Here is a 43,901-nt window from a genome sequence, read left to right as displayed (position 1 = left end):
GCGTAGTGGGGGCGGGCGTTGGGGGGCTCTCCGCGGCGGCGTACCTCGCGGCCGCCGGCGCGGAGGTGACGGTGTACGAGCGCGCCGAGCGCGTCGGCGGGGTCGCCGGTCGGATCGAACTCGACGGGTTCCGGTTCGACACCGGGCCGTCGTGGTACCTCCTTCCGGACCTGTTCGACCGGTTCTTCGACGACTTCGGTCGGTCGACCGAGGAGTTCTACGACTTGACGCGGCTCGACCCCCACTACCGCGTCTTCTGGGACGACGGCGACAGCGCCGACGTGCCCGCCGATCCCGACGCGGCCGCCGAGCTGTTCGAGTCGTACGAGGCGGGCGCTGGCGAGGCGTTCCGCGAGTACCTCGCCGACGCCGAGCGAGCGTACGACGCGGGGATGGACCGGTTCGTGCTCCCCGGACGATCGCGGTTCCGAGACTACCTCTCGCTGGACGTCCTCGCCGGGGGACGGGAGCTCGACCTCCTCTCCACGCTCGACGAGACGGTGCGGTCGTACGTCGATCACCCGAAGCTCAGGCAGCTGTTGGAGTACACGCTCGTCTTCCTCGGCGGGTCGCCGCACAACACGCCGGCGCTGTACCAGCTGATGAGCCACGTCGACTACGGGCTCGGCGTCTACTACCCCATGGGCGGGATGTACGAGGTGATCGAGGCGGTCGAAACGGTGGCGCGCGACGCCGGCGCGGACGTTCACACGGGCGTCGAGGTGACGGCGCTGGAGCCGATAGACGGCGGCGTCGAAGTCGAGCTCGGCGGCGACCGCTACGTCCACGACCGGGTCGTCTGTAATGCGCCGCCGGCGCACGTCGAGCGCGAGCTGCTCCCCGACGGCGCCGTCTCGCGGGTCGGCGACTACTGGGACCGGCGGACGTACGGGCCCGCGGCGCACCTGCTGTACCTCGGCGTCGAGGGGGAGCTGCCGGAGCTGGAACACCACACGCTCGCGCTGCCGACGGACTGGGACCCGCACTTCGCGGCGATATTCGACGACCCCGCGTGGCCGACTGGGGAGACGGACCCGGTCGTGTACGTGAACGTGCCCTCGCGCACCGACCCGTCGGTCGCGCCCGACGGCCACGAGGCGGTCGTGACGCTCGTGCCGCTCGCGCCCGGGCTCGACGACACCCCCGAGCGACGGACGGCGCTCAGGGAGCGCGTCCTCGACGCCGTGGCGTCGCGGGCCGGCGCCGACCTCCGCGGCCGGATCGTCGCCGAGGAGTCCGCGTGCGTCTCCGAGTTCGCCGAGCGGTTCGACCAGCCCGGCGGGAGCGCGCTCGGACTCGCGCACACGATGCGACAGACCGGCCCGCTCCGCCCCGGGCCGCGCGTCCGCGGGACCGACCGGCTCTACTACGTCGGCGGGAGCAGCAACCCGGGGATCGGGGTGCCGATGTGCCTGCTCGGCGGCGAACACTGCGCGGCCGCCGTCGAGGCGGACGTCGGCGCTGGCCCGCTGGACCGACTCCCGCTGGTCGGTCGATGACCGCGAGGGACGAAACGATCGTCTGGTATTTAACCGATAAATAAGAATATTTCGAATAATACGAGTCGGTTCCGGAATCTGTTAGAAAAACCTTACCAGTCAGGTTGGTACATTTAATAAATACGCCACGTGATACACACCGTCGCATGATCGAAACAGCAGCGGCCGACATACTCGCAAGCGGAATGGTCCCGCTCGAAATGACCCAAACGCAGATCTTCGAGGCCGTTCAGAGCGACACGCTCCTCGCTTCGTCGCTCTGGATCAACATCGCCCTCGCGGGCCTCTCGATCCTCCTCTTCGTGTACATGGGCCGGAACGTGGAGGACCCGCGCGCGCAACTGATCTTCGTGGCCACGCTGATGGTCCCGCTGGTCTCTATCTCCAGTTACACCGGCCTCGTCTCCGGGCTCACGGTGAGCTTCCTCGAAATGCCGGCCGGCCACGCATTGGCCGGGCAGGAGGTTCTCACCCCGTGGGGCCGGTACCTCACGTGGGCGCTGTCGACGCCGATGATCCTCATCGCGCTCGGCCTGCTGGCCGGGTCGAACACCACGAAGCTGTTCACGGCCGTCGTGGCCGACATCGGGATGTGCGTCACCGGCCTCGCGGCCGCGCTGACGACGTCTTCGTACCTGCTCCGCTGGGTGTGGTACGCGATCAGCTGCGCGTTCTTCGTCGTCGTCCTCTACATCCTGCTCGCCGAGTGGGCCGAGGACGCCGAGATCGCCGGGACGGCGGACATCTTCAACACGCTGAAGGTGCTCACCGTGGTCCTCTGGCTCGGCTACCCGATCTTCTGGGCGCTCGGCGCCGAGGGGCTGGCGGTGCTTGACGTCGCGATCACCTCGTGGGCGTACAGCGGGATGGACATCGTCGCGAAGTACCTCTTCGCGTTCCTCCTGCTCCGGTGGGTCGTCAACAACGAGCGGACGGTCGCCGACGTGGCGTCCGGCCTCGGCTCGGGCTCGCGCGGCGGTGCGGCGCCCGCCGACGACTGAAGCCGGTCGCGTTCTTGCGGACCTTTTTTCGGTCGCTCGCCCGCCAGCGGTCGGCGTGACGACCGAGAGCAAAGCGCTAAACCCGCGGCGGCGGTGAATCGGGACATGAAACAGGCGATCGTCGCGCGGACGGACATCGGGATGGGCGAGGGGAAGCTCGCCGCGCAGGTCGCGCACGCGTCGCTGTCGGCGTATCAGGACGCGAGCGAGCGGGCGCGGAAGAAGTGGCAGGGCGAGGGACAGAAGAAGGTCGTCCTCAAGGGCGACTCCGAGAGCCGGCTGTTCGAGCTGGCCGACAAGGCGGACAGGGAGGGGCTCCCGTACGCGATCGTCCGCGACGCCGGGCACACACAGTTAGAGCCCGGCACCGTCACCGCGCTCGCGGTCGGGCCGGCCCGCGACGACAGCGTCGACCGCGTGACCGGCGACCTCTCGCTGTACTGAATGGCCCCCGAACGCACCCTCCGCGAGGCGCACCCGACTGAGCGCGCCGTCGGGATCGCGTACTACGTCAGCGACGCCGACGGGATCGGCGGCCGGCTCCGCGAGTCGCCGGAGGACTTTCGGGTCCGGGAGCTGGAGGCGTTCGACGCGGAGCCGCTCGGCGTCGAAGCGGGGAGCTACCCCGAACTCGTCGTCCGGGCGACGCTCCGCGACTGGGACACGAACGACTTCGCGCGCCGGCTCTCGGACGCCCTCGGGATCAGCCGCGAGCGCGTCTCGTGGGCGGGGACGAAGGACAAGCGCGCCGTCACCACGCAGCTGTTCACGGTCCGCGGGGTCGACGCGGACGCGCTCCCCGAGATCCGCGGCGCCGATGTCGAGGCGCTCGGCCGGGCGGGGCGGAGCCTCTCGTTCGGCGACCTCGCCGGCAACGCCTTCGAGATCCGCGTCGCGGACGCGGTCGGGGAGGCACCCGAGCGTGTCGCGGACGCGGTACAAGACCTCCGGGCGTTCGCGGGCGGCGCGGACGGGCCGAACGACTCCTCGACCGGTGAGCGGGCGTTTCCGATCGAGGCGACCGTCGGCGTCCCGAACTACTTCGGCCAGCAGCGCTTCGGCAGCCGGCGACCGGTCACCCACGTCGTCGGGCTCGCGATCGCCCGCGAGGACCCCCGCGAGGCGGTCCGGCTGTACGCGGGTAACCCGGCCGAGACGGAGCCGGACGACACCCGCGCCGCGCGCGACCGTGTGAACGCGGCCTTCGGCGTGAGCGACGGTTCCGGAGCCGACGACGGCTTCGGGGCCGACGGCAGTCCCGGCGACGGCGGTCGCGCCGCCGACGGCACGGGCGACGGCGACTGGGCCGCGTGCCTCGACGCGATCCCCGGGAAGCTCCGGTTCGAGCGGTCGATGGTCCACCGGCTCGCCGACCGCGGCGTCGACCCCGACGCGCCGCCCTACGACGAGGACTGGTGGCACGCGCTGGAGGCCGTTCCCTCGAACCTCCAGCGGCTGTTCGTCAACGCCGCGCAGTCGTTCCTCTTCAACCGGATCATCAGCGAGCGGCTGCGCCGCGGCCTCCCCTTCGACCGCCCCGTCGCCGGCGACGTGGTCTGTTTCGCCGACGGCGACGCGCCCGGGGAGCTGTACGCGCCCGACGCGGACCGGCTCCAGCGGGTCGACGCCGACCGCGTCGACGTGGTCGCTAGGCACTGCGAGCGCGGGCGGGCGTTCGTCACCGCGCCGCTGGTGGGCACCGAGACGGAGCTCGGCGACGGCGAGCCCGGCGAGATCGAACGCGAGGTGCTCGCGGACGCCGGCATCGAGCCGGGGGACTTCGACCTCCCCGGCGAGTTCGACTCCGCGGGCACCCGGCGGGCGATCCTCCTTCGGACCGACCTCGACGCGTCGTTCGCGGACGGCGACCCCCGGTTCGCGTTCGCGCTGCCGAGCGGGTCGTACGCGACCGTGCTGCTCCGCGAGTTCACGAAGCGCGGCCCGCTAGCCCTCTGATCGATCCGCGTTTGTGTATTTTCGTTAACCTCGCGGCGGCGGAAACCACCACGATACTGCGACACGTTCCGAGCCGTTTTTGTGCGGCTGTCGTCAATCGAGGCCATGACCCGAATCGTCGTCATCGACCTCCACGGCCAGTTCACGCACCTCGAACGGCGGGCGCTCCGCGACCTCGGCGTCGACACCGAGATCGTCTCGGCCGACGCGCCGGCCGACGAGGTCGACGCTGACGGGGTCGTCCTCTCGGGCGGGCCCGACATGGACCGCGTCGGGAACGCGCCGGACTACCTCGACCGCGACCTCCCCGTCCTCGGGATCTGCCTCGGAATGCAGCTGATCGCCAGCGAACTCGACGGCGCGGTCGGCGAGGGCGACTACGGCGGCTACGCCGACGTGGACGTGGAGATCGTCGACGACGAGGACCCGCTCGTCGGCTCGCTCGCGCCGGAGACGCGCGTCTGGGCCTCCCACGCCGACGAGGTGACCGAGCTGCCCGACGGGTTCGGTCGCACCGCCACCTCCGACGTCTGCGGCATCGAGGCCATGGCCGACCCGGACGCGGGGCTGTACGGCGTCCAGTGGCACCCGGAGGTCGCGCACACGGAGCGCGGCGAGGAGGTCTTCGAGAACTTCGTCGCGATCTGCGAGTCGGCCTGACGGCGTCGCGCGGACCCGAGGCCCGCCGGTAGCGGCGGTGAAAGAACGGAAGAAGACGGCGAGCGCCTACTCGTCGAACAGCTCGTCGACGGCCTCGCCCGCGGTCTCGACCGCCTCCTGCGCGACCGCCTCTCTGTCTGGCTCGGCGTCCGCGGGCGCGTTGAGGTAGACGTCGACGTCGAGGACCCCGTCCTCGAAGGTGACGGTGACGTCGAGATCCGTGACGGCCGACTGGTCGTAGTGTTTGAAAACGATCCCCTCGGCCGCCTCGGCGGCGGTGCGAACGACCTCATCGTCGCTCGGGTCCGAGGCGGCGTCGGCGTCGTCGGTCACGGCCTTACGCGCCGCCGGCGCCCGGGCCGCCCGGTCCCATCGGGCCGCCGCCGCCGGCGCCGCCCTGGAGCATCTGCTGGAGCTCGCTCTGGAGGTCGTCGAACTGCTCCTCGACGCGCTCCTCCTGCTTCGTGAGCTGCTCGACGCGGACCTCGAGCGAGTCGACCTTGTCCTCGAGGTCGTCGTAGGCGGACTCGTAGTCCGTCTCGACGAGGACCTCGCCGATCTCGCGGTACATGCCCGCGTCCTCGTCGACGTCTTCGAGGGCGTCGAGGGCGGTCTTCGACTCGTTGAGCGCGGACTGCGCCTGCTCCTTCTGCTCGGCGACCTGCTGTGCGGTCTCCTGAAGCTCCTGCAGCTCCTCGATCTTCTCCTGTGCCTCGGGCGGCATGTTCCCTTGCATGGGCGGACCGAGGCGGCCCGGACAGAAAAACCCCTTACTTCTCCGACGAGGGACAATTCGCAGCGCAGCGGACTGAAAGGCCGCCGTATCGGCATCTCCGGTGATCCTCAATCGCGGCCGGTACCGACGCGTTCGGCGACGGCGATCAGTCGCGACCAGCTGTTGACGCCGGCGCGCAGCGCCACGAGGTCGTCGGCGAGCACGCGGATCCGGACAGCGTCGCCCTCGCGGTCGACCGTCGCGGTCGAGCGGGCGTCGTCGATCTCGCCGATCTCGGGGCCGAGCGCGTCGGCCACGACCCGTGCGCGCCGCTCGGAGGGGTAGGTGAACGAGAGGACCGTCTCGTGTGCGCGCGTCACGGTCCGAGAGGGAGACGAAAGCGTCGGATTACTCGACGTTCACTTCCTTCACGTCGCCGCCGCGCTCCTTCAGGAGGACGCGGTGGCCGCAGTACGGGCAGCGCACGCCGCCGTACTCGTCGAGGGTGACGTCGCGCTTACAGCGGGAGCACTTGTAGCTCATCGTCCTATTCCTCGTCGGCGAGCGCGGCGCGGATGGAGCGGCGGACGGTGCGACCGCCGGGCGTCTCGGGGCGGTACGCGCCGCCCGTGAACGTCTCGCCGGTCTCCTCGTTGACCCAGATGCCGGTACCCACGCGCTTGACGTCGTCGCCGTCGACGGTCGCGTTGCGCATCTCCTCTTCGATGTCCTGGACCCGCTTGCGGGCGACCCGGCCGTAGCGAGCGCCGAATCGGCCCGCGCTGCCGGTGCTTCGAGCCTTGTCCTCAGCCATAGTAGCCACTCCTACCGCCAGCGCAGGTAAAAAGGCTGCGAGTCGCGGCGGTTGGAAAGTCACGCGCGACGAGAGAAGGCAACCGGATGTGACGGCGGCGCGTGCCTGCGAGCGGCCGGAGCGAAGCGGAGGCCGCGAGGGGCACGCGCGAGGGAGTCAGTCGCCCGAAGCGAAGCGAGGGCGAGTGACGAGGCTGGGGAGGTGTGAGGCACGGGGCGGCGCTGTGCGGGGTGGGACTCGAAGGGGCAGCCGTGAGGGCGCCGTAGGCGATGTAAGCACCGGAACGAGGGAGCGAACGAAGTGAGCGACCGAGTGAGGAGCACAGCGAGCGTACGGCGCCCTCACGGCTGGGGCTTTGGCGGTGGGAACCGGCGATCTGTAGCTGACCGAGCAGAGTTGAGCGGCTTGAGCTTCGGCTGTGTTCGACTCCGGAGTACCGATATGAATGGAACACACACCCGCGTATCGACCGCAACACATTTCACAACCAAGTAATACTACCAAGTTGTATGGACGGATTCAACGGCTTCGCGGACGTGAGCGAGACCGACGTGACGAAGGCGATCGGGAACGAGTGGACCGACGGATTCCTCGATTTCACCGACTCCGAGGTCATCGTCCTCGGCGGCGGCCCCTCCGGACTGATGGCCGCGAAGGAGCTGGCCGAGCGCGGCGTGAAGGTGATGATCGTCGAGAAGAACAACTACCTCGGCGGCGGCTTCTGGCTCGGCGGGTTCCTGATGAACACCGTGACGGTCCGGGACCCCGCCCAGGAGATCCTCGACGACCTCGACGTGGAGTACGAACCGGTCGAGGACGTGGACGGGCTCTACACCGCCGCGGGGCCGGAGGCCTGCTCCGGGCTGATCAAGGCGGCCTGCGACGCCGGCGCGCGCGTCCAGAACATGACCGAGTTCACCGACCTCGTCGTCCGGGACGACCACGAGGTCGGGGGGATCGTGATGAACTGGACGCCGGTCCACGCGCTCCCGCGCGAGATCACCTGCGTCGATCCGATCGCGGTCGAGTCCGACCTCGTCATCGACGCGACCGGCCACGACGCGGTCGCGATCAGCAAGCTCGACGAGCGCGGCGTCCTCTCGGCGCCCGGGATCGAGCACGCGAAGGAGCACAACACCGGCATGGACCAGACGGGCGACGGCGAGTACGGCGCGCCCGGCCACGACTCGCCCGGCCACGACTCGATGTGGGTCGGCGAGAGCGAGGACGCGGTCGTCGAGCACACCGGCGTCGTCCACGACGGCCTGATCGCCTCCGGGATGGCGGTCGCGACCGCCCACGGCCTCCCGCGGATGGGCCCGACGTTCGGCGCGATGCTCGTCTCCGGCAAGCGCGCCGCGCAGTCCGCGCTCGACGAGCTCGGCGTCGACGCGCCCGAGGTGTCGCTGTCGACCGGTAGCGCGCCCGCGCCCGCCGACGACTGAAAATCCGTCACCGCTGACGCTGCGGCGACCGACCCTCCAGCGTTCCGATCGCTCGGCGATACGTACTCGACTGCGGAGCGACCGCGAACGCCGGCAGGGCCCCGGTCGCGGGCTCCGTGTCCGGGACCCGCGAGGGGACCGTTCTTCACGAACGTTCACTCGGGAGCGACTCAACCGGGTGCCTTTTTCAGCCGCTACGCCGAACCCGGCGGTATGCGAAACGCCAAGATCGTCTGTACGATCGGTCCCGCCTCGGACGACCGGGACACGATCCGCGGCCTCGCCGACGCGGGGATGTCCGTCGTCCGACTCAACGCCAGCCACGGGACGACCGACCACCGGGAGACGGTGATCGAGCGCGCCCGCGCCGTCGACGACGAGATCGACGACCCGCTCGCGGTGATGGTCGACCTGAAGGGGCCGGAGGTCCGCACCGCCGAGATCGACGACCCGATCGCGCTCGCCGAGGGCTCGGAAGTGAGCTTCCTCGAAGGCGACGACGCGACGCCCGAGCGCGTCGGGCTCACCCACTCGATCGGGGCCGCCGAGCCGGGCGACACGATCCTCCTCGACGACGGCCGGATCGAGTGCCGCGTCGAGCGCGTCGACGGCGAGTCCGTGGTCGCGACGGTCGTCTCGGGCGGCAAGCTCGGCTCCCGGAAGGGCGTGAACCTGCCGGGCGTCGCCATCGACGTGGACCTGATCACCCCGGAAGACGAGGCCGAACTCGACCTCGCGGCCCGGACGAACGCCGACTTCGTGGCGGCCTCGTTCGTGCGCGACGCGGACGACGTGTACCGGATCGCCGACGAGCTGGAGGCGCGCGGCGGCGACGACATCCCGATCGTCGCGAAGATCGAACGCGCCGGGGCGGTCGAGAACCTGGAGGGGATCGTCGACGCCGCCGACGGCGTGATGGTCGCCCGCGGCGACCTCGGCGTCGAGTGCCCGCTTGAGGACGTGCCCGTGATCCAGAAGCGGATCATCCGGACCTGCGTCAACGAGGGCGTCCCCGTCATCACCGCGACGGAGATGCTCGACTCGATGGTCTCCTCGCGGCGGCCGACCCGCGCGGAGGCCTCCGACGTGGCGAACGCCGTCCTCGACGGCACCGACGCCGTGATGCTCTCCGGCGAGACCGCGGTCGGCGAGGACCCGATCAACGTCGTCGACACGATGGACCGGATCGTCCGGCAGGTCGAGTCTAGCGACGAGTACGCCGAGACGCGCGAGCAGCGCGTCCCGACCGCCGAGGAGGGCTCCCGGACGGAGGCGCTGGCGCGGTCGGCGCGCTACCTCGCGCGCGACATCGGCGCCTCCACGGTGGTCGCGGTCTCCGAGTCGGGCTTCACGGCGCGAAAGACCGCGATGTTCCGCCCGGGCGTCCCGGTCGTCGCGACGACGCCGAACGACCGGATCCGCCGACAGCTCGCCCTCTCGTGGGGAGTCCGACCGGTGTTGACCGAGTACGCCAACGACATGGAGTCGATCCTCGACAACGCGGTCGACGCCGCGCTCGACCGCGGCGGCGCGGCGTCCGGCGACACCCTCGTGGTCCTCTCCGGGATGCTCACCGAGCTGGAGGGGACGAACACGACGAACACCCTGAAGGTCCACGTCGCCGCGGAGACGCTCGTGACCGGGAAAGGGGCCGTGGCCGGCCGCGTGGCCGCCCCGGTCCACCGGACCGAGGACGGCGACCTCGACGCGCTCCCCGAGGACTCCGTGGTCGCGCTGGGGCCCGAGTTCAACGGGGAGTTCGGCGGCGACCTCGACCGGATCGCCGGCATCGTCGACGCCCGCGAGGGGATGACCGGCTACCCCGCCGTCGTCGCCCGCGAGCTGGGCGTCCCGATGGTCTCCGGCGCCGCCCTCCCCGAGTCGGTCGCCGACGGGACCACGGTGACCGTCGACGGCGAGCGCGGCGTCGTCTACGACGGCGACGTGCTCCGCGCGGCCCGCGAGCGGTAAGTACCGGCGACGCCCGCGACGCGACCGCCGCGCTCGGTCCGGGACCGACGCGCCCGCCAGCCATTTATTACGGAGTCGCGTACGAGGTCGTATGAGCGACGAATCCGGCGACGGTGCCCGCGACGGAGACTCGGCCGTCGAGGCCGGCGACGACGCCGTCACCGGCGATCGGAGCCGAGCCAACGACGCGGGCGAGAAGGGCCCGGACGGCGGGACCGAGTGGCGCTTCTCGGTCGACGACGTGGGGCCGGACGGGGTCACCGAGGACACCGCCACCCCGGCGGACGAACCGATCGAGCCGGGCGACATCACCCTCGAACACGCGGCGTTCGTCGTCCTCGGCGTCGCCCTCACCGTCGGCACCTTAGTGGTCGGACTCTGAGTCGGACGCCGCGGGGAGACCGGACGAGGAGCGTCGAGAGCGTCCGAGCGACGAGCGGCGAGACGGCCCGAGGGGAGAGCGTCAACGGCTCGTCGGACGCCGCGCGACCGCGCGCACCACCACTTATCAGGCCGCGGCCGTAGGACCGAACATGAACGCGCTGGCACAGTCCGGACTCCTCTCGCCGGACACCCTCCCCCTCCTGCTGTTGACCGCGGGGCTGCTGCTCTCGATGGCGGAGGCGCTCGCGCCGGGGGCGAACTTCATCGTCGTCGGCATCGCGCTCATCGGTGCCGGGCTCGGCGGGCTGGCGCTGACCTCGCTCGGCGTCGCCGGCGCCCTCCTCACCCTGTTCATGGCGCTGCTGACGCTCGTGTTCGGTGCGGCCGCCTTCTACGCCTACCACGAGTTCGACTTCTACGGCGGGAAGGGGCAACAGCAGACCAGCGACAGCGACTCCCTGAAGGGGAAGACCGGAACCGTCACGGAGCGCGTGACGCCCACGGGCGGCGAGGTGAAACTCGCCGGCGGCGGGTTCAACCCACACTACTCCGCCCGGTCGATGGAGGGGACGATAGACGAGGGCGAGGAGGTGATGGTGGTCGACCCCGGCGGGGGGAACGTCGTCACCGTGGAGTCGATGGGGTACGTCGAGGACGACATCGACCGCGAGCTGGCGGCCGACCGCGCGCGGAAGGCCGCGGCGAGCGAGGCCGAGCGGGAGGCGGACGCGGCCGAAGAGGACGCCGACCCGGAGGCCGAACTCGAACGGGAGTGACGCGGTCGGCGGCGGCGCGTTCGACCGAAAAAGCACTTGTGTGTCGCCCCGGATCGCTTGGGCGTGCCCTCCCCGCTCGCCGTCCTCACGAGTCCGATCGGTAGCGTCCTCGACCGCGTCCGCGACGCGTTCGACTCTCCCCGCGCCGGGACCGTCGCGGTCGCGATGCTGGTCGTCGTCACGATCGGCACCAGTGTCGGAATCATCGCGCTCGGGGCCGTCTTCGACGCGACGGTCGACCAGCAGATCACCGTCGACAACCCCGATCGGCCCCCCGAGTCGACCTGCGAGACCTTCGGCGACGACCCCGACTCCGCGTTCGCAGAGGAGTGTGACGAGCCGAAGCAAATCGAGGTCGACGCGGGCGAGGAACTGAGCGACGCCGCGAACGGCTACATCCACTACGGGCTGCTCGGCGTCCCGATCTGGTGGGTCGCGTTCGCGCTCGCGCTCCACGTCGGGGCGCTCGTCGCGGGCGGCTCCGGCTCCGTCGGCGACTCCTTCGTGATCGCCGGGTGGGCGATCGGGGCTGAACTGCTCCGGCTCGGCGCCGGGATCGTCGCGATCTGGTACACGCTCTCGAACGCGGCGCCCGCGGGGTCGTCGTTCGAGGCGCTCACGACGGACCTCGTCGCCGCGATCACGAGCGCGACGGGGCCGCTGCTGGTCGCGTCCGCGGTAGCGATCGCGATCCAGTGGGTCGTGGTCGTCGGCGGGCTGGAGGCCGTACACGACCTCGACCGCGGCCCCGCGGCGGGGGTGGCGACGTTCTTCGCCGCGATCGCCCTCCTGATCGCGGCAGTCTGAGCGCTCCCAGAGCGGTCGGCCCCGGGCGTCGGTTCGAGCGCTCGGAGCCGCCGATTCGGGAGTTTTTAAGCCGCCGGCGCTCCCCCTCTCGGTATGATCCTGTCCGACGCAGACATCCTCGACCGGCTCGCCGAGGGCGACCTCGCGATCGAGCCGCTCGACGACGTCGACCAGCAGGTCCAGCCCGCCAGCGTGGACCTGCGGCTCGGCGAGCGGTTCCTGGAGTTCCAGCGCACCAACATCCCCTGTATCCACCCGACAGACGCCGGCGAGGTGAGCGAGTACGTCACCGAGACGACCGTCGCCGAGGGCGACGAGTTCATCCTCCACCCCGGCGACTTCGTCCTCGGGACGACCGCCGAGCGGGTCAGGATTCCGGACGACCTCGTCGCGCACGTCGAGGGGCGCTCTTCGCTCGGGCGACTCGCCATCGTCGTCCACGCCACCGCTGGGCTGTGCGACCCCGGCTACGAGGGCCAGATTACCCTCGAACTCTCGAACCTCGGGACCGCCCCCGTGGCGCTCTCGCCCGGGATGCGCGTCTCGCAGCTCACCTTCACCGAGCTGAAGCGGCCCGCGGACCGGCCGTACGGCGCCGAGCGGGGCTCGAAGTACCAAGGACAGGACGGCCCGCAGGCGTCGCGGATCGGCGACGATCCGGAGTTCGCCAACGATAGCCGCACCGATGAAGCGGCCGGAGGTGACGGGCGATGAGGTTCATCGAGGAGGTCGTCGTCGACGAGTTCCTGCCGACCGTCCGCTCGATGCTCGCGGAGGACCTCCGCGACCGCGGGTTCACCCAGAGCGAGGTCGCCGACGCCCTCGGCATCTCGCAGTCGGCGGTCTCGAAGTACGCCGCCGGCGACGTGGCCAGGCACGAAGACATCGTCGCGGACGAGCGCGTGCGCGACCTCGTCGAGCGCGTCGGCGAGGGGCTCGCGAGCGGCGACCTCACGCCCGTGGCCGCGCTCGTCGAAATCGAGGTGCTGATCCGCCAGCTGGAGGAGGGCGACCTGCTCGCCGACCTCCACGAGGCGGCGATGCCGGGGCTCGCCGACGCCGACGTGGAGTTCTCGGTCCACGACCCGGACAGCGGGCTCCGCGAGCGCGAGCGCGTCCTCACCTCGGTCCGGCGCGGGCTCCGCACCCTGACGAACGCCTCCGGCTTCGCGGGGCTCATCCCGAACGTCGGCGCGAACGTCGCCGAGTGTACCGACGACGCCGCCACGGTCGACGACGTGGCCGCGGTCCCGGGCCGGCTCGTCGACGTGAAGGGCCGCGCGATGGTCCCCGGCGAGCCGGAGTTCGGCGTGAGCGAACACGTCGCGACGGTGCTGCTCGCGGCGCGCGAGGCCGGGTCCGGCGTCCGGGGCGCGGTGAACCTCCGGTACGACCCGGAGACGGTCGCGGCGCTCGGCGAGTCGCACCCGACCGTCGAGTTCGACGCCGAGCGCGAGACCCGCGAGGCGGTCGCCGACGCGGTCGCGGCCGCCGACCGCTCGGCGGACGACGAGGCGGAGACGCTCGTGGCGTACCAGACCGGCGCGGTCGGCGTCGAGCCGATCGTGTACGTCCTCGCGCCGACCGCTGCCGAGGCGGCGCGGATCGTCCGCGGCCTGCTGTGACGCGGGGCAGGTCGTCCGCGACCGACCGTGACCCCGTCACGGGCGACGGCTTTTAGACCGGACCGTCCAAATTCACGGGCGTGACACGGACACGGCGGTCCGGGATGCGGACGCGCTCCTTCTAGCGGCGGGCGGACCCGTCGCGGCGGCGACGGCCGGTAGCGCGGCCGACGCCGGCGCGGCGGCGAATCCCGCCGCCCTTCCGCAGCGCCCGGACCGTCGACCCGGCCGCGGTGTGACCAGTTCCCGAGCCGGCCGCGACGGGCCAGAACCAGCGGGCTTTAGACCCGATCGACCGACATACGACATACACACACCACATGAGCCACGACGACTTCCCCACGGCCGACCCGGCGGTGGTGACCTGTGGGCTGCCGTACGCCAACGGCGACCTCCACATCGGTCACCTCCGCACCTACGTCGGCGGCGACGTGTACAGCCGCGCGCTCGAACGACTCGGGCAGGAGACCGCGTTCGTCTCCGGCTCCGACATGCACGGCACGCCGGTCGCGGTCAACGCCGAGCAGGAGGGCGTCTCCCCGGAGGCGTTCGCGCTCGACTGGCACGAGCGCTACGCGGAGACGTTCCCGAAGTTCAACGTCGAGTTCGACAACTACGGCCACACCCACGACGAGACGAACACGGCGGTGACTCAGGAGCTCGTCCGCGACCTCGACGAGGCGGGCCACCTCTACGAGAAGGAGATCATGGTCGCGTACGACCCCGTCGACGACCAGTACCTCCCGGACCGCTACGTCGAGGGGACCTGCCCCTACTGCGGCGCGCACGCCCGCGGCGACGAGTGCGACGAGGGGTGCCAGCGCCACCTCGAACCCGGCGAGGTCGAGGACCCCGAGTCGACGATCACCGGCAACCCCGCGGAGTACCGCGAGCGCACCCACAAGTTCTTCGCGGTCTCGGAGTTCGCCGACTACCTCTCCGACTTTCTCGACCGGCTGGAGGGCACCTCGAACGCCCGCAACCAGCCTCGCGAGTGGATCGAGCAGGGGCTCCAGGACTGGTGTATTACCCGCGACATGGACTGGGGGATCGACCTGCCCGGCGGGAACCCGCAGGACCTCGTCCTCTACGTCTGGGTCGACGCCCCGATCGAGTACATCTCCTCGACGAAGCAGTACTCCGAGCGCGTCGGCGCGGACGCGTTCGACTGGGAGGCGGCCTGGAAGGAGGGCGCCAGCGACGACCACCCCGAGGGCGGCGAGATCGTCCACGTGATCGGCCGCGACATCATCCAGCACCACACGATATTCTGGCCCGCGATGCTGGAGGCGACCGACCACGCGGAGCCGCGCGCGGTGATGGCGAGCGGGTTCGTCACCCTCGACGGGAAGGGGTTCTCGACCAGCCGCGACCGCGCGGTCTGGGCCGACGAGTACCTCGACGAGGGGTTCCACCCGGACCCGCTGCGCTACTACCTCGCCACCAACGGCGGGTTCCAGCAGGACGTGGACTTCTCGTGGGAGAAGTTCGCCGAGCGCGTCAACACCGAGCTCGTGGGGACCGTCGGCAACTTCCTCTACCGCTCGCTGCTGTTCGCCCACCGCAACTTCGAGGGCGGCCCCGACGCCGACGCCCCGAGCGACGACGTGGCGGCGCGGATCGACGAGGCGGTCGACGACGTGGCCGCCGCGGTCAACGACTACTCCGTGCGGGCGCTGGGCGACGCGGTCACCGACCTCGCGCGGTACGGCAACGAGTACATCCAGCGCAACGAGCCGTGGAAGCTCGTCGACGAGGCCCCCGACGAGGCGGAACAGGTCATCTACGACTGCGTCGCGCTCGCGAAGGCGATCGGGGTCCTCTTCGAGCCGCTGGGCCCCGAGAAGAGCGAACGACTCTGGGAGCAGCTCGGCGAGCCCGGCTCCGTCCACGAGACCACCGTCGAGGCGGCACGGGAGGGCCCGGCGGGCGACCTGAGCGAGCCGACTGAGCTGTTCGAACAGATCGAAGACGAGCGCGTCGAGGCGCTCAACGAGAAGCTCGAAGCGCGCGTCGCCGAGGCGGAAGCGGACGACGGCGACGAGGAGCGCGACGACGACGCGGACGCGACCGACGACGACGGAACCGACGCGAACGCCGACGAAGCCGACGCCGACGACACCGACATGACCGACATCGAACCCCTCAGCGACGACCGCATCAGCTTCGACGACTTCCAAGAACTGGACATCCGCGTCGGGCGGATCGAGGACGCGGTCGGGATCGACGGCGCCGACGAGCTGCTGAAGCTCACCGTCGACCTCGGCGCGGAGACCCGGACGATCGTTGCGGGGCTCAAGCAGCTCCACGACGTCGACGACCTGCCCGACACGAAGGTGATCGTGCTCGCGAACATGGAGAAGGCGGAGCTGTTCGGCGTCGAGTCCAACGGGATGGTCCTCGCGGCCGGCGAGGAGGCCGACCTCCTCACCACCTACGAGGGCGCCGGACCGGGCACGAAGGTGAAGTGAGGCGACGGACCGGCCGGCGCAGCGCCGCTCAGGCGTCGAGCACTTCTATCAGGTTCCCCTCGGGGTCCCTGACGAACAGGACGGTGGTCCCGCTCTCGGTGGGCCGAGGCGGGCTCAGCGTCTCCACGTCGTCCGCGAGGCCGTCGTAGAACGCCTCCACGTCGTCGACGGAGAGGCCGAGGTGCGTCGCCCCGGGACGGTTCAGCTCCGGCGGGTCGGGGCTCTCCTCGCCGACCGGCTCGTATTCGACGAGCTCGACTATCGAGCCGCCGGCGTCGAGGTGGGCGAACTCGGCCGACGCGTCCTCGACGGCGACCGCCTCGGCGAAGGCGTCGCCGCCGACCGCGAACTCGGCGACGAGGTCGAGGCCGAACGTCTCGGCGTAGAAGTCGACGGCGCGGTCCAAGTTGGCGACGGTGATCCCGACGTGGTGGGCGGTTGGGTCGGACACGGGTAGGCGCTCGGCCGGCGCCGGGGAAACCGTGTCGCCTCAGAGCCCGAACAGGCGAGCGACGAGGCCGGCGAGGACGACCAGCGCGCCGAGAACGAACGTCCCCGGGAGCGGGAGAACGAACAGGAGCGCGCCGACCAGTATTAAGAGCGTCGAGGTCCGCATCACCGTCGTTTCGGCGTCGCGACCGATATACCTTCGGACGAGCGACCCCCCGGGACCGAAACGACCATTCCGCCGCCGGCCGACCCTCCGGTATGCACGTGGTCGTCAACGCGGCCCAGAGCGTCGACGGGAAGCTCGCCACCCGCCGCCGGGAACAGCTCCGGATCTCCGGCCCGGAGGACTTCGACCGGGTCGACCGGGTCAGGGCGGCCGCGGACGCGGTGCTCGTGGGCGTCGGCACCGTCCTCGCGGACGATCCGCACCTCACCCTCGACGAGGAGGACCGTCGCGTGGGGCGGCTCCAGAACGGGCGACCGGGCGACCCCGCGCGCGTCGTGGTGGACTCGACCGGACGGACGCCGACGGACGCTCGGGTCCTCGACGACGCGGCGACGACGTACCTCCTCGTCTCGGCCGCGACCGACCGCGACCGGCGGAGCGAGCTCGCCGACGCCGGCGCGGAGGTGATCGTCGCCGGCGAGGAGCGCGTCGACGTCGCCGAAGGGGTCGAGAAGCTCGCGGACCGCGGCGTCGAGCGCCTGATGGTCGAGGGGGGCGGCGAGGTGATCTTCTCGTGTTTCGAGGCCGGGATCGTCGACGAGCTCCACGTCTACGTCGGCTCGTTCGTGATCGGCGGCCGCGACGCGCCCACGCTGGCGGACGGGGCGGGCTTCACCGAGGAGTTCCCCGACCTGACGCTCGCGGAGACGGAGCGGTTCGACGACGGGATCGTCCTCTCGTACGAGGTCGGCGGTGGCGGCGGCGAGTCGTGAGCAGGGGGACGCGAGGCGAGTCGTGAGCAGGGGGACGCGGCCCGGGGCGTGTGAACGGTAACCACGAAATCGCGGAGTACACGCGCCGTGCCACCGGTGTACACGAAAATCACCGAAGTATTTATATGCCGTCCGCAGGTAGTTGCGGGTACCAGAACGCCTCTGGCGCTGGTGGAATCGCACGCTGAAATGAACGGGAGTTCTTGCAGACGGCCCGACGCACCACAGCGAGCGTCCGCTATCGCCGGAGCGGTGATGGAGAGATAACAAATGGTAACGAAAGAAGAAGTCATCGAGCAGTACGACGTGGAACCGATGGACGAGGCGGACAACGTGGACCTTTCTGAGGACGACTTGGACAACGGCTCCAAGGGGCAGCTCATCAAACGCGCCGGGCAGCTGCGAGACCGACGCAACGAGCTGAACCAGATGGCGTCCGAGCGCGCCTCCAAGCGCGACGACCTCAACGCGAAGACGCGAGAGAAGGTCGACGAGGCCCAGGAACACCGCGAACAGCGCGACGAGCTCAACGAGCAGGTCCAGGAGCACAAGGACAAGCGCAACGAGCTCAACGCCGAGGCCAACGAGCTGTTCGACGAGGTCGAGGAGCTCAAACAGGACCTCGAACTCGGCTCCGGCAAGTCCATCGAGGAGCTCGAAGAGGAGATCGAGGACCTCGAGTTCCGCCAGCAGACCGAAGTGCTCGACGCCGAAGACGAGCGCGAGCTCATCGAGAAGATCGACGACAAACGCGAGAAGCTCGCCGAGAAGAAAGAGAAGGTCGACGACACGAGCGAGCTCGACGACCTCGTCGAGGAGGCCGAGGAGGTCCGCTCCGAGGCGTCCCAGCACCACCAGAAGGTGACGGAGCTCGCGGACAAGGCCCAGGAACACCACAACCAGATGATCGAGGCCTACCGCGAGGCCGACGACATCCGCGACGAGGCCGACGAGATGCACGAGCTGTTCGTCGAGGCCCAGGAGGCGGCCGACCGCCACCACGAGGACTTCGTCCGCGTCCAGAAGCGCCTGCGCGAGCTCGACAAGAAGGAGGAAGAAGAGCGGGAGGACGAGCGCGCCGAGAAGCGCGAAGAGGAGAAGGAAGAGGCCGAGGAGATCTATCAGAAGTTCAAGGAGGGCGAGACGCTCGACACCGAGGACCTGATGAAGCTCCAGAAGACCGGCCTCCTGTAAGCCGGGCGACGCGACCTTTCTGCGGTTCTTCTGCGACGCGCCGAGCGACGGGTCCGTCGCCCGCCACGCGCAGGTCGTCGGGGGTCCGCCGAGGATTGGCGATCCCGACCGAACGGCTCGGCTCGACGCCGTTCAGTCGGTGCGCGTCGGCTCGTCCTCGGCGACGAAGCGGTCGTACGCAGATGTGAACTCCGCGTCCGCCTCGGTCGCGTCCTCCCACGCGGTGAGGCCCCGCTCCGCGGCCGTTCCCGGGATCGAGTTGTCGAGGAGGAACGCCACGACCCCGCCGACCGCCATCCCCGTCGACCCGATGACGTAGACCGTGTTCGCGACCACGTCGGCCCCGAGGAGCGGGCCGAACAGGAAGACCTCGGCCAGCCCCTGCTGGAGGGCGTCCGCGCCCCCGACGCTCCGCATATACTCCGGGACGGCCAGTCCGGTGAACATCGCGATACCGACGACGAAGATGTTGCGCGAGGAGTCGAGGTCGACGTACTTGAGGTTCGAGAGCCCGACGCCGACGATCTGGGCGAACATGGCGATGTAGAGTCCGCCGATGATCGGGCTCGGGACGGTGGCGACGAGCTGGCCGAAGTAGCCGACGAACCCGACGAGGATCATGAGCGCGGCGCCGATCTGGACGACGTACCGCGAGGCCACGCCGGTGAGACCGATGGCGCCGACGTTCTCGGAGTACGAGGTCGACCCGCCGGTCCCCATCACCCCGGAGAAGACGTTCATCAGCCCCTCCATCCCGATCCCGTGCGTCATCCGCTCGCTGCTGGGGGCGCCCATGCCGGAGAGCCGGGCGACGGCGTGGTAATCGCCGATGGACTCGACGATCGAGGCGGCGACGCCGGCGAGCATCCCGATGACGAACGCCGGCGTGACGCTCGGCACGCCCCACTGAAGCGGGTAGATGAGGTGAACTGGGTCGGCGGCAGCGACGCTCGCCAAGTCGACGTAACCCGGCGTCTCCGGTCCGAAGACGCCGAGAACCGAGAGGGACGCCGCGAGTACCCACGCGACGACGATGCCGAGGAGAACCGGAAACAGCTGGAACAGCTTGGACCGCGCGCCGAGGTACTGCGAGAACAGGACGATGGCGACCAGCGTCAGGCCGACGAGCCACCAGTTCTGATCGGCCGCGGTGATCTCGGGGGCGTTGAACAGGGAGAGACCGATGAGGACGATGACCGGGACGATGACGACCGGCGAGAGACCCTTCCGCAGTCGACCGACGAGGCCGAGGTAGCCGACCGCGACCTCGGCGAGCGCGGCGACGATGATCGCGCCCTGAAGCTGTAACAGGGCGGCCCGCCAGGCCTCGATGCCGGCCGGCGGGTTCGCCGTCACGACGCCGATGACCGCGAGCGCGGGCGCGAGCATCGAGAACGGCGCGCCCTGAACGATCGGGTAGCGGTTGCCGAACGTCGTCTGCGCGAGCGTCGCGATCCCCGACACGACGAAGAACGTGCCGACGAAGCGGGGGATGACCGACTCCGGCATGCCCATCGCGCCGGCGAGGATGAGGGGCACGGCGATGTTCGCCCCGACCATCGTGAGGTAGTGTTGCGCGCCCAGCAGAAGCGACCTCCCGAGCGGTGGTCTGTCGTCGATGCCGTACCGAACGAACGCGTCGTCGTCCTCGTTCCCTCCCATTCCTGTGGCGTTCATCGACGCAGGGGTACAAAAATTCGGCCCTTGGCGGGCGCGGGTCGGCCCGTTGGGAGGTACGGCGCTGTGCCGCGGTAGCTCCGCGACGCGCGTCGGCCGGCGACAGTATATATAAACGGTCCCGCGCCCAACCGACGGTATGGACGACGCGCCGGCGAACGGACGGAAGGGATTGCTCGCGGCCGCCGCGGTGGGCGCGGCGACGACGATCGCGGGCCGAGCGGTGCTCTCGCGGCTCACCGGCGGGCGGTTCGGTGACGCCGACGAGTACAACGCCGCGAAGGTGACCGTGTCGGGGCCGATCAGGCGAAGTCAGGGGCGACCCTCGCCGCTTTCGGGCCCCGGCGGCGCGACCGCCGACGACGTGGTCGAGCAGATCGAGGCGGCCGACGACGACGAGGACGTCGAGGCGCTGCTCGTCGAGCTCAATACGCCCGGCGGCGAGGTCGTCCCGAGCGACGACATCCGGCGGGCCGCCGCCGCCTTCGACGGGCCGACCGTGGCGTACGCGACCGACACCTGCGCCTCCGGGGGGTACTGGATCGCGAGCGGCTGCGACGAGCTGTGGGCACGCGACGCCAGCCTCGTCGGCTCCATCGGCGTCGTCGGCTCCCGACCGAACGCGAAGGGGCTCGCCGACAAGCTGGGGATCTCCTACGAGCAGTTCACCGCCGGGGAGTACAAGGACGCCGGCGTCCCGCTGAAGGAGATCGAGGAGGAGGAACGCGAGTACCTCCAAGGGATCATCGACGGCTACTACGAGCAGTTCGTCGAGACCGTGAGCGAGGGGCGCGACATGGACCCCGAAGAGATCCGGGAGACCGAGGCGCGCGTGTACCTCGGCGACGACGCCGCGGAGATCGGGCTCGTCGACGAGCTCGGGACCGAGGACGACGTGGAGGACCGGCTCGCGGAGCTGATCGGCGCGGAGCCGGAAGTGCGCGAGTTCACGCCGGAGCGCGGACTGGCGGAGCGGCTCGGTATCGGCGCCGAGCGGGTCGCGTTCGCCGCCGGGAGCGGCGTCGCGGACGCCTTCGTCGACGACGGCGGCGACATCGACGTGGAGTTCCGCTAGCGACGGGGAGGATTTTTGTCCGGTCGCGGTGTGAGTCGACACGTGACGACGCTGGTCATCTGCGTCGACCGCTCCGGGGCGATCGGCCGCGCCACCAACGTCCCGATGCCGGTCGCCGGCTGGGAGGCCGTCCGGTCGCTGGTCACGGACGCCGGGCTGGACGACCCCGAGGACGCCAGCGTGAACTGCCTGCTGGAGTCGCTTCGCGTCGCGCGCGACCTCAGGGACGAACGCGAGGAGTCGGTGGTGGCGGTCGTCTCCGCCGAGAGCGACACGGCGGTCGGCGCCGACCGCTCTATCGCCTCCCAGCTCGACGACCTCGTGGAGCGGTACGACCCGCGGGCCGCGATCGTCGTCGTCGACTCCGCCGAGGACGAGCGCGTCCTCCCGGTCGTGGAGTCGCGGGTCCCCGTCGACTCCGTCGACCGCGTCGTCGTCCGGCAGGCCCGCGACATCGAGTCCACCTACTACCTCCTCAAGCAGTTCCTCGCCGACGAGCAGCTGCGGTCGACGGTGTTGGTCCCCGTCGGGGTCGCGCTGCTCCTCGTGCCCGCGCTGTTCGCCTGGTTCTCCGCGGGCGAGGCGGTCGCGGGCGTCGCCGGGCTGCTCGGCGCCGCGCTGCTGTACAAGGGGCTCGCGATCGATCGGCTGATGGCGGGGATGCCCGAGCGCGTCCGCGAGGCGCTGTACGCCGGACAGGTGTCGGTCGTGACGTACGTCGTCGCCGGGGGGCTCGCCCTGGTCGGCGGCTTCTTCGGCTTCCTCGCCGCCTCGGAGCTGGCCCCCGGATCGCCCCGGCTCGTCGAGGTCGTGGAGTTCACCTTCGTCGCGGTCCCGTGGTTCGCGGTCGCCGGCGTGACCGCGGCCGTCGGGCGGCTGCTCGACGAGCTGATCCGCGACGAGGGGATCCGGACGCCGTACCTCAACCTCCCGTTCGTCATCGCCGCGGTGGCCCTCGTCGTCCGCGGGTTCGCGGGCTACTTCCTCGCCCAGGAGGCGATCCGGCAGCCGCTGTCGGCGTACGGGATGGCGATGACTCCGGTCCAGCAGCTGGCGGCGTTCATCGTCGGCGGAATCGTCGTGTCGCTCGTCGGCGTCAAGGTCGCCAGCGACGTCGGCACCGAGACCCTCGAAGACGTCATCGACGCGGACCGGGACGCCGAGGGGCAGCGCGAGTAGACGGCCGGACGAGACGTTCAGCCGCGGGGGCACGGGTAGACCGCGGACGCGTCGTCCGACCGACCGCCTTTTGTCGGTCGCGGCCGCGGGGGCGGGCATGGACGTTTACGGACTGATCGGGAACCCGGTCGAGCACTCGCTGTCGCCGCCGCTACACGAGGCGGGCTACGAGGCGCTCGGCCTCGACGCGCGGTACGTCACCTTCGAGCCGGACGCCGACGCCGCGGCCGCGGCGATCACGGGCGCGGCCGACCTCGGAGTGGCGGGGCTCAACGTCACGGTGCCGTTCAAGCGCGACGCCCTCGACGCGGTCGACGCCGCCCCGCTCGCCGCGCGCATCGGCGCGGTCAACACGGTCGACTACGGGCCGGTCCGGGCCGGCGAGGCCGACCGGCCGCGCGGCCACAACACGGACGCTGCCGGGGTGACCCGGGCGCTCGCGCACCACGACGTGGCGGTCGACGGGCGAGACGCGCTCGTCGTCGGGGCGGGCGGCGCGGGACGGGCGGCCGCGTTCGCGCTGGCCGACGCGGGCGCGACGGTCCACGTCGCGAACCGCACCGCGGAGCGGGCCGTCGAGCTGGCCGACGCGGTTCCGGACGCGACCGGCGGCGGCCTCGACGACCTCGGTGAGCGCGTCGCCGCCGCGGACCTCCTGGTCAACGCGACGAGCGTCGGAATGGAGGCGCCCGACGAGACGCCCGTCCCCGCGGAACACCTCCACGGCGACCTCGCGGTCCTCGACGCGGTGTACGCGCCCGTCGAGACGCGGCTGCTGCGGGAGGCCGCCGCCGCGGGCGCGACGACCGTCGACGGCGCGTGGATGCTGCTGTATCAGGGCGTCGAGGCGTTCGAGATCTGGACCGGCGAGGACGCGCCGGTCGACGCGATGAACGCGGCGCTGCGGGCTGCGTTGGAGTAAGGAAGGGTTCGGGACGGGAGGTTCGCCGCTCAGACCAGCCGTTCCGCGATCCGCGCCGCGCCCTCCGCGGCCGCGGTCGCGGGACTGTCGGGGGAGACGACCTCAACGTCGCGGTCGAGCTCCTCGGCGAGGCGCTTCTCGAACTCCTCGGTGAGCCCGGGGATACACGCCATGCCGCCGGTTGCGGCGAGGGGGCGCCCGAGCGCCAGCTGGTATGGTTTCATGTGGTCGTTCGCGAGCTCCGGGAGGAACTCGTTGGCGACGACGTCGACCGCCTCGTCGATGTACCGGTCGACCGGCTCGCGGACGCCCCGGTCGACGGTGAACTCGTGGCTTCCGCCGCCCGGCTGCTGGATCACGTCTGTGAACGGCTCGAAGTCGTACACGTCCGCGTGCTCCTCTTTATACTCGCGGGCGGTCGTCCGGTCGATGTGGACGCGGCCCTGGCTCTCCTCCTCGACGGCGGCGACGATCCGGCGGTCGACCTCGTTACCCGTCACCGAGCCGGTCGAGAACGGCGAGAGCTGCTCGCCGCGCCGGTAGGCGCACGCCTCCATCGTCGTCGACCCGAGGTTCACCGAGACGAACACCTCGTCGATCGCGTCAAGGTCGTCGCCGTAGGCGGGGATCGCCCCGCACAGCGACTCGGGGTAGCTCCGGGTCTCGACCTGGCCGATGGAGGAGCCCTCGATCACCGACTTGAGATTCTCGACGCCCGCCTCGTTGTCGATGGTCGGCACCGCGTAGACGACCGCGCTGTCCTCGGGCACGTCGTAGGCATCTACGATGGCCTCGAAGAAGCGCTCTGCGTCCGCGACGCTGTCGTCGTCCTCGGGGAGGCCCGACCGCAGCATGAAGCGCACGCGGTCGGGGTACTCGACCGCGGCCTCCTCGCCGAACAGCACCTTCTCTTCGCCGGTGATGGCGTCCTCGTAGGTCGCCAGACAGGTCAGCACCGAGTGGCGCTCCCGTCCGCCCCGCCCGTCGGGAACGTCGAGCACCGTTCGGGTGCTGCCGAGTTTTACGCCGACCGCTGCCGATTCGTCCGATTCGTTGATGTCCGTGGATTCGTCGTCGCTCATTGGTCACTCGCACACGAAGCGATCCGGACGATGGAGACGAGACTGATCCGGTGGTCCGCCGGCGTGAACGGCCGGTCGCGCGTCGGGGCGTCGAACCCCTCCAGCCGGCGCGTCAGCGCCGCGACCGCGTCGTCGCCGACCCAGTCGAGCTCGCCGTAGTAGGACAGCACGTCCCGGCTCCGCACGTGGCCGCCGACGTCGACGAGGTAGCCGAGCCACTCGCCGATCTCGCGTTCCGCCGCGGGCGACGCCGGGATCGCCGTCAGGTACGGCCGGTCCGCGGGGTCGTCGCCGTCGAACCGCGCACCACGCTGACGCTGGAGCAGCTCCGTGAACGCGGCCGAGCGCGCCGCCTGCTCGGCTCGGTTCCGGTTCGGCCGCCGGAGCGCCCGCTCCCGAGGCGCCCCGTCCGCACCGTCTCGCGGCGCGTCCGCGATCCGGCGCAGCTCCCGTACGTCGTATCGTCGTGGATTCAGACTCATGTTTCCGTCCGTCGTTCGCGTCCGTACCCGAATCCTCACGGCGGGGTCATATGATAGTTAGGCCTCGGTTATCAGCGGTGAGAAACGTCGTGGTGGCACGACCGGCGCCGGGAGCGCTCGCCGCGCGCTCGTGCGCGGACCGTGTGCGGCCGCTCAGTCGACGACGCGGTTCGCGAGCGCGACGCTGCCGGCGGCGAGTGCGGTCCCGGCGACCACGTCGGTCGCCCAGTGGATCCCGAGGAACATCGTCGCCACCACGATGCTCGCGGTGAGGAACGCGGCCACTGGCGTCCACCGCGGGAACTCCTCGTGGGTAAAGACGGCCGCGAGCAGCACCGTCACCGACAGCGCGGTGTGAAGCGAGGGGAAGACGTTCGTCTCGACGTTCACTCGCGCCGTCAGCCGCGTCACGCCGCGGAACCAGTCGAGGAGGAGCGGCTCGACGCTCGCGGCGCTCTGGTCGGCACCGGGCACGTCGCGGTAGCTGCGCGGACCGTACGCGACGACCCCGGCGTAGCAGGCGATCGCGAACGCGTAGTTGACCGCGTACGCCGCGATCAGTCGCTTCAGCGGTCGCAGATTCCGGGCGAACGCGTACGCCACGAGCGGGAACGAGAGCAACACGACGTAGCCGACGACGTATATCGGTCCGAAGTAGTACACCGCGGCCCGGGGGATCGCGTCCTGTATCGCGGCCACGAGGTCGCCCTCCACAGCGTAGATGGCGGTCGTCGCGCGGTAGCCGTACTCGAACGAGAACGCTTCCAGCCGTCGAAGCAGGCCCTTGTTGACGGCGAGCACGAGCGCGAGTCCGCCGACGTACGGCGCGATTCTGCGCGCGCGCTCGCGGAGCAGTTCGCGGTCCGCGAGGACGCTCCGGACTCGATCGCGGCCGACACACGCCGGTAGCAGCGCGGCGAACGCGGCGACCACGGCGGCGAGGACGACGCCGAGGAGCCGGAGGAACTCGACCGGGAGTTGCTCGATCATCGACTACGTCTCACCCGTCATCCGTCGGTACGAGGCCAGGACCGGACCGGTATTACTCCCTCGGTAGCGGTGGGTCGGTCCGCGTCTCCGACGACCGCCGCGCTCCGCACCGCCCCGTCGACTCAGTCCGACTCTGCCCACGGGAGCGGCTCGGTACACCAGTGACAGAATTCGAGGTCGGCGTCGATCTCCTTGCCGCAGTTGGGACAGGTCACGTCGACGGCCTCGCCGTCCCCGCCGCTCACGGCCGCGACCGGCGCGGCGTGACCGGCTCCCGCCCCGTCGTCGCCGTCGGCGCGCTCGACCTGACGCCGCATCGCCTCGGCGGTGGCGGCGCGCTCGCGCTCCGCGACGACGGTCCGGCCGACGAGGTACGCGTCGAGCGCCGACAGCAGCGACAGGAGCGCGATCGGCAGCGCCACGTCCGGGGGGACCGCGGCCGACACCGCCGCGGGGTCGGCGAGAGGGTCGACCGGTTCGACGTCGTACAGGGCAAACAGCGCGACGCCGCCGCCGATGATCGTCAGGTGCCACAGCAGCGCCCGGCCCCACCGGCGCAGCGAGAGGTGGCCGAGCCCCGGGAGGACCAGCGCGAGCACGGCGGCGAGGACGGGACGCAACTGGCTTCGCATACGGCCCGGGTTCGATCGGCCTGTACTTAGGCCTGCGGTGTCGCACCGAGCGACCGCGGCCGGGCGGTCGCTCTCGTCGCGCGGACGTCCCGGGAATCCCGTCGCGGATAACAACCGTTAATCGCGGCCCGGTCGTCGGCCGCGACATGAGCAGCCAGCGGGCGACCGCGTTCGTCCCGGGTCACGTCACCGCCTTCTTCAGCGCGCACCGCGACGACGACCCGACCGTCGCCGGGTCGCGCGGCGCGGGCGTGACGCTCACCGACGGCGTGACGGTCCGAGTGTCGGCGGCGGACGACGGGGACACGGTGCCGGACGACGCCGCCGCTGGGGAGACGACCATCGACGGCGAGGTCGGTTCGATCGGCGCGGTCGACGACGTGCTCGCCGAACTGGACGCGACCGCCGCCGACGTGGCGGTCGAGACCGACCTCCCGATCGGCGCGGGCTTCGGCGTCTCGGGCGCCGCGGCGCTCGGGGCCGCGCTCGCGGCGAACGACGCGTTCGACCGGGGGCGCTCCGAGAACGAGCTCGTCCGCGTCGCCCACGCCGCGGAGGTCGACCGCGGGACCGGCCTCGGCGACGTGGTCGCGCAGGCGCGCGGCGGGGTCCCGGTCCGGCTCGAACCCGGCGCGCCGGGCGTCGGCGAGCTCGACGGTGTGCCGGCGAGCGCGCGCGTCGAGTACGTCACGTTCGGCGAGCTGTCGACCGAGGAGGTACTCGGCGGCGACACGGACGCCCTCTCGGCGGCCGGCGAGGACGCGCTCGACCGGCTTCGGGCGGACCCGCGGCTCCCGACGCTGATGGACGCGGCCCGCGGATTCGCCGGCGAGGCTGATCTCCTCGTTCCCGAGGTGGCCGAGGCGATCGACGCGGTCGACGCGGCCGGCGGCGAGGCCGCGATGGCGATGCTCGGCCGCACCGTCTTCGCGCTCGGCACCGGGCTCTCCGACGCGGGCTACGACCCCGAGGCCTGCCGGATCGACGCCGCGGGCGCGCGGCTCGTTGACGACTGAGGGCGCCTCGGATCCGAGTATCGGCTCCAGAAGCGGGCGCCGACCACAGAAGACGGCGACGACCTCTTCGAGAAGCATCGTGGAAGCGCCGACAGCGACGAGACGATGCCGGAGCGGATGCGTCGACTCCGCGGCGAGTACCCGCGAGAGGTCGATGGCCCACCAGAAACCGACGAGGGTTCCGACGGCGGGACGACGGGTGCCGACCCGTGACGACGGCGGTCGACACGAACGCGTTCCTCGGGCTGCTGTACGACGACGAACGCGCTGACGCAAGCGAGGCGGCGCTCAGGCGCGCGTATCGAGACGGAGCGGTCGTTGCCGCGCCCGTCGTCTACGCCGAACTCGCGGCCGACGGCCGCTTCGCATCGGCCGCCGACCTCGATCGCTTTCTCGCGGACTTCAGCGTCGACGTGACCGAACCCTCGCGCGAGGCGCGCTTCGCCGCGGGCGAGCGGTTCCGGGAATACGTGGACCGCCGTCCGGACGGAATCCAGTGTCCCGCGTGCGGTGAGAAGCGGTCCGTCGACTGCGAGGCGTGCGGCGAGTCGCTCTCACCGCGCCAGCACGTCGCCGCCGATTTCCTCATCGGCGCGCACGCCGCAGTCGACTGCGACGGACTGGTCAGCTTCGACGAGGAGGTCTACTCGACGTACTTCCCGTCGCTGACCGTGTCTCCTGCGTGATCGATTACCGGGTTTCGTCCGGAAAGAGGTCCCGCAAGTCCGGGTGTTCGCGGGGTTCGATCGGCGGTTCTTGACTCCGGGCCGCGGACGGATCGGAGGCGATCCGGTCCCGGATCCGTTGCCACTCCTCGTGGCGACACAGGACGTTCACCGTAATCTCGTCGAGTTCGAACACGGACGCGACCGCCGCCCGGTGGAACCCCTCGCACAGTTGTATCTCCCCGTCCCGTCCGATCGCGACGACCGGTACACCGCCGTCTCTCGAAGCCGCTCTCTCCCGTCGAGGTCCCAGTCGCCGCCCTCGACGCGGCCTCCTCGCAGCGCCCGCCGACGAACAAAGCTTTACGGCGTCGCCCGCCTAGCTCCGGCAAATGGTACTCGACGACCTCGGCACGTCCCTGCGGAGCAGCCTCGACAAGCTCCAGGGGAAGTCCCGACTCTCCGAGAGCGACGTCGAGGAGATCGTCAAGGAGATCCAGCGCTCCCTGCTGTCCGCCGACGTCGACGTCTCCCTCGTGATGGAGCTGTCGGACTCGATCAAGTCCCGCGCGCTCGAAGAGGAGCCGCCGGGCGGCACCACGGCGAAGGACCACGTCCTCAAGATCGTCTACGAGGAGATGGTCGAGTTGGTCGGCGACTCGACCGAGCTCCCCTTAGAAAACCAGACGATCCTCCTCGCCGGCCTCCAGGGGTCGGGGAAGACGACCTCCGCGGCGAAGATGGCGTGGTGGTTCTCGAAGAAGGGGCTCCGGCCCGCGGTCGTCCAGACCGACACCTTCCGGCCGGGCGCGTACGACCAGGCGAAGCAGATGTGCGAGCGCGCGGAGGTCGACTTCTACGGGAACCCCGACAACGACGACCCGGTCGACATCGCCCGCACCGGCCTCGAAGAGACGGCCGACGCGGACGTTCACATCGTCGACACGGCGGGGCGGCACGCACTCGAAGACGACCTCATCGCGGAGATCGAGGAGATCGAAGGCGTCGTCGACCCCGACCGCTCGCTGCTCGTCTTGGACGCCGCGATCGGGCAGGGCGCGAAGGAGCAGGCCCGACAGTTCGAGGAGTCGATCGGCATCGAGGGCGTCGTGATCACCAAGCTCGACGGGACCGCGAAGGGCGGGGGCGCGCTGACCGCGGTCAACGAGACCGACTCCTCGATCGCCTTCCTCGGGACCGGCGAGACGGTCCAGGACATCGAGCGGTTCGAGCCGTCGGGGTTCATCTCCCGGCTGCTCGGCATGGGCGACCTGAAGCAGCTCTCCGAGCGCGTCGAGCGCGCGATGCAGGAGACCCAGGAGGAGGACGAAGACTGGGACCCCGAGGACATGCTTCAGGGCGAGTTCACCCTGAAGGACATGAAACGGCAGATGGACGCGATGAACAAGATGGGGCCGCTCGACCAGGTGATGGACATGATCCCGGGGCTCGGCGGCGGGATGATGGACGAGCTCCCGGACGACGCGATGGACGTCACCCAAGACCGGATGCGCCGCTTCGAGCGCATCATGGACTCGATGACGGAGGAGGAACTCGAGAACCCGCGCGTCGTCGGCCAGTCGCGCACGGAGCGCATCGCCCGCGGCTCGGGCACCGACGAGGAGACGGTCCGGCAGCTGCTCGAACAGCACTCGATGATGGAGCAGACGATCAGCCAGTTCCAGGGGATGGGCGAGGGCGATATGCAGCGCATGATGAAGAAGATGGGCGGCGAGGGCGGCGGCCTCGGCGACATGATGGGCGGCGGCAAGGGCCCGTTCTGAGCGGCGCCGCGAGGCGGTTCCCGTGCGGCTGTCCGCTCCATCCGGTCGGGGCGACGACAAAACACTTCTGACGGGGGCGAGTTGAGGCCGGCGTGACCGTGCGCGACGTGGTGACCGACAACCTCGGATACGCCCTCCTCGGCGGTCCGGCGGTGGCCGTCCTCTCGGGGCTCGCCGGGGCGTCCGCCCTCGGGACGGCTGGCGGCGTCGCCTGCGGGACGGCGGCGTACGGCCTCGGGTGGGTGCTCGCGGTCCGCCGGTCGACGGGAGACGCCGAACCGCCGTCGGACGCCGACGAGGCCGACGGCCGTCGCGAGGGCGAGCTAGAGGCGCAGAAGGGGTCGTACGGCGGCGGTGGCGGATAGCGCCCGCGCCGGCGTTCGCCATCGCGGCGGCAGGTAACGCGGCACGAGTACAGAGAACGCAACGCGGCGACGGGAGCCCACACGCCGCGCGACCGCGGGCCGCCCGACGCTTCAGACCTTTTATGCCGTCGACCGGGCAAGGACGCCCGATGCGCTCCCGTCGAATCGGCGAGTACGACGCCCTCCTCCTCGTCTCGCTCGTCTGGTTCCTCGGGAAGTTCGTCCGGTACCTCTTCCCGCCGCTGTTCGAGTCGATCCGGGGCGCCTACGGCGTGAGCAACGCGACCGTCGGGACCGCGTTCACCGGCTTCATGATCGTGTACGCGCTGTTACAGTTCCCGAGCGGTGCGGTCGCGGACCGGGTGGGTCCGGTACGGGTGATCGTCGCCGGCGCGCTCGTCGCGGGCGCGGGGTCGCTCGCGTTGGTGTTCGACGCCCCCTTCGCCGCGCTGGTGGCCGCGATGCTCGTCATCGGCGCGGGGACGGGCGTCCACAAGACCGTCTCGGTGCGGCTGATCGCCCGCGTGTACCCCGCTCGCACCGGGCGGATGCTCGGCGCGCACGACACGCTCGGCGCGATGGGCGGGGTCGCCGCGCCCGCGGTCGTCGTCGCCGTCCTCTCGGCGCCGCCCGCGCTCGCGGCCGTCCTCGCGCGCCTGCCCGGCGCCGACTGGCGCGCCCCCTTCCTGCTCACCGGGACGCTCGCCGTCGCGCTCGCGGCCGTCGCCGCGGTCCGGCTCGCCGGGTCCCCGGCGGCGACGGGGGCGGCGGACGAGGGCGACGACGGCGGCGATCCGGGGGCGCGCGACTACCTCCGGCTGTTCGGGGACGCCCGGTTCGCGGCGTTCGTCCTCGTGACGGTCGGCTTCTCGTTCGCCTACAACGGCCTCGTCGCGTTCCTGCCGCTGTACCTCTCCGAGGCGGTCGAGCTCGCGAGCCCGACGGCGAGCCTGCTGTACTCGCTCGTGTTCGCGATGACGCTCGTCCAGCTCGTCACCGGCGATCTCTCTGACCGCGTCGGCCGCTTCCCCGTGATGGTCGCCACGCTCGGGCTGGCGGCCGCGACGCTCGTCGCCCTCGTCTCGCTCCCCGCGCTCGGCGGCGGCGCGCTCGCGGCCGGCGCGGTCGTCGCCGCCTTCGGCCTCGGGTCGCACGGCTTCCGCCCGGTCCGGGGCGCCTACCTGATGGAGCTGCTCCCCGAGCGGCTCGCCGGCGGCGGCCTCGGCGTGGTCCGGACGCTGCTCATGGGGGCCGGCGCGCTCGCGCCGAGCGCGGTCGGCGTCGTGGCCGACGCCGCCGGGTTCCGCCCGGCGTTCGCGCTGCTGGCCGTGTCGATGGGGGTCGCGGCGGCCGTCGCAGCCGGGCTCTGGCTGACCGAGTCGAGGGAGTGACGGCCGCTCACGCCTCGCCGTCGGTCTCGCGCAGGATGAACGGGCCGACTGAGAGGGTGCGCTTCGTCACCGTCGCGATCCGGAGGATGTAGGCTAAAAGCAGCGCGAACGGGACGAGCGAGACGGCGGCTGCGAGCGCCACCCAGAACGCGACGGCCTCGACGCCGAGGATAGACCCGGCGTAGCGCTCGGCGTCGAAGAAGGCGACCATCGCCGCCGCCGTCAGCAGCGCCGGGACGGCGGACACGAGCATCCGCCGCGAGAGGTCGATCAGCTCCCACTGGAAGTACAGCGTCTTGAAGTGTTCACGGGCGGGGCCGAACAGCCGCAGCGTCTCAATCAGGTCGTCGAGCGCCGCCGCCGCGGTCTCGTTCAGCGCCTCGCCGTGGCGCTCGCGGAGCCGCCGGGCCGCGAACAGCTTCCACGAGTAGTTGAAGTCGAGGACCGCCGATATCACCTCGAACGCGCCGAACTGAGCCCCGTCGAGCCCGTCCGTCGTCCGGGCAGCGTTCTCCGCGACGGCGTCGGTCAGGCCGTCGGTCGCCCGGGCCAACTCCGCGTCGGTCGTCCCGGAGACGGCCTCGCGGAGGGCGGTCGCGCGGTCGCTCGCCGTCCGGACGAGCGCGCCGAGGAACGCCGCCGGCTCGGCGGGGCTGACCGGCTCGCCGAGGACGGCCGCCGCGTCGTCCCGGAACGCCATCGCGCCGTCCATGCGCTCGCGCTGGTCGCCGACGGCGCCGAGCTCCTGTGAGAGCACGAGCTGGTTCAGCGTGAGCACGAGCGTGACGCCGGTGATCGTGGCCGTGAGGAGCCCTTGGAACAGCGTGTCGACGGAGTCGCCGCCGCGGAGGGTCTCGGCGGCGCCGGGCAGGACGGCCCCGGCCGCCACCAGTCCGAGGAAGACGAGCGAGAGGATGACGGCCGTGACGAGCCGTCGGTCGGCGTCGAGCAGGAGCCACAGCGCGACGCGGCTCCTATCGGCGCGCTCGCGGACGCTGTCGTCCGGCGCGTCGCCCGTCTCGGCCATGTCTCGGAGTCCCGGGCCGGGGCGAAAAAGCCTCCGGGGTCGCCTCCGAACGCCGCCCCGGCGCGCGCCCACCTCAGTCGAGCGTTCCGGGATCGAACGCCGCCGGGTCGAACTCGTGCTCGCGGAGTCGGTCGGGATCGACCGCGCGCAGCACGGACTCGTCCGTCGCTTCGAGGACGACCGGCGGGGCGACGCCCGCCTCGGCGGCCTCCAGCCACCGGCCGACGCAGAGGCACCAGCGGTCGCCCGGCTCCAGCCCGGGGAACTCGAACTCGGGGCGGGGCGTGATCAGGTCGTTGCCGCGGTCGCGGCTGTACCGAAGGAACTCGGCCGTGACGACCGCACAGAGCGTGTGCTCGCCGGCGTCGCCGTCCACGTCGCGACAGTGTCCGTCCCGCAGGTAGCCGGTCGTCGGGTCGCGGCCGCAGGGGGCCAGTTCGCCCCCGAGGACGTTTCGGTCCGCCGTGCCGTCGGCGCCGCCGTGGTCGCTCGACATACTACCGGGTTCGGTCTCGGTCGGAATAAGCGACCGGTCGACGTGGCCCGCGGACGGCGCCGATCGCGGGCGTTCGCCCGGCGGTATAAGTGCCGTCCCGCCGAACGGTCGCGTGATGAGCCGGAACGACGAGGTCGCGACGCGGTTGGAGGAGTTCGCCGACCTCCTCGAGGCGACGGGCGTCGAGTACAAACCGACCGCCTACCGACGGGCGGCCGAGAACGTCCGCGACCACCCGGCGCCGATCGAGGGGCTCGCGGCCGACGGCGAGGACGCGGTCGCCGAGATCGACCGCGTCGGCGACGCCATCGCCGCGAAGATCGTCGAGTACGTCGAGACCGGCGAGATCGGAGAATTAACCGAGCTCCGCGAGGAGCTGCCCGTCGACATGGCCGGGCTGACCGCGGTGGAGGGCGTCGGGCCGAAGACGGTCGGCTCGCTGTACGACGCGCTCGGGATCAGCGACCTCGACGAGCTGGAGACCGCCGCCGAGGCGGAGGAGATCCGGGAGGTCTCCGGCTTCGGGGCCAAGACGGAGGAGAACATCCTCGACAACATCCCGTTCGCGCGCGAGGCCCGCGAGCGGACCCGCCTCGGCGACGCCCGGCCGGTCGCGGACGACGCGCTCGCGTACCTCGCCGACCGCGACGCCGTCGAGTCGGTCGAGGTGTGCGGCTCGATCCGGCGGTGGAAGCCGACGATCGGGGACATCGACCTGCTCGTTGCCAGCGAGGAGCGCGATCCAATCGTCGAGGCGTTCACCCACTGGGAGGCCGCGGACGCGACGATCGAGGCGGGCACCGGGAAGGCGAGCGTGCGCGCGGACGGCACCCGCGTCGACCTCCGGATCGTCGACCCCGACGAGTTCGGCGCCGCGCTCCAGTACTTCACCGGGTCGCGGGCGCACAACGTCGCCGTCCGCAACCGCGCGATCGACCGCGGGCGCAAGCTGAACGAGTACGGGCTCTTCGACGTGAGCGACGCGGAGGGCGAGGCGGCCGACGACGACGCGGAAGGCGAGGCGGCCGACGGAGCCGCCGCGGACGGCGCGGAGGCCGACGCGACGCGTGCCGGCGAGCGCATCGCGGGGGAGAGCGAGGACGAGGTCTACCGCGCGCTCGACATGGACCCGGTCCCGCCGGAGCTCCGGGAGGACCGCGGCGAGGTCGAGGCCGCCGCCGAGGGTCGCCTGCCGCCGCTCGTCGGGCCGGACGAGCTCCGCGGCGACCTCCACACCCACACCGACTGGTCCGACGGCGGTTTCTCGATCGCCGAGATGGCCGCGGCGGCCGAAGAACGCGGCTACGACTACCACGTCGTCACCGACCACGCGACCGGACCGGGAATGGTGGGCGGCGTCGGGCTCGACGAGTCCGACATCGAGGCGCAGGCCGCGGCGGTCGCCGAGGCGGCCGACGAAGTCGATATCCCGCTCCTCCACGGGATCGAGGCGAACATCGACGCCGACGGCGACCTCTCGACCGACGACGAGACGCTCGCCGCCCTCGACTTGGTCGTCGCGTCGCCGCACGCCGCGCTCGGGCAGGACGCCGAGGCGGCCACCGAGCGACTGGTCCGGGCGGTCGAGCACCCTCACGTCGACGTGCTCGGCCACCCGACCGGCCGGTTGATCAACGAGCGACCGGGGCTCGACCCGGACGTGGAAGCGGTCGCCGAGGCGGCGTCCGCGTCGGGCACCGCCATCGAGGTGAACGCGAACCCCGCCCGGCTCGACGCCGACGGCGAGTTCGTCCGGGCCGCGGTCGAGGCGGGCGCGGCGATCGCGGTCAACACCGACGCGCACGCCCCGCGCGAACTCGACAACGCGCGGTACGGCGTCCACACCGCGCGGCGGGGGTGGGCGCGGGCCGCCGACGTGCTCAACGCGCGCTCGCTCGACGGGCTCCGGTCGTTCCTGCTGTAGATGACGGACCGGGACGGGAGCGCCCCCTCGGCCGCCGACCGCCCGCCGGTCCTGCTCGACGTGATGTGCGGGAAGCTCGCCACCTACCTCCGGCTCTGCGGGTACGACGCCGCCTACGCGCTCGACCGGGGGATCGAGGCCGACGACCGGCTCCGCGAGGTCGCGGCCGCCGAGGACCGCGTCCTCCTCACTCGGGACCACGACCTCGCGGACCGCGCCCCCCGCGGCGACCCCGCCGTCGACGCCGTCCTCCTCGCCGAGCGCGACGTGCTCGACCAGCTCCGGGAACTCGCCGCCGCCGGTCTCCGCGTCGAACTCGCCGACGAGCCGACGCGGTGCGGCTCGTGTAACGGGCCCGTCGAGCGCGTCGACTCGCTCGAAGTCGGCGACCCGTCGGCCGACCGTCCGGAGTACGTCCCGGACGACGTAGGGTCGGAGCGCCCGGGGTGGCGCTGCACCGAGTGCGGCCAGTGGTTCTGGAAAGGGGGGCACTGGGACGACGTGGCGGCGCGGCTCGACGAGATCTGACCGCCCCGCCGAGCGTAACCGGTTTGCCCGCCCGACGCGTAGTCGTCGCCAATGGAACGCGAAGGGGCCGTCGACCGTCTGGAGTCGCTCGTCGACCGCGTCGCGGGCGAACCGATGCCGGTGCCCGTCCGCGAGGTGTGGGCGTTCGGCGACGTGGCGCTCGGACTCGACCCGGTCGACCGGCTCGACGTCTATCTCACCAAGGACGTGATCATGGGCGGCGACGGCGACGCGGCCGCGGCGTTCGAGGCCGAGTACGGCGTGAAGGGCGTCGGCACCACCGTCGACGCCGAGTGGGCCGAGGCGCACCCGGACCGCGTGCGGACGAGCGACAACGGGTACGCCGCACCCGAGAAGTGCCTCGCGGCCGAACTCCTTGACGACGACGAGCCGATCCACTTGGAGGTGTGTAACGCGGGCTTCGAAGACAACGTCCGGCAGCGCCTGAAGGGCGCGCTCGCCCGGGACGCCTACGAGGAGGTGCTCGACCCCCGCGGGGTCTGCCTGTGGGTCGACGGCGAGCGCGACGACGAGGCCTTCGACCGCCTCCGCGAGGCCTCGCTCGCGATGCCGACGCTACCCGCCGCGCTCGGGATGCTCGGCGCCGACGAGGAGGCCGCGACCGAGGCCGCGGACGTGTTGAAACGACAGCGCACAGAGCAGGAGGGCGCCTCGGTTCGCGGCGACATGGTGTAAGGCGGACGCACCGCGACGCTATTTATAAATCGAACCCGGTGCGGTGGCGCGCGCCTCCGAGCGGCCGCCCTCGGCGGCCGCGAGACAGCACGCGCGAGGGAGTCGGCCGGCCGGAGCGAAGCGGAGGCCGGCCGACGAGGCTGGGGAGGCGTGAGGCGCGGTGCGGGGCGGGACTCAAAGTGGCAGTCGCGAGGGCGAAGCACGGCGCAGTACGCACCGCAGCGAGCAACGCGAGCGAGGAGCGCAACGAGCCGCGCGAGCCCTCGCGGCTGGGGCTTTGGAGGAGTTCGCCGCCGATCTACAACCAGTCATTTATACCCGGACGGCTGGGGCTTTGGCGGTGTCGGCCGCCGATCTGCTACCATTCATTTATCTATCAAATTCGGAATCAGCCTCTCTGGCTTATAAATAACCGCCCGTCGGCGTCGGTTCTGGTTTCCTCTTTCTCTCAGCTCACTCGTCCGACCGTCACGTCGAACGGGACGTACTCGACGCGTTCGTACTCCGCGGCGCCGATGGCGTCGACGACCTCGCGGCCCATCTCGCGCCAGCGCCCGCGGAGGTCGTCGTACGCGCGCTCGGAGGTCGCGGCCACCAACTCGTCGCGGTGGTCGGCCAGCCCCGCGCCGGAGGCCTTCCGCGCCGCCGACCGCAGCGCGGCCTCGGCGTACGGCGGCTCGGTCCGCTTCTCGTGGACGTAGCGCCGAGTGCGCACGTCGACGAGTCCCGCCGCGTCGAACGCCTCGCGGACCCGGTCGCCGAGCGCCACGTCGGTGTCCACCCCGTCGACGTACGCCTCGCGGGCCTCGCGCTCCAGTCGCTCCTCGGCGTCGACCGTCGAGGCCACCCGCACGTCGGCGTTGTCCGGCTCGACCGCGGCGACGAGGTCCCCGGAGACGCGGGCGAGCTCTCGGACCGCGGCGGTCGGGTCCGGGAGGTTGATCAGCAGGGCCTGACAGGCGGCCAGGTCGACCGCGTCGTCATCGACCGGGAGCCGCGTGGCGTCGCCCGCGAGGTAGCCAGTCCGGCCGTCGCTCTCCTCGCGGGCGACCGAGAGGAGCTCTCGGTCCGCGTCGACGCCGAGTACGTCCGCGTCCGTCTCCGCGGCCAGCACGCGGGTCAGCTCTCCGGTACCGCAGCCGACATCGAGGACGCGCTCGCGGCTCGATAGCTCCAAGTCGGCGAGCGCGTCGCGGCCGTCCTCCCACATCCCGCGGCGGGTGTGTTCGAGGTACTCGGCGGAGAAGCGTCGCACGCCCCCGCTTCGGCGCGGGCGAAAATAAACGTCCGGAGATCGACCGCCGCTCGATTCCCGGTCGGGCCGTCACGCCTCGTCGGCGTCCCCCTCGCCGCCGTCCGTCTCCCCTCCGCTGCCGTGGCCGCCGAATCCCAGCATGTCGGCGGCGAGGACGGCGGTCACCCCGGCGCAGTAGCCGACAAACGCGCTGCTCAGCCCGATCGCGGCGAAACTCACCGTCACGTCGCCGAGCGCCGGGTTCCCGCCGTTGACGCCGGGGACGCCGACCACCGTCCCGACGAGGACGAACCCCCCGAGGACGACCGCCGGCACGACGCCGACGGTCAGACAGGCCGGTCCCCCGCAGCGCGCGTACGCCCCGGCGGCGGCCAGCGGCCCGGGCGCGTAGAACACTAACGGCGGGAGGAGCCGGTCGGTCAGCGCGGCCGCCGTCGTCGCGCCGACCGACTCGGCGACGAAGGCGGCGACGAGCACGAGGGCCACGACCCCGGCGAATCCGACCACCAGTCCGACCGCGCGGCCGCGGCGACGGCCGACCAGCAGCGCTCTCGTGGTGGACATGCCCGCGGATCGCCCGCGAGATAACTTAAAACTGCGTCGGACGGACGGCGTCCGCGGAGACGGCGACGTCTCGGTCGCGGTGCCTCAGTCGCGCCGGAGTTCGCGCACTCGGTCGATGTTCCACGCGAAGCTCTTCCCGTCCTCGGTCGGCGTCTCCAGCGCGAGCGGCACGTCCGTCAGGTCGGGGTGGTTGAGGAACCGCTCCATCCCCGCCTCGCCGATGTGCCCCTCGCCGATGTGGGCGTGTTCGTCCTTGTTGGTGCCGCACTCGTGTTTCGAGTCGTTGAGGTGGACGTACTCCAAGTGTTCTAACCCGACCACGTCGTCGAACTCGCCGATCGTCTGGTCGACCGCCTCGGGCGTCGAGAGGTCGTAGCCCGCCGCGAACGCGTGTGCGGTGTCGACGCAGACATCGATGTCGGTCTCGGTGCGGTCGATGACCCCCGCGAGGTGCTCGAACTCGCCGCCGAGTTTCGTTCCCGCGCCCGCGTCGCTCTCGATCAGGATCGTCACGCCGTCGGGCACGTCGAGGTCGTCTATCACCGACGCGGCGTTATCGAGGCCGCCCTCGACGCCGGCCCCCGTGTGCGCGCCGAGGTGGACGTTCACGTACGGGATGCCCAGCTTGTCGGCCGCGTCGACCTCTTTTTGCATCGAGTCGAGCGACTTCTCACGGAGCCCCTCCTTCGGCGTACAGAGGTTCACGAGGTAGGAGGTGTGGATCACCCACGGCCCCTCCAAGTCGCGTTCGGTCCCCTCGCGGAACCGTTCGGCCTCCTCGTCGCCGATGTCCGGGTCCTGCCACACCTGCGGCGAGTGGGTGAAGATCTGTCCACAGTTGCCGCCGACCTCGACCTGGTTCGCCACGGCGTTGTCCACGCCGCCGGCGATGGAGACGTGCGCGCCGACCTTGAGACTCATACCGATCACACGGGGGCGGTCGAAAAAGCCCCTTCGGAACCGGGCGGTCCGCGGTCGTTCGCGGTCGTCCCCGCCGTCACCCGCCGCCGCTCCCCGATTTCCACGTCTTACCGCCGCTCCCCGCTTTCCACGTCTTGCCGCCGCTCCCCGCTTTCCGCATCTTACGCGCCGCCCCCGGGTCGCGTCCGGGCCCATTCCTCGTTCCGGTACTTCTCCGCGGCGATTTCCTCGGCCCGCTCCAGTTCGTCGTCGGTCCACGACCCGTCCGCGTCGACCGTCGCTCCCGGAGTCGCGTCCGCCCAGTCGGCCAGCGCCGCCTCGACGGTCGCCACCGCGGCCGCGCGGTCGACATCGACCAGTTCGTCCATCCCGACGACCCGGTCTCGGAACGCCTCGGGAGTCACCGACGGATCGGCGAAGACGCCGAGGTGGCGGGGCGCGTCGACCGAGAAGGTCAACGACCCGTGCTGGATCACCGCCTCCCGCTTGCGGTACTGCGCGTTGCCGGCGATCTTGCGGAGCTCGTCGCCCTCCGGTCCCGGGGCCACCACGTCGTGTGCCGGGTGGAGCTCGCGGAGGTAGCAGGCGGGGTGATACAGTTCCGGCACCGACTCGTCGACGTAGTCCGCGTCGACGCCGAGCCGGTCGAAGGCGTCGAGGACCGGCTCGCAAAGAAGGTGGTAGCAGTCGAGCAGTTCGCCCGGCACCGTCTCCGCGGGGACCGCGATAGAGTAGGCGACATCACCCGTTTCGTCGTGGTAGATGCCGCCGCCGCCGGTCTGCCGGCGCGTTGCGTCGATCCCCTCGCGCTCGCAGAATCTCCAGTCGACCGTCTCCGGGTCTTGGTGGCGGCCGAGGGTGAGACAGCTCGGCTCCCAGCGGTAGGTGCGGAGCGTGGCGGGGCCGCCGGCCGCGGCGGTCTCGGCGGCAACCTCGTCTAACGCCATCTGCATTGGGCCGGGGCGGGTCTCCTCGCGGATCAGCCGCCAGTCGACGGCGGGCGCGGTCATGTCGACACCGTCGGCCGCCGCTCCGAAAGCGGTTGCGCTCGGCCCAGCGGTCGGCCCGAACGAAATTCGATATCGCGATATACGCTATACCAGTGGATGTCGTCGAACGCGCGCCCCTTTTACGAATCGCCGGAGTAGGGGCGCGTATGGTGCGAAACGTCGCCGGCGACATGGCCGACCTCGACCCCGAGGACTTCTACCTCCTCTCGGGCGTCGAGCAGGGGATGCGCTTCTCGGAGTGGGTCCGTCGCGACAAGCTCCCGGACTACGCCGACCTGACGCGCGAGGAGGTCGACTACCGCATCGACCGCTGCCTCGACCGCGAGCTGATCGAGCGGAAGACGATCCAGTACGAGGGGTACCAGCTCACCTTCGAGGGGTACGACGCCCTGGCGCTCCGGACGTTCGCGGAGCGGGAGACGATAGACGGCGTGGGGGCGCCGCTCGGGCTCGGCAAGGAGGGCGACGTGTACGAGGCGCAGTCGTTCCGGCCGCTCGCCCTGAAGTACCACCGCGAGGGGTACACCAACTTCCGCGAGGTGAACCGCGAGCGCGAGTACACCGCCGACCGGGACCACGTCTCGTGGCTGTACACCGCGCGCAAGGCGGCCGAGCGGGAGTACGAGGCGATGGAGTCGCTGTATCCGGACGTCTCCGTCCCCCGGCCGGTCGACCACAACCGACACGCCATCGTGATGGAGAAGTTCGCGGGCGTCGAACTTTCGCGCGCGAAGCTCGACCCCGAGCAGGCGGTCGGCGTCCTCGATCTGATCTGCCGCGAACTCGCGACCGCCCACGAACTCGGCTGGATCCACGCCGACGCCTCCGAGCACAACGTCGCGGTCGCCGAGAGCGGGATCACCATCTTCGACTGGCCGCAGGCGGTGCCCGTCGACCACGAGAACGCGCGGGAGTTCCTCGAACGCGACGTGGAGAACCTCGTCCGGTACTTCGGTCGGAAGTACCCGCACGAGGTGCCGCGAGAGGCCGACATCGAGGGCATCGCCGCCGCTATCGCCGACGGCTCGTTCGAGAGCGTGCGGTCGTTCGGCGCCGAATAAAGCGGATAGCGCGATACGAAATCCGGCTTGGCCGCGGTTCGTCCCGCTCGGCTGCCGTTCGTCACGTCCGCACCGGTCCGCAGGGTCTCGCCGACCGTCTGGCGAGGTTTTAGGCATACCTAAGATTCGAAACCGCTTTAATCCTTTAGGGTGGCCTAAATCGTATGCAACCAGACGCGGACCGACTCACCGGCACGCGACGCGACGCGATCAGGTACTGCGGCGCCGTCGCCGGCGCGGGGCTCCTCGCCGGGTGTAGCGGGAGGGAGACGACGCCGAGCGGGTCCGAGAATGAGGCCGGTTCCGCGGACGGAGGCTCCGGCGGCGACTCGCCGGACACGTACACGGCCGCGATGGCCCCGGTGGGCGAGGTCGAGTTCGACGCGGTCCCCGAGAGCGTGTCGGTGTACAGCCTGCTGTACGCCGACCTCGCCGTGGCGCTCGGCCACGGCGGGGCGGTGAACTCTCTCGGGTTCGACGCCGACGCGGGCGGGAACACGCTCGACGCCTACTACGCGAACCTCGACGGCGTCTCCTTCGATCGCGAGGGGATCACGCAGCTCAACTCCGGTTCGGGCGGGGGCATCTCGGTCGACCGCGAGCTCCTCTACGAGCTCGACTCCGACCTCCACCTGGCCGACCCGGCGCTGTTCGCCTCCTTCGACGGCTGGGACGAGGAGGACGTGGCCGAGGTCCGGGAGCGCGTCGGGCCGTGGTTCGGAAACAGCTACAGCCGCCGGCACGCCGCGCCGCCCGAGGCGTACCGCGACCGGTACGAGTACTACACCCTCCCCGAGATCGGCGAGCGGGTCGCCGCCGCGTTCCGAGAGTCGGAACGCTTCGCCGCGCTCGACGCGGTCCGCGAGGACCTGATCGAGACGATCCGGAGCGACCTCCCCCCGGCTGAGGAGCGGCCGACCGTCGCGACGCTCATCTACATGGACGGGACATACTACCCCTCGCGGACCGACGAGCCGGGGTTCGCGAACGCGCACGTGCGTCCGTTCGACGTGCCCGACGCGTTCGCCGGCGACGACGTCACCTACGAGACGGCATACGACCACGAGCGACTGCTGGAGGTCGACCCCGACGTCGTCCTCCACCAGTACGGGATCGCCTCTTACTACGACGTGGGCGCTGTCCGCGAGGAGCTGTCGGACCACCCGGTCGCCGGCGACCTCTCCGCGATAGCGAACGACCGCTTCTACCCCTCCGGCGATCCGGTTCAGGGCCCGATCATGAACCTGTTCCAGCTGGAGATGACCGCGAAACAGCTGTTCCCGGAGCGGTTCGGTGAGTGGCCGACGTACGAACACGGCGACGACTACCCGGAGATCCCCGCCGACGAACAGCTGTTCGACCGCGGCGAGGTCGCCTCGATCGTCGCCGGAGGGGGCGAATGAGCGGTCCCGCCGAGCCCGAGGCCGCCGACCGCGACGTCGTCGTGGTCGGCTGCGGGCCGGCCGGCTGCGCCGCCGCGGTGTTCGCCGCGCGCGACGGCCTCGACGTGACCGTCTTCGACCGCGGCCGGTCGTCGCTCGCGCGGTGCGCGCACCTCGAGAACTACCCCGGCTTCCCGGCCGGCGTCGACGTCGGAACCCTCTCCGACCTCATGCGCGAGCAGGCCGAGCGGGCGGGCTGTGCGGTCGTCGACGACCTCGTCGAGACCGTCGAGCGGGCGACCGACGGCGGGCCCGGAGAGCCCCCCGAGGGCGACGCGCCTCGGTTCGTCGTGACCCCGCAGGAGGGCGACCCGGTCACCGCCCGCCGGGTGGTCGCGGCGACGCGCTACGACGGCGAGTACCTCCGCGGGCTCGACGAGGACGGCGCGATGTTCGAGGCACGCGATCGCGACGGCGAGACGCGCGAGGACTTCGACCGGGAGTACGCGGACCGAGACGGGAAGACGCCGGTCGAGGGGCTGTACGTCGCGTCTCCGTCGGACGCGGACCGGCAGGCGGTCACGGCCGCGGGCCGGGGCGCGCGGGTCGGCAAGCGGGTGGTCGCCGACGCCCGGATCGACGACGGCTGGTGGCCGGCGGCGGCCGAGGGCGTCGACTGGGTCCGCCGCGAGGCCGAGCGCGAGGGCGAGTGGACCGACCGGGAGCGCTGGGTCGAGTGGTTCGACGAGACCCACGCCGACGGCCCGGTCGACCCCGACTCCGAGCGGTTCGCGCGCGTCCGCGAGGCCGCGGTCGACGACGCCCTGTCGGCGTACGTCGACGCGGACGAGGCGGCCGCGCGCGCCGCGGCCGGTCACCGCGCGCTCGCCGAGCGACTCGACCCCGAGGCGGTCGTCGACGCACACGAGCCCGCCGCGCTGCTCGACGCGCTGGACGACGGGGCGGTCGCGGCGTACGCGGGCGGCGACGGGTCGACGCGCCGCGAGCCGACGGAGGCCCGCGATGAGCGGTGAGGGGTCGCGGACCGACGGCGGGCGGGTGACGGGGGG

The 43,901-nt window shown here is 71.3% G+C and carries 48 protein-coding genes and 1 pseudogene; 30 read left to right on the top strand and 19 right to left on the bottom strand.

Annotation, left to right across the window (positions count from 1 at the left end):
- The 5 genes from EXE52_RS16225 to EXE52_RS16205 all read left to right on the top strand — a co-directional run.
- A partial coding sequence (locus EXE52_RS16225; RefSeq protein ID WP_241988281.1) for an NAD(P)/FAD-dependent oxidoreductase occupies positions 1–1,499 on the top strand: 1,499 nt, incomplete at its 5' end.
- Positions 1,500–1,699: 200 nt separating this feature from the next.
- The gene (locus tag EXE52_RS16220) at positions 1,700–2,500 is read left to right on the top strand and encodes a bacteriorhodopsin (RefSeq protein WP_086220664.1); all 801 of its coding nucleotides are present in this window, start codon (positions 1,700–1,702) and stop codon (positions 2,498–2,500) included.
- Between the two features lie 105 nt (positions 2,501–2,605).
- The gene (gene pth2 / locus EXE52_RS16215) at positions 2,606–2,944 is read left to right on the top strand and encodes a peptidyl-tRNA hydrolase Pth2 (protein WP_089307943.1); all 339 of its coding nucleotides are present in this window, start codon (positions 2,606–2,608) and stop codon (positions 2,942–2,944) included.
- Positions 2,945–4,456, top strand: a complete 1,512-nt coding sequence (truD, locus tag EXE52_RS16210) for a tRNA pseudouridine(13) synthase TruD (RefSeq protein WP_089307944.1) — start codon at positions 2,945–2,947, stop codon at positions 4,454–4,456.
- A gap of 105 nt (positions 4,457–4,561) precedes the next feature.
- Positions 4,562–5,116, top strand: coding sequence for a GMP synthase subunit A (locus tag EXE52_RS16205; RefSeq protein ID WP_049932452.1), 555 nt, complete (start codon positions 4,562–4,564; stop codon positions 5,114–5,116).
- Between the two features lie 66 nt (positions 5,117–5,182).
- On the opposite strand, the gene EXE52_RS16200 is transcribed toward EXE52_RS16205, so the two are convergent.
- The 5 genes from EXE52_RS16200 to EXE52_RS16180 form a co-directional block, all read right to left on the bottom strand.
- Positions 5,183–5,449, bottom strand: coding sequence for a DUF3194 domain-containing protein (locus EXE52_RS16200; protein WP_086220661.1), 267 nt, complete (start codon positions 5,447–5,449; stop codon positions 5,183–5,185).
- Positions 5,450–5,453: 4 nt separating this feature from the next.
- Positions 5,454–5,840: a prefoldin subunit beta gene (locus EXE52_RS16195; protein WP_008440520.1), complete on the bottom strand. Its 387-nt coding sequence runs from the start codon at positions 5,838–5,840 to the stop codon at positions 5,454–5,456.
- Between the two features lie 119 nt (positions 5,841–5,959).
- Positions 5,960–6,211, bottom strand: a complete 252-nt coding sequence (locus tag EXE52_RS16190; protein WP_086220662.1) for a KEOPS complex subunit Pcc1 — start codon at positions 6,209–6,211, stop codon at positions 5,960–5,962.
- 28 nt (positions 6,212–6,239) lie between these two features.
- A complete protein-coding gene (locus EXE52_RS16185) occupies positions 6,240–6,374 on the bottom strand; it encodes a DNA-directed RNA polymerase subunit P (protein ID WP_004049526.1) in 135 nt (44 codons plus the stop codon).
- 4 nt (positions 6,375–6,378) lie between these two features.
- Entirely contained in the window at positions 6,379–6,645 is a 267-nt protein-coding gene (locus tag EXE52_RS16180) for a hypothetical protein (RefSeq protein WP_049932448.1), read from the bottom strand.
- Positions 6,646–7,154: 509 nt separating this feature from the next.
- Between EXE52_RS16180 and EXE52_RS16175 the strand changes: the two genes are divergently transcribed.
- The 8 genes from EXE52_RS16175 to metG all read left to right on the top strand — a co-directional run bounded on the left by EXE52_RS16175 (position 7,155) and on the right by metG (position 16,124).
- Positions 7,155–8,090 carry a sulfide-dependent adenosine diphosphate thiazole synthase gene (locus tag EXE52_RS16175; protein ID WP_089307945.1) on the top strand — a complete coding sequence of 312 codons (936 nt, stop codon included), beginning with the start codon at positions 7,155–7,157 and terminating at the stop codon, positions 8,088–8,090.
- Between the two features lie 213 nt (positions 8,091–8,303).
- On the top strand, positions 8,304–10,061 hold the full coding sequence (pyk, locus tag EXE52_RS16170; protein ID WP_089307946.1) for a pyruvate kinase: 1,758 nt from the start codon (positions 8,304–8,306) through the stop codon (positions 10,059–10,061).
- A 91-nt stretch (positions 10,062–10,152) separates the two neighbouring features.
- Positions 10,153–10,443, top strand: a complete 291-nt coding sequence (locus tag EXE52_RS16165) for a hypothetical protein (RefSeq protein ID WP_049932443.1) — start codon at positions 10,153–10,155, stop codon at positions 10,441–10,443.
- 151 nt (positions 10,444–10,594) lie between these two features.
- Positions 10,595–11,221 (top strand): NfeD family protein, encoded by a 627-nt coding sequence (locus EXE52_RS16160; protein ID WP_049932441.1) that lies wholly within the window; start codon positions 10,595–10,597, stop codon positions 11,219–11,221.
- 63 nt (positions 11,222–11,284) lie between these two features.
- Positions 11,285–12,028: a YIP1 family protein gene (locus tag EXE52_RS16155; protein WP_089307947.1), complete on the top strand. Its 744-nt coding sequence runs from the start codon at positions 11,285–11,287 to the stop codon at positions 12,026–12,028.
- Between the two features lie 93 nt (positions 12,029–12,121).
- Positions 12,122–12,742 carry a dCTP deaminase gene (dcd, locus tag EXE52_RS16150; protein WP_086216200.1) on the top strand — a complete coding sequence of 207 codons (621 nt, stop codon included), beginning with the start codon at positions 12,122–12,124 and terminating at the stop codon, positions 12,740–12,742.
- Positions 12,739–13,653 (top strand): thiamine-phosphate synthase family protein, encoded by a 915-nt coding sequence (locus EXE52_RS16145; RefSeq protein WP_089307948.1) that lies wholly within the window; start codon positions 12,739–12,741, stop codon positions 13,651–13,653. The genes dcd and EXE52_RS16145 overlap by 4 nt, the downstream gene beginning before the upstream one ends.
- Before the next feature lie 320 nt (positions 13,654–13,973).
- A complete protein-coding gene (gene metG, locus EXE52_RS16140) occupies positions 13,974–16,124 on the top strand; it encodes a methionine--tRNA ligase (RefSeq protein ID WP_089307949.1) in 2,151 nt (716 codons plus the stop codon).
- Positions 16,125–16,152: 28 nt separating this feature from the next.
- On the opposite strand, the gene EXE52_RS16135 is transcribed toward metG, so the two are convergent.
- Together EXE52_RS16135 and EXE52_RS19055 are read right to left on the bottom strand one after the other, a co-directional pair.
- Positions 16,153–16,575, bottom strand: coding sequence for a VOC family protein (locus tag EXE52_RS16135; protein WP_049932432.1), 423 nt, complete (start codon positions 16,573–16,575; stop codon positions 16,153–16,155).
- 39 nt (positions 16,576–16,614) lie between these two features.
- On the bottom strand, positions 16,615–16,740 hold the full coding sequence (locus EXE52_RS19055; protein WP_254921775.1) for a hypothetical protein: 126 nt from the start codon (positions 16,738–16,740) through the stop codon (positions 16,615–16,617).
- Between the two features lie 92 nt (positions 16,741–16,832).
- Here EXE52_RS19055 and EXE52_RS16130 point away from each other — a divergent pair, with 92 nt between their 5' ends.
- Both EXE52_RS16130 and EXE52_RS16125 read left to right on the top strand, forming a co-directional pair.
- Positions 16,833–17,513: a 2,5-diamino-6-(ribosylamino)-4(3H)-pyrimidinone 5'-phosphate reductase gene (locus EXE52_RS16130; RefSeq protein WP_089307950.1), complete on the top strand. Its 681-nt coding sequence runs from the start codon at positions 16,833–16,835 to the stop codon at positions 17,511–17,513.
- A 270-nt stretch (positions 17,514–17,783) separates the two neighbouring features.
- The gene (locus tag EXE52_RS16125) at positions 17,784–18,707 is read left to right on the top strand and encodes a coiled-coil protein (protein ID WP_049932428.1); all 924 of its coding nucleotides are present in this window, start codon (positions 17,784–17,786) and stop codon (positions 18,705–18,707) included.
- A 132-nt stretch (positions 18,708–18,839) separates the two neighbouring features.
- On the opposite strand, the gene EXE52_RS16120 is transcribed toward EXE52_RS16125, so the two are convergent.
- The gene (locus EXE52_RS16120; protein ID WP_089307951.1) at positions 18,840–20,369 is read right to left on the bottom strand and encodes a uracil-xanthine permease family protein; all 1,530 of its coding nucleotides are present in this window, start codon (positions 20,367–20,369) and stop codon (positions 18,840–18,842) included.
- Between the two features lie 154 nt (positions 20,370–20,523).
- Here EXE52_RS16120 and sppA point away from each other — a divergent pair, with 154 nt between their 5' ends.
- The 3 genes from sppA (at position 20,524) to EXE52_RS16105 (ending at position 23,560) form a co-directional block, all read left to right on the top strand.
- Complete coding sequence (gene sppA / locus EXE52_RS16115; RefSeq protein WP_049932423.1) at positions 20,524–21,459, top strand: signal peptide peptidase SppA; 936 nt, start codon at positions 20,524–20,526, stop codon at positions 21,457–21,459.
- Between the two features lie 42 nt (positions 21,460–21,501).
- Positions 21,502–22,638, top strand: coding sequence for a DUF373 family protein (locus tag EXE52_RS16110; RefSeq protein WP_086216206.1), 1,137 nt, complete (start codon positions 21,502–21,504; stop codon positions 22,636–22,638).
- A gap of 97 nt (positions 22,639–22,735) precedes the next feature.
- Positions 22,736–23,560 carry a shikimate dehydrogenase gene (locus EXE52_RS16105; RefSeq protein WP_049932419.1) on the top strand — a complete coding sequence of 275 codons (825 nt, stop codon included), beginning with the start codon at positions 22,736–22,738 and terminating at the stop codon, positions 23,558–23,560.
- Positions 23,561–23,589: 29 nt separating this feature from the next.
- Here EXE52_RS16105 and EXE52_RS16100 read toward each other — a convergent pair whose 3' ends face one another.
- The 4 genes from EXE52_RS16100 to EXE52_RS16085 form a co-directional block, all read right to left on the bottom strand.
- On the bottom strand, positions 23,590–24,642 hold the full coding sequence (locus EXE52_RS16100; protein ID WP_049932418.1) for a hypothetical protein: 1,053 nt from the start codon (positions 24,640–24,642) through the stop codon (positions 23,590–23,592).
- Positions 24,639–25,124, bottom strand: coding sequence for a FlaD/FlaE family flagellar protein (locus tag EXE52_RS16095; protein WP_049932416.1), 486 nt, complete (start codon positions 25,122–25,124; stop codon positions 24,639–24,641). Before EXE52_RS16095 ends, EXE52_RS16100 begins: the two co-directional genes overlap by 4 nt.
- A 153-nt stretch (positions 25,125–25,277) precedes the next feature.
- Complete coding sequence (locus EXE52_RS16090) at positions 25,278–26,114, bottom strand: phosphatase PAP2 family protein (protein WP_049932413.1); 837 nt, start codon at positions 26,112–26,114, stop codon at positions 25,278–25,280.
- 122 nt (positions 26,115–26,236) lie between these two features.
- Complete coding sequence (locus tag EXE52_RS16085) at positions 26,237–26,746, bottom strand: zinc ribbon domain-containing protein (RefSeq protein ID WP_049932411.1); 510 nt, start codon at positions 26,744–26,746, stop codon at positions 26,237–26,239.
- Between the two features lie 146 nt (positions 26,747–26,892).
- Here EXE52_RS16085 and EXE52_RS16080 point away from each other — a divergent pair, with 146 nt between their 5' ends.
- From EXE52_RS16080 to EXE52_RS16070, 3 genes and pseudogenes are all read left to right on the top strand, one after another.
- Positions 26,893–27,762, top strand: a complete 870-nt coding sequence (locus tag EXE52_RS16080) for a pantoate kinase (RefSeq protein ID WP_089307952.1) — start codon at positions 26,893–26,895, stop codon at positions 27,760–27,762.
- Positions 27,763–27,774: 12 nt separating this feature from the next.
- Positions 27,775–27,975 (top strand): annotated as a pseudogene (locus EXE52_RS19215) (AbrB/MazE/SpoVT family DNA-binding domain-containing protein); the annotation flags it as partial.
- Positions 27,972–28,448, top strand: coding sequence for a PIN domain-containing protein (locus EXE52_RS16070; protein ID WP_089307953.1), 477 nt, complete (start codon positions 27,972–27,974; stop codon positions 28,446–28,448). The pseudogene EXE52_RS19215 and the gene EXE52_RS16070, both read left to right, overlap by 4 nt.
- A gap of 4 nt (positions 28,449–28,452) precedes the next feature.
- Here EXE52_RS16070 and EXE52_RS18880 read toward each other — a convergent pair whose 3' ends face one another.
- Positions 28,453–28,623, bottom strand: coding sequence for a hypothetical protein (locus EXE52_RS18880; RefSeq protein WP_241897930.1), 171 nt, complete (start codon positions 28,621–28,623; stop codon positions 28,453–28,455).
- A 196-nt stretch (positions 28,624–28,819) separates the two neighbouring features.
- Here EXE52_RS18880 and EXE52_RS16060 point away from each other — a divergent pair, with 196 nt between their 5' ends.
- The 3 genes from EXE52_RS16060 (at position 28,820) to EXE52_RS16050 (ending at position 31,967) form a co-directional block, all read left to right on the top strand.
- Complete coding sequence (locus tag EXE52_RS16060) at positions 28,820–30,211, top strand: signal recognition particle protein Srp54 (protein WP_049932406.1); 1,392 nt, start codon at positions 28,820–28,822, stop codon at positions 30,209–30,211.
- Positions 30,212–30,303: 92 nt separating this feature from the next.
- Positions 30,304–30,576 carry a hypothetical protein gene (locus EXE52_RS16055; protein WP_049932405.1) on the top strand — a complete coding sequence of 91 codons (273 nt, stop codon included), beginning with the start codon at positions 30,304–30,306 and terminating at the stop codon, positions 30,574–30,576.
- A gap of 149 nt (positions 30,577–30,725) precedes the next feature.
- On the top strand, positions 30,726–31,967 hold the full coding sequence (locus EXE52_RS16050; protein ID WP_089307955.1) for an MFS transporter: 1,242 nt from the start codon (positions 30,726–30,728) through the stop codon (positions 31,965–31,967).
- 7 nt (positions 31,968–31,974) lie between these two features.
- Here EXE52_RS16050 and EXE52_RS16045 read toward each other — a convergent pair whose 3' ends face one another.
- Both EXE52_RS16045 and EXE52_RS16040 read right to left on the bottom strand, forming a co-directional pair.
- On the bottom strand, positions 31,975–32,994 hold the full coding sequence (locus tag EXE52_RS16045) for a hypothetical protein (protein ID WP_089307956.1): 1,020 nt from the start codon (positions 32,992–32,994) through the stop codon (positions 31,975–31,977).
- 73 nt (positions 32,995–33,067) lie between these two features.
- Positions 33,068–33,490: a DUF2237 family protein gene (locus EXE52_RS16040; RefSeq protein ID WP_049932401.1), complete on the bottom strand. Its 423-nt coding sequence runs from the start codon at positions 33,488–33,490 to the stop codon at positions 33,068–33,070.
- A 115-nt stretch (positions 33,491–33,605) separates the two neighbouring features.
- Here EXE52_RS16040 and EXE52_RS16035 point away from each other — a divergent pair, with 115 nt between their 5' ends.
- The 3 genes from EXE52_RS16035 to EXE52_RS16025 are packed head-to-tail and all read left to right on the top strand — an operon-like array spanning position 33,606 to position 36,638.
- Positions 33,606–35,414 (top strand): helix-hairpin-helix domain-containing protein, encoded by a 1,809-nt coding sequence (locus tag EXE52_RS16035; protein ID WP_089307957.1) that lies wholly within the window; start codon positions 33,606–33,608, stop codon positions 35,412–35,414.
- The gene (locus tag EXE52_RS16030) at positions 35,415–35,942 is read left to right on the top strand and encodes a Mut7-C RNAse domain-containing protein (protein ID WP_089307958.1); all 528 of its coding nucleotides are present in this window, start codon (positions 35,415–35,417) and stop codon (positions 35,940–35,942) included. It begins immediately after the preceding gene.
- A gap of 51 nt (positions 35,943–35,993) precedes the next feature.
- Positions 35,994–36,638 carry a hypothetical protein gene (locus tag EXE52_RS16025; protein ID WP_049932397.1) on the top strand — a complete coding sequence of 215 codons (645 nt, stop codon included), beginning with the start codon at positions 35,994–35,996 and terminating at the stop codon, positions 36,636–36,638.
- A gap of 448 nt (positions 36,639–37,086) precedes the next feature.
- On the opposite strand, the gene EXE52_RS16020 is transcribed toward EXE52_RS16025, so the two are convergent.
- From EXE52_RS16020 to EXE52_RS16005, 4 genes are all read right to left on the bottom strand, one after another.
- Entirely contained in the window at positions 37,087–37,893 is an 807-nt protein-coding gene (locus tag EXE52_RS16020; RefSeq protein ID WP_086220344.1) for a class I SAM-dependent methyltransferase, read from the bottom strand.
- A 69-nt stretch (positions 37,894–37,962) separates the two neighbouring features.
- Positions 37,963–38,457: a hypothetical protein gene (locus EXE52_RS16015; protein WP_089307959.1), complete on the bottom strand. Its 495-nt coding sequence runs from the start codon at positions 38,455–38,457 to the stop codon at positions 37,963–37,965.
- A gap of 84 nt (positions 38,458–38,541) precedes the next feature.
- The gene (locus tag EXE52_RS16010; protein ID WP_089307960.1) at positions 38,542–39,378 is read right to left on the bottom strand and encodes a deoxyribonuclease IV; all 837 of its coding nucleotides are present in this window, start codon (positions 39,376–39,378) and stop codon (positions 38,542–38,544) included.
- Between the two features lie 161 nt (positions 39,379–39,539).
- Positions 39,540–40,388, bottom strand: coding sequence for a biotin/lipoate A/B protein ligase family protein (locus EXE52_RS16005; RefSeq protein WP_089307961.1), 849 nt, complete (start codon positions 40,386–40,388; stop codon positions 39,540–39,542).
- Between the two features lie 146 nt (positions 40,389–40,534).
- Between EXE52_RS16005 and EXE52_RS16000 the strand changes: the two genes are divergently transcribed.
- The 3 genes from EXE52_RS16000 to EXE52_RS15990 all read left to right on the top strand — a co-directional run bounded on the left by EXE52_RS16000 (position 40,535) and on the right by EXE52_RS15990 (position 43,865).
- Positions 40,535–41,449 carry a serine/threonine-protein kinase RIO2 gene (locus tag EXE52_RS16000; RefSeq protein WP_089307962.1) on the top strand — a complete coding sequence of 305 codons (915 nt, stop codon included), beginning with the start codon at positions 40,535–40,537 and terminating at the stop codon, positions 41,447–41,449.
- Between the two features lie 164 nt (positions 41,450–41,613).
- Positions 41,614–42,852 (top strand): ABC transporter substrate-binding protein, encoded by a 1,239-nt coding sequence (locus EXE52_RS15995; protein ID WP_049932386.1) that lies wholly within the window; start codon positions 41,614–41,616, stop codon positions 42,850–42,852.
- On the top strand, positions 42,849–43,865 hold the full coding sequence (locus EXE52_RS15990; protein ID WP_089307963.1) for an FAD-dependent oxidoreductase: 1,017 nt from the start codon (positions 42,849–42,851) through the stop codon (positions 43,863–43,865). The genes EXE52_RS15995 and EXE52_RS15990 overlap by 4 nt, the downstream gene beginning before the upstream one ends.
- The last annotated feature ends 36 nt before the right edge of the window (positions 43,866–43,901 follow it).

The sequence above is a fragment of the Halorubrum sp. CGM4_25_10-8A genome (assembly GCF_005435025.1).
Lineage (GTDB): Archaea > Halobacteriota > Halobacteria > Halobacteriales > Haloferacaceae > Halorubrum > Halorubrum ezzemoulense.
Note: the sequence above shows the minus strand (reverse complement) of the source record. Positions and strands in the feature narration are given on the sequence as shown.

What these genes read in the sequence shown, in the direction of transcription:
- EXE52_RS16060 (WP_049932406.1), top strand. Translation starts at nt 28,820, where the DNA reads ATGGTACTCGACGACCTCGGCACGTCCCTGCGGAGCAGCCTCGACAAG.
- sppA (WP_049932423.1), top strand. Translation starts at nt 20,524, where the DNA reads ATGGACGACGCGCCGGCGAACGGACGGAAGGGATTGCTCGCGGCCGCC.
- EXE52_RS16175 (WP_089307945.1), top strand. Translation starts at nt 7,155, where the DNA reads ATGGACGGATTCAACGGCTTCGCGGACGTGAGCGAGACCGACGTGACG.
- dcd (WP_086216200.1), top strand. Translation starts at nt 12,122, where the DNA reads ATGATCCTGTCCGACGCAGACATCCTCGACCGGCTCGCCGAGGGCGAC.
- EXE52_RS16050 (WP_089307955.1), top strand. Translation starts at nt 30,726, where the DNA reads ATGCGCTCCCGTCGAATCGGCGAGTACGACGCCCTCCTCCTCGTCTCG.
- EXE52_RS16125 (WP_049932428.1), top strand. Translation starts at nt 17,784, where the DNA reads ATGGTAACGAAAGAAGAAGTCATCGAGCAGTACGACGTGGAACCGATG.
- EXE52_RS16145 (WP_089307948.1), top strand. Translation starts at nt 12,739, where the DNA reads ATGAGGTTCATCGAGGAGGTCGTCGTCGACGAGTTCCTGCCGACCGTC.
- EXE52_RS16000 (WP_089307962.1), top strand. Translation starts at nt 40,535, where the DNA reads ATGGTGCGAAACGTCGCCGGCGACATGGCCGACCTCGACCCCGAGGAC.
- EXE52_RS15990 (WP_089307963.1), top strand. Translation starts at nt 42,849, where the DNA reads ATGAGCGGTCCCGCCGAGCCCGAGGCCGCCGACCGCGACGTCGTCGTG.
- EXE52_RS16015 (WP_089307959.1), bottom strand. Translation starts at nt 38,457, where the DNA reads ATGTCCACCACGAGAGCGCTGCTGGTCGGCCGTCGCCGCGGCCGCGCG.
- EXE52_RS16085 (WP_049932411.1), bottom strand. Translation starts at nt 26,746, where the DNA reads ATGCGAAGCCAGTTGCGTCCCGTCCTCGCCGCCGTGCTCGCGCTGGTC.
- EXE52_RS16035 (WP_089307957.1), top strand. Translation starts at nt 33,606, where the DNA reads ATGAGCCGGAACGACGAGGTCGCGACGCGGTTGGAGGAGTTCGCCGAC.
- EXE52_RS19055 (WP_254921775.1), bottom strand. Translation starts at nt 16,740, where the DNA reads ATGCGGACCTCGACGCTCTTAATACTGGTCGGCGCGCTCCTGTTCGTT.
- EXE52_RS16010 (WP_089307960.1), bottom strand. Translation starts at nt 39,378, where the DNA reads ATGAGTCTCAAGGTCGGCGCGCACGTCTCCATCGCCGGCGGCGTGGAC.
- EXE52_RS16080 (WP_089307952.1), top strand. Translation starts at nt 26,893, where the DNA reads ATGAGCAGCCAGCGGGCGACCGCGTTCGTCCCGGGTCACGTCACCGCC.
- EXE52_RS16090 (WP_049932413.1), bottom strand. Translation starts at nt 26,114, where the DNA reads ATGATCGAGCAACTCCCGGTCGAGTTCCTCCGGCTCCTCGGCGTCGTC.
- EXE52_RS16195 (WP_008440520.1), bottom strand. Translation starts at nt 5,840, where the DNA reads ATGCCGCCCGAGGCACAGGAGAAGATCGAGGAGCTGCAGGAGCTTCAG.
- EXE52_RS16100 (WP_049932418.1), bottom strand. Translation starts at nt 24,642, where the DNA reads ATGAGCGACGACGAATCCACGGACATCAACGAATCGGACGAATCGGCA.
- pth2 (WP_089307943.1), top strand. Translation starts at nt 2,606, where the DNA reads ATGAAACAGGCGATCGTCGCGCGGACGGACATCGGGATGGGCGAGGGG.
- EXE52_RS16205 (WP_049932452.1), top strand. Translation starts at nt 4,562, where the DNA reads ATGACCCGAATCGTCGTCATCGACCTCCACGGCCAGTTCACGCACCTC.
- EXE52_RS16105 (WP_049932419.1), top strand. Translation starts at nt 22,736, where the DNA reads ATGGACGTTTACGGACTGATCGGGAACCCGGTCGAGCACTCGCTGTCG.
- EXE52_RS16030 (WP_089307958.1), top strand. Translation starts at nt 35,415, where the DNA reads ATGACGGACCGGGACGGGAGCGCCCCCTCGGCCGCCGACCGCCCGCCG.
- EXE52_RS16040 (WP_049932401.1), bottom strand. Translation starts at nt 33,490, where the DNA reads ATGTCGAGCGACCACGGCGGCGCCGACGGCACGGCGGACCGAAACGTC.
- EXE52_RS15995 (WP_049932386.1), top strand. Translation starts at nt 41,614, where the DNA reads ATGCAACCAGACGCGGACCGACTCACCGGCACGCGACGCGACGCGATC.
- EXE52_RS16045 (WP_089307956.1), bottom strand. Translation starts at nt 32,994, where the DNA reads ATGGCCGAGACGGGCGACGCGCCGGACGACAGCGTCCGCGAGCGCGCC.
- EXE52_RS16025 (WP_049932397.1), top strand. Translation starts at nt 35,994, where the DNA reads ATGGAACGCGAAGGGGCCGTCGACCGTCTGGAGTCGCTCGTCGACCGC.
- EXE52_RS16185 (WP_004049526.1), bottom strand. Translation starts at nt 6,374, where the DNA reads ATGAGCTACAAGTGCTCCCGCTGTAAGCGCGACGTCACCCTCGACGAG.
- pyk (WP_089307946.1), top strand. Translation starts at nt 8,304, where the DNA reads ATGCGAAACGCCAAGATCGTCTGTACGATCGGTCCCGCCTCGGACGAC.
- EXE52_RS16005 (WP_089307961.1), bottom strand. Translation starts at nt 40,388, where the DNA reads ATGACCGCGCCCGCCGTCGACTGGCGGCTGATCCGCGAGGAGACCCGC.
- EXE52_RS16165 (WP_049932443.1), top strand. Translation starts at nt 10,153, where the DNA reads ATGAGCGACGAATCCGGCGACGGTGCCCGCGACGGAGACTCGGCCGTC.
- EXE52_RS16095 (WP_049932416.1), bottom strand. Translation starts at nt 25,124, where the DNA reads ATGAGTCTGAATCCACGACGATACGACGTACGGGAGCTGCGCCGGATC.
- metG (WP_089307949.1), top strand. Translation starts at nt 13,974, where the DNA reads ATGAGCCACGACGACTTCCCCACGGCCGACCCGGCGGTGGTGACCTGT.
- EXE52_RS16220 (WP_086220664.1), top strand. Translation starts at nt 1,700, where the DNA reads ATGACCCAAACGCAGATCTTCGAGGCCGTTCAGAGCGACACGCTCCTC.
- EXE52_RS16180 (WP_049932448.1), bottom strand. Translation starts at nt 6,645, where the DNA reads ATGGCTGAGGACAAGGCTCGAAGCACCGGCAGCGCGGGCCGATTCGGC.
- EXE52_RS16120 (WP_089307951.1), bottom strand. Translation starts at nt 20,369, where the DNA reads ATGGGAGGGAACGAGGACGACGACGCGTTCGTTCGGTACGGCATCGAC.
- truD (WP_089307944.1), top strand. Translation starts at nt 2,945, where the DNA reads ATGGCCCCCGAACGCACCCTCCGCGAGGCGCACCCGACTGAGCGCGCC.
- EXE52_RS16160 (WP_049932441.1), top strand. Translation starts at nt 10,595, where the DNA reads ATGAACGCGCTGGCACAGTCCGGACTCCTCTCGCCGGACACCCTCCCC.
- EXE52_RS16130 (WP_089307950.1), top strand. Translation starts at nt 16,833, where the DNA reads ATGCACGTGGTCGTCAACGCGGCCCAGAGCGTCGACGGGAAGCTCGCC.